Annotated in this window: 38 protein-coding genes; 14 read left to right on the top strand and 24 right to left on the bottom strand. The window is 48.2% G+C overall.

Going from position 1 to position 40,413, the window contains the following annotated elements:
- Positions 1–259: 259 nt before the first annotated feature.
- The 7 genes from ACODJP_RS06605 to ACODJP_RS06575 all read right to left on the bottom strand — a co-directional run bounded on the left by ACODJP_RS06605 (position 260) and on the right by ACODJP_RS06575 (position 6,478).
- On the bottom strand, positions 260–670 hold the full coding sequence (locus ACODJP_RS06605; RefSeq protein WP_422479750.1) for a DUF1492 domain-containing protein: 411 nt from the start codon (positions 668–670) through the stop codon (positions 260–262).
- Positions 667–888, bottom strand: a complete 222-nt coding sequence (locus tag ACODJP_RS06600) for a hypothetical protein (RefSeq protein WP_422479748.1) — start codon at positions 886–888, stop codon at positions 667–669. Before ACODJP_RS06600 ends, ACODJP_RS06605 begins: the two co-directional genes overlap by 4 nt.
- Positions 885–2,258, bottom strand: coding sequence for an SNF2-related protein (locus ACODJP_RS06595; protein ID WP_422479746.1), 1,374 nt, complete (start codon positions 2,256–2,258; stop codon positions 885–887). Before ACODJP_RS06595 ends, ACODJP_RS06600 begins: the two co-directional genes overlap by 4 nt.
- The gene (locus ACODJP_RS06590; RefSeq protein WP_422479744.1) at positions 2,239–2,520 is read right to left on the bottom strand and encodes a VRR-NUC domain-containing protein; all 282 of its coding nucleotides are present in this window, start codon (positions 2,518–2,520) and stop codon (positions 2,239–2,241) included. Before ACODJP_RS06590 ends, ACODJP_RS06595 begins: the two co-directional genes overlap by 20 nt.
- A 169-nt stretch (positions 2,521–2,689) precedes the next feature.
- Positions 2,690–5,101: a VapE domain-containing protein gene (locus ACODJP_RS06585; RefSeq protein ID WP_422479742.1), complete on the bottom strand. Its 2,412-nt coding sequence runs from the start codon at positions 5,099–5,101 to the stop codon at positions 2,690–2,692.
- The gene (locus ACODJP_RS06580) at positions 5,098–5,991 is read right to left on the bottom strand and encodes a hypothetical protein (RefSeq protein ID WP_422479740.1); all 894 of its coding nucleotides are present in this window, start codon (positions 5,989–5,991) and stop codon (positions 5,098–5,100) included. Before ACODJP_RS06580 ends, ACODJP_RS06585 begins: the two co-directional genes overlap by 4 nt.
- A gap of 61 nt (positions 5,992–6,052) precedes the next feature.
- Positions 6,053–6,478, bottom strand: a complete 426-nt coding sequence (locus ACODJP_RS06575; protein ID WP_422479738.1) for a DUF4406 domain-containing protein — start codon at positions 6,476–6,478, stop codon at positions 6,053–6,055.
- A gap of 199 nt (positions 6,479–6,677) precedes the next feature.
- Between ACODJP_RS06575 and ACODJP_RS06570 the strand changes: the two genes are divergently transcribed.
- From ACODJP_RS06570 to ACODJP_RS06550, 5 genes are all read left to right on the top strand, one after another.
- Complete coding sequence (locus tag ACODJP_RS06570; protein WP_422479736.1) at positions 6,678–6,896, top strand: hypothetical protein; 219 nt, start codon at positions 6,678–6,680, stop codon at positions 6,894–6,896.
- Positions 6,835–7,299 (top strand): hypothetical protein, encoded by a 465-nt coding sequence (locus ACODJP_RS06565; RefSeq protein WP_422479734.1) that lies wholly within the window; start codon positions 6,835–6,837, stop codon positions 7,297–7,299. Before ACODJP_RS06570 ends, ACODJP_RS06565 begins: the two co-directional genes overlap by 62 nt.
- The gene (locus ACODJP_RS06560; protein WP_422479732.1) at positions 7,292–8,410 is read left to right on the top strand and encodes a DUF2800 domain-containing protein; all 1,119 of its coding nucleotides are present in this window, start codon (positions 7,292–7,294) and stop codon (positions 8,408–8,410) included. The genes ACODJP_RS06565 and ACODJP_RS06560 overlap by 8 nt, the downstream gene beginning before the upstream one ends.
- On the top strand, positions 8,411–8,962 hold the full coding sequence (locus ACODJP_RS06555; protein WP_422479730.1) for a DUF2815 family protein: 552 nt from the start codon (positions 8,411–8,413) through the stop codon (positions 8,960–8,962).
- A gap of 87 nt (positions 8,963–9,049) precedes the next feature.
- A complete protein-coding gene (locus ACODJP_RS06550; RefSeq protein WP_422479728.1) occupies positions 9,050–11,410 on the top strand; it encodes a DNA polymerase in 2,361 nt (786 codons plus the stop codon).
- A gap of 189 nt (positions 11,411–11,599) precedes the next feature.
- Here the strand turns inward: ACODJP_RS06550 and tnpC are convergent, their stop codons facing one another.
- From tnpC to lipB, 8 genes are all read right to left on the bottom strand, one after another.
- Positions 11,600–13,300 (bottom strand): IS66 family transposase, encoded by a 1,701-nt coding sequence (gene tnpC, locus ACODJP_RS06545; protein ID WP_422479726.1) that lies wholly within the window; start codon positions 13,298–13,300, stop codon positions 11,600–11,602.
- 59 nt (positions 13,301–13,359) lie between these two features.
- A complete protein-coding gene (gene tnpB, locus ACODJP_RS06540; RefSeq protein WP_422479724.1) occupies positions 13,360–13,704 on the bottom strand; it encodes an IS66 family insertion sequence element accessory protein TnpB in 345 nt (114 codons plus the stop codon).
- Complete coding sequence (gene tnpA / locus ACODJP_RS06535; protein ID WP_422479722.1) at positions 13,694–14,038, bottom strand: IS66 family insertion sequence element accessory protein TnpA; 345 nt, start codon at positions 14,036–14,038, stop codon at positions 13,694–13,696. The genes tnpB and tnpA overlap by 11 nt, the downstream gene beginning before the upstream one ends.
- A gap of 99 nt (positions 14,039–14,137) precedes the next feature.
- Positions 14,138–15,004, bottom strand: coding sequence for a sensor domain-containing diguanylate cyclase (locus tag ACODJP_RS06530; protein WP_422479719.1), 867 nt, complete (start codon positions 15,002–15,004; stop codon positions 14,138–14,140).
- 142 nt (positions 15,005–15,146) lie between these two features.
- Positions 15,147–15,587, bottom strand: coding sequence for a hypothetical protein (locus ACODJP_RS06525; protein ID WP_422479717.1), 441 nt, complete (start codon positions 15,585–15,587; stop codon positions 15,147–15,149).
- Entirely contained in the window at positions 15,559–15,819 is a 261-nt protein-coding gene (locus ACODJP_RS06520; RefSeq protein ID WP_422479715.1) for a DnaB-like helicase N-terminal domain-containing protein, read from the bottom strand. The genes ACODJP_RS06525 and ACODJP_RS06520 overlap by 29 nt, the downstream gene beginning before the upstream one ends.
- A 223-nt stretch (positions 15,820–16,042) precedes the next feature.
- Positions 16,043–16,906 carry a lipoyl synthase gene (gene lipA / locus ACODJP_RS06515; protein ID WP_422479713.1) on the bottom strand — a complete coding sequence of 288 codons (864 nt, stop codon included), beginning with the start codon at positions 16,904–16,906 and terminating at the stop codon, positions 16,043–16,045.
- Complete coding sequence (gene lipB / locus ACODJP_RS06510; protein WP_422479711.1) at positions 16,903–17,619, bottom strand: lipoyl(octanoyl) transferase LipB; 717 nt, start codon at positions 17,617–17,619, stop codon at positions 16,903–16,905. The genes lipA and lipB overlap by 4 nt, the downstream gene beginning before the upstream one ends.
- 52 nt (positions 17,620–17,671) lie before the next feature.
- Here lipB and ACODJP_RS06505 point away from each other — a divergent pair, with 52 nt between their 5' ends.
- Positions 17,672–17,800 carry a hypothetical protein gene (locus tag ACODJP_RS06505; RefSeq protein ID WP_422479709.1) on the top strand — a complete coding sequence of 43 codons (129 nt, stop codon included), beginning with the start codon at positions 17,672–17,674 and terminating at the stop codon, positions 17,798–17,800.
- A 113-nt stretch (positions 17,801–17,913) separates the two neighbouring features.
- Here ACODJP_RS06505 and ACODJP_RS06500 read toward each other — a convergent pair whose 3' ends face one another.
- The 3 genes from ACODJP_RS06500 to ACODJP_RS06490 all read right to left on the bottom strand — a co-directional run bounded on the left by ACODJP_RS06500 (position 17,914) and on the right by ACODJP_RS06490 (position 20,271).
- Entirely contained in the window at positions 17,914–18,405 is a 492-nt protein-coding gene (locus ACODJP_RS06500; protein WP_422479707.1) for an RNA polymerase sigma factor, read from the bottom strand.
- Positions 18,406–19,161: 756 nt separating this feature from the next.
- Positions 19,162–19,800: an ImmA/IrrE family metallo-endopeptidase gene (locus tag ACODJP_RS06495; RefSeq protein WP_422479705.1), complete on the bottom strand. Its 639-nt coding sequence runs from the start codon at positions 19,798–19,800 to the stop codon at positions 19,162–19,164.
- 87 nt (positions 19,801–19,887) lie between these two features.
- Positions 19,888–20,271 (bottom strand): helix-turn-helix domain-containing protein, encoded by a 384-nt coding sequence (locus ACODJP_RS06490; protein WP_422479703.1) that lies wholly within the window; start codon positions 20,269–20,271, stop codon positions 19,888–19,890.
- 395 nt (positions 20,272–20,666) lie between these two features.
- Here ACODJP_RS06490 and ACODJP_RS06485 point away from each other — a divergent pair, with 395 nt between their 5' ends.
- The 7 genes from ACODJP_RS06485 (at position 20,667) to ACODJP_RS06455 (ending at position 32,534) form a co-directional block, all read left to right on the top strand.
- On the top strand, positions 20,667–23,237 hold the full coding sequence (locus tag ACODJP_RS06485; protein WP_422479701.1) for a type I restriction-modification system subunit M: 2,571 nt from the start codon (positions 20,667–20,669) through the stop codon (positions 23,235–23,237).
- Between the two features lies 1 nt (position 23,238).
- Positions 23,239–24,456, top strand: coding sequence for a restriction endonuclease subunit S (locus ACODJP_RS06480; protein WP_422479699.1), 1,218 nt, complete (start codon positions 23,239–23,241; stop codon positions 24,454–24,456).
- Between the two features lie 14 nt (positions 24,457–24,470).
- Positions 24,471–27,605, top strand: coding sequence for a type I restriction endonuclease subunit R (locus ACODJP_RS06475; protein WP_422479697.1), 3,135 nt, complete (start codon positions 24,471–24,473; stop codon positions 27,603–27,605).
- Between the two features lie 126 nt (positions 27,606–27,731).
- On the top strand, positions 27,732–28,598 hold the full coding sequence (locus ACODJP_RS06470) for a GIY-YIG nuclease family protein (RefSeq protein WP_422479695.1): 867 nt from the start codon (positions 27,732–27,734) through the stop codon (positions 28,596–28,598).
- Between the two features lie 49 nt (positions 28,599–28,647).
- Complete coding sequence (locus tag ACODJP_RS06465; RefSeq protein WP_422479693.1) at positions 28,648–28,974, top strand: hypothetical protein; 327 nt, start codon at positions 28,648–28,650, stop codon at positions 28,972–28,974.
- Between the two features lie 550 nt (positions 28,975–29,524).
- On the top strand, positions 29,525–29,755 hold the full coding sequence (locus ACODJP_RS06460; RefSeq protein ID WP_422479691.1) for a hypothetical protein: 231 nt from the start codon (positions 29,525–29,527) through the stop codon (positions 29,753–29,755).
- Between the two features lie 169 nt (positions 29,756–29,924).
- Complete coding sequence (locus tag ACODJP_RS06455) at positions 29,925–32,534, top strand: ATP-dependent helicase (protein ID WP_422479689.1); 2,610 nt, start codon at positions 29,925–29,927, stop codon at positions 32,532–32,534.
- A 421-nt stretch (positions 32,535–32,955) separates the two neighbouring features.
- Here the strand turns inward: ACODJP_RS06455 and ACODJP_RS06450 are convergent, their stop codons facing one another.
- The 6 genes from ACODJP_RS06450 to ACODJP_RS06425 all read right to left on the bottom strand — a co-directional run bounded on the left by ACODJP_RS06450 (position 32,956) and on the right by ACODJP_RS06425 (position 39,676).
- A complete protein-coding gene (locus ACODJP_RS06450; RefSeq protein WP_422479687.1) occupies positions 32,956–33,162 on the bottom strand; it encodes a hypothetical protein in 207 nt (68 codons plus the stop codon).
- Between the two features lie 92 nt (positions 33,163–33,254).
- The gene (locus ACODJP_RS06445; protein WP_422479685.1) at positions 33,255–33,785 is read right to left on the bottom strand and encodes a DUF2147 domain-containing protein; all 531 of its coding nucleotides are present in this window, start codon (positions 33,783–33,785) and stop codon (positions 33,255–33,257) included.
- Between the two features lie 17 nt (positions 33,786–33,802).
- Positions 33,803–35,158, bottom strand: coding sequence for a hypothetical protein (locus ACODJP_RS06440; protein WP_422479683.1), 1,356 nt, complete (start codon positions 35,156–35,158; stop codon positions 33,803–33,805).
- Positions 35,155–35,943 carry an outer membrane lipoprotein-sorting protein gene (locus ACODJP_RS06435; protein WP_422479681.1) on the bottom strand — a complete coding sequence of 263 codons (789 nt, stop codon included), beginning with the start codon at positions 35,941–35,943 and terminating at the stop codon, positions 35,155–35,157. The genes ACODJP_RS06440 and ACODJP_RS06435 overlap by 4 nt, the downstream gene beginning before the upstream one ends.
- Positions 35,940–38,417 carry an efflux RND transporter permease subunit gene (locus ACODJP_RS06430; RefSeq protein WP_422479679.1) on the bottom strand — a complete coding sequence of 826 codons (2,478 nt, stop codon included), beginning with the start codon at positions 38,415–38,417 and terminating at the stop codon, positions 35,940–35,942. Before ACODJP_RS06430 ends, ACODJP_RS06435 begins: the two co-directional genes overlap by 4 nt.
- Positions 38,418–38,545: 128 nt before the next feature.
- Positions 38,546–39,676, bottom strand: a complete 1,131-nt coding sequence (locus ACODJP_RS06425) for a lipid II:glycine glycyltransferase FemX (protein WP_422479677.1) — start codon at positions 39,674–39,676, stop codon at positions 38,546–38,548.
- Positions 39,677–39,878: 202 nt separating this feature from the next.
- Here ACODJP_RS06425 and ACODJP_RS06420 point away from each other — a divergent pair, with 202 nt between their 5' ends.
- Positions 39,879–40,370: a heme-degrading domain-containing protein gene (locus ACODJP_RS06420; RefSeq protein WP_422479675.1), complete on the top strand. Its 492-nt coding sequence runs from the start codon at positions 39,879–39,881 to the stop codon at positions 40,368–40,370.
- The last annotated feature ends 43 nt before the right edge of the window (positions 40,371–40,413 follow it).

Below are 40,413 nucleotides of genomic sequence, written 5' to 3'. Positions count from 1 at the left end.
TGCGTTACCCTACCTGTTGGAGGGCGAAGAAACTCTCACCCGACTCAAGAAATTCCGAGCAATCATCCTCAACATCACCCACCTCGATATTGGCACACACCACGCGGGTGTTCACGCCGTTTACCCTTTTCTGCTGCTGATAAGTGCTTTTTGAAGCGAAGGAATACGCTCTCCATCTGATTAAATGACTGCATGGATTGTGTAGTGTGGTGGGGTGCGATCCTCCATAGGAGATTACTGAATCTCATAGGAGGATCCATCAGGATCCAGGAACCCTCACCAATGCCAGCGCCTTCCTATGCAGGTGGTAGATGTAGTCCTGGCTGTAATTCAGCTGGGCTGCCACCTGGTCCCAGCTTAGAAAGGTAAGATAGCGCATCTCCAGCAGAGTCTCGCACTCCATGCTGTTGACACTCCTGATTACATTGGCGATTTCTGTCTTGAGACGCATCAGTTGTGCAATGCTGGTGGTGATCTCATTCTCGAGTTGAGTGATCCGCACCACCGCCTCCTCCACAGGAGATCGACGGATCGACGGAGCCTTGGGGATCTCGGTGAGTTTGGGGGAGACGTAGACGGCATGGCTTTTGAGCCAATCGAGCTGGCGTTCCTTGGTCTTGATGCGCTTGTCCAGATACCACGCCTGCGACAAATATTCCTTTGCTTTCATGCTCGTGCCTCCTGTAGGTGAATCTTGGTGAAGTCGGGGTTGATGTCACATAAGAAACCAAACCACTCGCTCTCAAAAAACCGCTCGATCTCATCCTTGGTCGCCCATGCGTATACATAATCGGGGTTGTCCTCCAGTTGGGACATCGCCTTGTGCCAGTCCATCACAGCTCGATCTACGATTGCTGCAGCCAGCTGTCTCATGCTTGACTCTGTCATCGAGTGCTCCCTGTAAGTTCGGCCTTCACCGCTTCGATGAGGGCGTCCTGGGTTAGTGCCTTGCCCGAGAGGGCCCTCATGATGCGCTCATCGATGGTATTCTCGGTGATGAGATGTTGGACCACCACCGTCTCGGACTGCTGCCCTTGGCGCCACAGGCGCGCCACCGTCTGCTGGTACAGCTCGAGGCTCCAGGTCAGTCCGAACCAGATCAGGCAATTGCCACCGCTTTGGAGGTTCAGCCCGTGTCCGGCAGATGCGGGGTGGATCAACCCGACCTGCAGTTTTCCCTGGTTCCACTTCACCAGGCTCTCGCTCGAGTCCAAATTCGAGAATGATAATCCCAGCTTTTCCAGCCTCCCTGTAATGCGTTTGAGGTCATGCTTGAACCAATAGGCCACCAGCACGCTTTGTCCGTTGGCTGCCTCGATGAGGTCCTCCAGCGCATCGAGCTTGCGATCATGGATAGCGATCGTAGTACCGTCGTCGGTGTACGCCGCACCGTTTGCCAGCTGCAGCAGCTTGCCCGAGAGGCTCGCGGCATTCGCGGCCGTCACCTGTCCCCCGGAGGCGTCGAGCACCAGATCCTTCCTCAGCCTCTCGTAGGCAGCACGCTCCTCATCACTAAGGGTGACGCAGTACTCGGTACTCACCAGATCCGGCATCCTGATGTGGTCCTGGGCTTTCATCGAGATGGTGATGTCATCGATCGCGCGATAGATCCTCTCCTCTGCACCTGGGGCGACCTTGTAGCTGAATACGATCTGTCCATTGCGCTTATCGGGAGTGAAGTACGCATCCCGGTAGGACCCAATGAACCTGCCTAGGCGCACGCCTTTATCCAACAGCTTGAACTGTGCCCAGAGGTCGATCAGGCCGTTGCTCGCAGGAGTACCGGTAAGCCCCACGATGCGCCTGACCAAGGGACGACGTTTTATCAACGCCCTGAAGCGCTTGGAGCGGTGGTTCTTGAATGACGAGAGCTCATCGACGACGACCATGTCGAAGTCGAAGGGGAGGGCACTTTCCTCGATGAGCCACTGTACGTTCTCGCGGTTGATGATGTACAAGTCTGCCTTGCGTTCGAGTGCCGAGAGGCGCTCAGTCGTGCTTCCCACCGCCACCGAAGCTCTCAGTAGCTCCAGGTGATCCCATTTGTCGATCTCGGCCGGCCACGTATCCCTTGCCACCCGAAGCGGCGCGATGACCAATACCTTGCGCACTTCGAAGGAATCGAAGAGCAGGTTGTGCACCGCTGTCAGGGTGATGATTGTTTTGCCTAAGCCACACGCAAGAAGAATCGCCGCCACGGGGTGTGTTTCTATGAAGTCGCTCGCATACTGTTGGTATTCATGCGCTGTGTATGTCATTGATGATCTCCTCTATCTGCTCTTTCGCATCCAGCACGTATACTTTGAAGCCCCATGCCTTCAGCATGTCATGCCTTACTAGTTGGAGTGCTCTCGGCTTCTTGCCAGGAGCCTTCACTTCCACGAAACCGCACTTACCACCAGGTAGCAGCACCAGGCGGTCAGGCATTCCATCAAAACCGGGGCTCATGAACTTCACCGCCCGGCCTCCCATCTTCTTCACAGCTCTCACCAGCTGCAGTTCGATCTCTTGTTCCAGCACTTATTCCTCCGTGTGGACAAGAGGGACAAAATGGACTTGAATTCCTATACGTGCGTGTATGTGCGTTCGCGCTCTTGTGCAACGCGCGCTCTTGCTCGATAATCATCAAAACCCTCATATAGTATTATCTTGTCCAAGTGTCCCTCTGCCTGTGTTATTGCTTGCAGCGTTATGAATTGCTCGCGGGGACGATGAAAGGACCAGCTCCGTCACCGTTCTTCACACGCATGTTCTTGTCCCGAACGTAACCTCTCTGACGACCGTAGATCGGGAAGATGGTCCGCGGTGCCTTTTTCCAGCTGTCCATCTTGTGCATGATCGCGGAGATCTCATAGGAATCGGATTTTTTCAATGCAGCGGGGTTGTTACCAAAGCACTCGCACCAGATCTCCATATTGCACACCGCACTTCTAGTGACTGTCCCCTTTGCCGTCATGCCGCTGTTCCTTTCAGAGAAGTATGCACGTCGTTCATACATGTCCATCTCACCCCAATTTTTAGGAAGCAGTGTGTCGAGATACACTCGCACAAGACCTTCGCGCTCATCCCCCTCCATGGCTTCGCCCTGGGCTTCCTCTGCTTCATCCAGAAAATCCCCCTCGAGGTACAACTTCTCTCCGCTCTCCCAGATCGCCTTGGCTTCCGCCCAGAACTGAGCGCGGTATGCTTCGTAGAGCTGCCAACACATCTGATGGCGTGCCAGGTTGGACTTGATGACCCAATACCGACGGTTGCCGGTAATGTCGCGCAGGTATCCGTGCTCTCCGTTGACCGTCGCGATGATCACGCACTGGCGTGGATGGCTCTCGACCGTCTTGCCATAGCTGGGGCGGTACTTGTCGTCTGAGGTGGAGAAGAACGCCTTCACCTTCTCGATATCCATCTTCTTCATCCCAGCCAATTCTCCGATCTCTGCGATCCACACTCCCTGCAGCTTTTCAGCTCCTGCCTTTGACTCCATGTCTGCAAGCGTGAGGGTCTCTGTGTAGTATTCACTTCCCACCAGATCCTTGACGATCGTGCTCTTGCCGATTCCTTGTTCGCCATCGAGTACCAGGACGTTGTCGAACTTGGTGCCCGGGTGATAGACACGCGCCACTGAGGCTGCGAATGTCTTTCGGGTGATCTCCCTGACATAGGGGGTGTCGTCGGCTTTCAGGTACCGTATGAACAGCTCCTCAACTCTCTTGACGCCATCCCATGGTGGGAGGCCATTGAGGTAATCGCGGATGGGATGGAAGTGGCGATCATCGGCAACCTTCGTGAACGATACATCGTGGTTGCGACTCGAGAAGCACCCATAACGGATATCGATGAGGGACTTTAGCTGTGCCGTATCGGCATCGCGCCAGAAGCTGTTTCCTACCGGCCGATCCCAGGGCAGCTTGGATGTGACTTGGATGCGTCCCGCCAGGTCATTGAAACCGAAACCCGCAAGATCCGGATCGTTGTTGAGGATCAGGTTCAGATTCCACACGCTATTCTCCAGTTGGCTGCTTCGTGACATGTAGCGTAGTTGTTTTTCCCAGCCATCGTCAGCTGCGAAATCGGCATGTGCTTGTGCACGGCGCTCATGGGTGATTACCTGCTTCACGCGCTCATCCTTGCTGGCCAGAGCTGCCATGGCGTTGAAGGACTTGGTCGGATCGTCGTCGCCGAATCGGTGGATCCGCACCAGATCGAAGGCGTTGAGCGTTTTGTCGCACGCGGGATCGCTGGCATGGTGGGAGTAGGCGAACTTGCCGTTGTAGATCACCACTCCGGCACTCGAGTCGGCAGGGATGTAGTCATATCTACCATCCTGGGCAGATGGCATGTATACATCGGAGAGGTATGCCTCGATAGCCTCGTCGATCGGATGATAGGCGCGGCAGAACGCTCCCACCAGGCCATCCTTGGCCAGCGGGTCGCTTTGGCTTACCATCGAGCTTCGGATCACCTCGGACTGGCGCGAACTGACCGGCCATTGGGAGGTATCACGCCAATCGTGGTACATGCCCAAGTAGCGATCAGGATCCAGTGCCTCTCCGTTTTGATCCTCGAACACAAACTCGGCGTCTGACGGACAGCTCGCCCAGTACATCATGCGGTTGGCCTGGTAGGTAGAGTCGTCGAAGAAGTCCATACCGATCTGCTTGGCCACCATGCGCATGACTGCAGGGTACTCGTCCTCACTTACCTCTCTAGAAAAGTGGATCACCACGCGGTAGCGGGGGTTCTCTGCGGTGTGGCTGTGGGTGCTGTAGAGGAAATACGAGACGCCTTCCAAGGCTGTTTGCACCTTGGAGGGGAAGTCATCATCGCTTTCGATATGGTCGGCATCAAGGGACCCTACCGTTCTACAGATCACGTGGCCGTTCTTACGCAGGCCCTCTTTCAGCCAGCCACCGACGAAGCCTCCCTGGTCCTTCAGCTGGTCGCGCAGGCTACGAGAGAGCTTGGGATACTCTTTGATGGTCTCGGAGGTGCGTATGGGCCTAGCATTGCGTTCCTTGAGCTCTTGCCAGGACATCTCACGGTTCTTGTACTTGCGGTCGGTCTTGCGGTTGCAGAGCGCGACCTTGATGGACTGTGTGTTCATTGCATGTCTCCTGCTTGAATTACGTACTGCTTGGCTTGGTATGTGTTCGGGTTGTCTCGATGCTTTCCCTTGAGGTGTGGCTTGACCCAAACTTGCTTGTTTGACTTTGTCGTCCGGTAATAGCCCATGACTCCCCAGCAAGGGCAACCGATTTTCTTTGGTTCCTGGGACTCGGAGGAAAGATGCTTCGGGTTGATACGCAATACCTTGATTGCTTTTATCTTTCTCCTGCTCTTGCCACTATGTTTTCTTGGTATCTTGACTACAACGTTATCCGTAGAAATGGAGAACACGGTTGGGCGATTGATGAGAGCGCATTGGATTGCAAGGTATAGGAGTTTTGATTTCCAGGCGCGTTCGTGCATATCAAGTGTCATTTCTTCATCAGTCATCATCTCATAATTCGGGTACGGCTTAACCAGTACTGACGAATAGTTGATTTCAGAGACATTGCCGTCCAATTCAAGCACTGAGCATCCAATCGAAAAAGTTGCATCTGGTACTTTTCCCTGATGATCCGGATAGAAGAATGCATCCAATATCGGTATTGAGGAGATGTTAAGACCTTCTTTGCTTTGGATAAATTCCTTTTGGCGAATCACAGTTTTCCTGAAAGAAACGACGTTGCGCAAAGCAAGTGGTAGACGTGATACACATATCACTAAGGAGAATTCCGGCAACGCAGGATTCTTCAACAGATCAGGACCTGAGTATGACATTGATGAAAGGTTATCAATCAGCAAATTGAGTTCTTCCAGTGTCAGTTCGATTCTATCCAGATTCTTCCAGTTCCTGGAATTTTCCAGTTGTTCCACTTGCTCATCTTGAGTCAGCTCAATATCCCCAAGAGGTTTGAATTTCGGGCTTATGCATTGATTAATGTCCGTCATCGACTGATCCTCCTTCTATCTGCCGAAAAACCATACCCCCGGCTCTCTTGCTTGATCGCGTTCATCCTGTTACCTCCCGGCACTCGGCATCGAAGTAGCGCAGCAGGTACCCTTTGCGACGGGCGTAGGCGATCTCACTAGCCATCCCGTTCGATACTCCATGGCCAGCGAACACCCACACTTCACTGCATTTGCTCATGAGGATGTTGCCAAAGCGCAGCGCGAGCTCGCGCTCAGACGGATCGTCGTCATACATGAACTGCGGATACAGCAGGTGGACTGTCAGTGGGATATAGCCAGAGTCCACCGCGAAGCGGCTATACAGTCGTGCGCGCTCCACATTGGTCTCGATCTCGCCTGCATACGGCGAGCAGATATAGACGATGGGCCTGAATACGCGCTTCGCCTGTCTCTCCTCGCGCTCCATTTCTCTAAATGCCTCATAGGGTGTCGGGTCTGGATACCCTTCGTTGTTCAATCGATTCACCTGAATCCTCCTTCACTTGGTTCTGCGAGGATGTATCTCCCCACATACCCTTCCAGACGCTACGCGCACTTTGACCGATAAATTCTTCAAGAATTTTTCACAAAGAAATGTTCACTTTCTGTCGGTCAACATCCCCGTTGCATACGGAAGGTGGTGAGGGGCGAACAAGAGAAAAACCTCTCGAAGGAGATTGATCCAAATGGATGAACGAAAGACCAGAGGTCGGAGTGAACATGAGACCGACGAGGATATCGCCGAGGTGCTGATGACCATCAGTGCGGTGGCGAAACGGCTGGCTAAGCGACTGATGATCGCTTCGGCCAAGGATCGGATGCATACACGACAGGAGGAAACCCATGAGCGAAGAGACGAAGGCCTGCATCGCAGAGGCCATGACTATCCTGAATACCGCTACTGATGCCATCGCGGCATTGCAAGCGAAATGGGAACAGAAAACACCAGATGAACCTACAGCAAAACCAGCACTCAAACCTCTGACGCTGATAGAGGTCCGCTCGGTGCTCGCCGACAAGTCGCGCGAGGGGTATACCGAGCATATCAGGGCGCTGTTGGAGAAATACGGGGCACCCAAGCTCTCTGAGATCGACCCGTCCCATTATCGTAATCTGCTGGACGAAGCGTTATGCCTGGGTGCTACCAGGGATGATATCGAACAAGCCCTTTTGGAGAAGGAAAAGCAAGGTGAGGGTGATTCATTCGGGGCGATCTTCTCCCATCATGGAGCGACGTGCCTCGATGATCTGAAGAAAGAGTACTACCCATCGTTCCTGCGCGATATCAGGAGGCTTGGTAATGGCTAAGCACGCCCTGCTTTCACCATCGTCGGCCGCGCGATGGACATCTTGCCCGCCATCAGCACGCCTGTGTGAACACATCGAAGAGGGACCGAGCCTGTTTGCCGAGGAGGGGACTGAGGCTCATGCGCTTTGTGAATATAAGGTCAGACTCGCTTTGGGGCTGCCAGCACAGGACCCGACTCCCACCTTGGGCTTTTATAACGAGCAGATGGAGGATTGCGCCAACGAGTACACAGCATTTGTGCTGGATGCGTTGCAACAAGAGAAGGATGCCAAAAGGGATCCGATCATCCTTTTGGAGCAGAAGGTGGATATCAGCACCTATGTGCCTGAGTGCTCGGGGACTGCCGACTGTATCATCGTCTCCGATGAGCACCTGCACGTAATCGACTTCAAGTATGGCCAGGGGGTACCGGTCTCGGCCGAGCGTAACACGCAGATGATGCTCTATGCGCTGGGAGCGATCGGGATGTTCTCCTCGCTGTATGACCTCCAGCAGGTCAGCATGACGGTGTTCCAACCGCGATTGGCAAATGTGGATACCTTCACAATGGATGTTGGTGAGCTTCTCGATTGGGCTGAGTCGTACCTCAAGCCCCGTGCCGATCTTGCATTCAAAGGCGAGGGGGAATTCTGCTCGGGACCGCACTGTCGCTTTTGCAAGGTGAAGGCCACCTGCCGTAAGCGCGCCGAGGCGAATTTGGACCTTGCCCGCTATGAGTTTGCAAAGCCGGTATTGCTGGGCGATCACGAGATTGCCGAGATCCTTACGCAAGCTGACGAGCTGGCTTCTTGGGTAAGTGACATCAAGGCCTACGCTTTCTCGCTCTTGGAAAAAGGGGGAACGCTAGAGGGCTTCAAGCTGGTGGAGGGTCGTTCGATACGGCGCTACGCCGATGAGGCTGCTGCAGCCGATGCGGTGAGATTAGCAGGCTTCGATCCCTATGAGCACAAGGTATTGGGTATCACGGCAATGACTGCGTTGCTGGGAAGAACACGATTCAACGAGATCTTGGGTTCGCATGTAGTGAAGCCCAAAGGCAAACCGACGCTTGTGCCGGAGGGCGATAAACGGCCGGCGATCACAATAAACGATTTCATGGAGGATAAGTAAATGTCAAACACAAAAGTCATCACCGGCAAGGACACCAGATGGTCGTACCTGGCGGTCTGGGAACCCAAGTCCATCAACGGCAGCACGCCAAAGTACTCGGTCTCGCTGATCATCCCAAAGAGCGATAAGACTACCATACAGAAAGTCAAAGCTGCCATCGAGGCAGCCTATGCCGAGGGAGAAGCTAAGCTGAAGGGCAACGGTAAGAGCGTCCCGCCACTTTCATCTCTGAAGAATCCCCTGCGAGATGGGGATATCGACCGCCCTGACGATGCAGCGTATGCTAACGCGTTCTTTGTCAACGCCAACAGCGCTACTGCACCAGGTATCGTCGATGCTAATTGCAACCCGGTGATCAATCGCACTGAGGTGTACTCGGGTGTCTTTGGACGGGCTTCAATTTCCTTCTATGCGTTCAACTCCAACGGCAACCGCGGTATCGCATGTGGGTTGAACAACCTGCAGGTACTGCGTGACGGAGAACCTTTGGGTGGAAGGGCGAGTGCGGAGAGCGATTTCGCCACCGATGACGAGGATGATTTCCTTGCCTGATAGAAAATGGGGAGGGCGGTGGTTGCCACTGCCGTCCTTCCCGATCTTCCCACTACTATAGCCGATCACTAATACCAGGAGCCTAGGATGAAGCATTTGAACGTGGACATCGAATCGTACTCGTCAGAGAATCTCGCCAAGAGTGGAGTTTACCGCTATTGCGAAGCCGAGGACTTCGAGATACTGTTGTTTGGCTACAGCGTTGATGGCGGACCGGTACAAGTGGTCGATCTCGCCCGGGGCGAAAAGATCCCTCATGAGATTCTCCAAGCGCTCGCCGATAGGCGCGTGGTCAAATGGGCGTTCAACGCTGCCTTCGAGCGAATCTGCCTCTCTCGGTTCCTTGGACTGCCCACCGGGACGTACCTGGATCCATCTTCATGGCGATGCACGATGATCTGGTCGGCGTACCTCGGACTACCCTTGTCGCTCATGGGTGTGGGTGCGGTGCTGGGTCTCGAGAAGCAAAAGCTCTCTGAGGGTAAGGATCTGATTCGGTATTTTTGCATCCCGTGTGCTCCGACGATCACCAATGGCGGACGCATGAGAAACCGTCCTGTCGATGCCGTGGACAAATGGGAACTGTTCGTTGACTACAACAAACGGGATGTCGAGGTCGAGCTTGCTATCCACCAACGCCTCAGGCGGTTTCCTGTGCCCGATTCCATTTGGGATGAGTACCACCTGGATCAGCGCATCAACGACCGCGGTGTGCTGATCGACAGGACTTTGGTCCACAGTGCCATCGGAATGGATAGCCTTTCTCGGCATGAGCTGGTGTCCCGGATGAAGGAGATCACCGACCTTGAGAACCCCAATTCGGTCTCGCAGGTGAAGACCTGGCTGGCCGAGAATGGGCTCGAAGTCGATTCTCTTGGCAAGAAGGATGTGATCTCCGCTTTGGATGGTGCTCCGCGCGAGATCAAGGAAGTGCTCGAGCTCAGGCTGCAACTTGCCAAGTCGTCGGTAAAGAAGTATCAGGCGATGGAGAACGCAGCCTGCTCTGACGATCGTGCTCGGGGCATGTTCCAGTTCTATGGGGCGAATCGTACCGGGAGATGGTCAGGGAGGCAAATTCAAGCCCAAAATCTAAAAAGAAACAGTATCGAGGACCTTGCCGTTGCCCGGGCTTTGGTGAAAGGTGGCGATTACGAGGCGGTACAGATGCTATATGGCGATGTGCCCGATACACTCTCTCAACTCGTAAGAACAGCATTCATCCCACATAAAGGCCATCGGTTCATCGTATCGGACTTCTCGGCGATCGAGGCACGGGTGCTTTCCTGGCTTGCAGGGGAGACATGGCGCATGGACATCTTCGCCGAGGATGGGGACATCTACTGTGCCACAGCCTCCCGCATGTTTCACTGCGAGGTCACCAAGCACGGGGAGAACGGACACCTTCGTCAAAAGGGCAAGCAAGCCGAGCTCGCCTGCATCGCAGAAGGCCAGCTGGTACTCACCGATCAAGGCCTCGTGCCGATCGAGTGTGTGACGACCGATCATCTGCTGTGGGACGGAGAGGATTGGGTAACGCATGAGGGCTTGATCTGCAAAGGTATTCGTGAGGTGGTCACCTATGGTGGACTCACCGCGACAGCAGAGCATCTTGTCTGGGTCGAGGGGATGGGTAAACCGGTACAGCTCGCCCTCGCTGCAAAGTGCGGGGTTCCCTTGGTGCAGACTGGCAAGGGGGAACAGGCGATATTCTTCGATGGACATCAGCGAAAGCTGAGAAATCCTGCCACCTATGATGACCCGAAAAAGACTGGATCACGCAAGGTATATGACATCCTCAACGCTGGAGAGCATCATCGCTTAACCGTATCGGGGGTCCTTGTACACAACTGCGGATATGGTGGGTCGGTGGGAGCGCTCAATGCCATGGGAGCGCTCGAGTCCGGCATGACCGAGGACGAGCTCAAACCTCTGGTGGACGCCTGGCGCCAGTCCAATCCGAACATCGTCCAGCTGTGGTGGGATGTCGACAAAGCGGTGAAGGAAGCCGTGAAGGAAAGAACCACGACCAATACGCATGGCATCAGATTCTCGTATGAGAGTGGATTCTTGTTCATCACCTTGCCCTCTGGCAGAAGGCTCGCATATGTGAAGCCCCGCATTGGTACCAATGCATTCGGTAGCGATTGCGTAACCTACGAGGGGGTGGGAGGAACGAAGAAATGGGAACGCATTGAAACCTATGGTCCGAAAGTGGTGGAAAATCTTTGCCAGAGCATCAGCCGTGACCTGCTGTGCCACGCCATGCAGCAACTCGAAGCTGCTGGGTGTAGCATCGTGATGCACATCCACGATGAAGTCGTCATTGAAGCACCGAAAGCGATGAAGATCGACGAAGTCGGTAGGATCATGAGCGTCGTGCCATCATGGGCTGATGGCTTGATGCTGAGTGCGGCGGGATATGAGGCGGAGTTTTATATGAAGGATTGAACCAGACAAGCGGGACGGCATGATCAATTCTTGTCCCATACGCTACAGTCCCCCAGTCATGTCCATACGGCTTGATCCTAATGACGTCCGTCATCTGAATTCCGATTGCGCATGGTCGGTACACGTCAAACCAAAGCCATGGTTGTAAATTACCACGGGCCAATCTAGAATCATTGCAATGAAGAGCTTCTAATCATCTTCCCTGGGAATCAAGGGCATTCGATCCTGCCAGGCAAGATCCTTGGGATCGATGTTCCATGGCAGCAATGCTTCCCAAGGGCCCTTCCTGTAGGGAAGATTCACCAAGGTGGTGGCCTTTTCCAGTACATGGAAGAGATAAGCCCCCGGGTCAATGCCATTGAGCAAGGCAGTCTGGGTGAGGGTATACATGGCACAGGAACTGGCCGCCCCCGCCGGGCTTCCGCTGATATTCCAGTTGCGCCTTCCCAAAGCCACACCTCTGACTGCCCTTTCGGCCGCCGAATTGTCTGGTGAAAGCAAGGGGGTCTCGAGATAGGTTGTGAGGATGTCCCATTGCCCCAGGGCATAGGAAACTGCCACATCGAATGTGCTTTTGGGGATGACGGTCCTTGACGCCTCCATCAGGTGGGTGTGGAAGGTATCGAACAACAAGAGGGCTTCAGCCTTTCGCTGTTCAACAAACTGCTCTTCGGATATCTTTCCGTTCTTGAGAAAGGAGCGATACTTCTTCTCCACCTTGAAGATTGCCTTTATGTCCTTGAGCATGGTCACCGCTTCCAAGTTGACCTTGCTCTGGGTATTGCCTTTTTTGGGTTTGGTCGCTTGGTAGACATCAAAGATGTAACGCCTTACGTGGACCAGACAACCCGCATGCCTGAGTTTTTCCTTGGAGTCCCTCACCACCGAACGATAGGAGGCATATCCATCTGTTTGGATGGTTCCCGCAAAGCCATCAAGCAGCTCAGCAGCTACGGTGGCTGCCCTGGAGGGGAAATAGCGGTAGCTGGCCGCCGGCTTAAGAGGATTGGTGCCCACTCTCAACCATATGTAAGATTTCTGGGTGTTTTTTCTCCCTTCCTCCCCCATGACTTGCAAAGTGGTCTCATCAAGATGTACCACGGCACTGTCCATGATGTGCTGCTCTATGAGGGTGGTCAGGGGGTCCAGCAGTCCGGTCACCTGGATCTGCCAGCGTGAGAGGTTCTGCCTGCTTACCCGAAAGCCGATGTTGAAGAACCGTACGCTCTGGCGGGCATACGGCAGGTGATATACGAACTTGTCGGAGAGGGCTGCCGCTACCAGGGCATTGCCTGCCATCCCACCCTCTATGATGCGATCGGAAGGCATTCTCGCCTCCAGAACCCCCGCTTCCTTTGAACTGTTGCTGGCGAACTTGCCCAGGACATACTGCTTCACCTTCAGCGAACCTGGGGTGTAGTCGAGTATCTCGATGCAATTCTCGCCGATGCGATGATGGTTCCCCTTGCCGAACCTCTCGTCAAGGCTCTCCTCGCTGGGATCCACGTTGATGGTCTCACGCGGAAGGTCAGGGTGCAGGGCTGTGCGTCCGCACCCCTTCTTGCGTGGCCCCTTATCTTCCTCATAGGGTTCGGATATGGGGGTGACAGTGGATGCTGTTGTTGTCTCTGCCTCATTGAGGAGGGTGTCCTCGACGATGGGCTCCTCGCTTTCCCTGATGGGATCGGCGACTTTGGGCATGCGCTCACTGTTGGTCACGAACTTCCTGCGTGCGTTGGTTGCAATCCGATGGTCAAGGATGCCCAGCCTTGCGCTGAGGTCCATGACCTGTTGGTTGCTGCGGTCCAAGGCCTCACGCAGAAGGGCATTCTCTGCCTTCAGCTCTGTCAGTTCCTGTGCCATATGGCGTGTCAGTTCATGCTCTTTCATACCCTGAATCATACAGGAAAAGAGCATATTAGTACATACATTACAAGAAATTAAACAAACTATTTTACTCTTTTTGCAGCATCCAGGACAGGGTTTGAACGCCAGCAGTCTATGCCCTCAAGCAGCATGGAAAGCTCACGCTCCGATATGTTGAGCACCTCAAGTTCAGAATTCGGCCATGCGAAGGTCATGCGCAGATTCCTCTTCTGCAAAAGCCAGAACGAGTCTCCTGACCAGTAGAGCATCTTCAGGCTGTGGCGGTTCCTGCCGCAGAATACGAACAGGTCCCCTCCAAGAGGATCCATGTCCATGCATCCCAGCACTGTGTCGACCAAGCCGTTGATCCCCTTTCTCATCGAAGTGTAGCCGGGGCGTATGTAGATGTCCTTCACCTCAATTTGCATGACAGGCACCTCCCAGGACCGAGACCAAGACCTCCAGGTCGCTACGGCTAGCGCCGCTTGTGATTGTTGCAGACCAGGGACCGATGCTCAGGGTGATGGACGGATTTGGATTGGCTGTGATGTCGGCTGCAATGGCTTTGGGCTTTGGGGGCTTGCGGGGCAACTTCACCATCGTCGGTCTGAGTTCAATACCCTGCTCATCGAATGCATGAACCCAAGCATGCATGGTGCTCCGTGGAATACCTTTTTCCCTGCAATACTCGTTGCAATTCTTGCCACTTGCCTTAAAAAGCCTCAGATTCTCAAGCTTTTGCTCTTTTGTGTAGGTGTTCATCTTTGGAATCTCCTCATTTGCAATCATGAGATTCCCATATTAGCTAGCCATAAACAACCATGGTTCTGGTTTGACGTGTACCATGGTCGTGGGGGGGATTCATCCCTTCACTCTGTTCTTTCCTTCTGCTTTTGCCGCATACATTTTCTTGTCGGCATTATCGATGAGTTCATCAAGTGTCGATTCGTGTTGAAGGCATCTCACTCCAATGCTGACAGAAACCTTGATCGTCGACATATCGGAAACAATTATCTCTGTGCTTTCGATGGAAGCCCTGATTCGCTCTGCAACACTCAATGCTGCGTCAAGGTTTGTGTGACACAACCCGATCAAGAACTCATCTCCTCCGTAGCGGCCGAGGATATCAGAACCACGGATTTCCCTCTTCACCACAGCCGCCACCTTCGTCAATACAATATCGCCGGCACTGTGTCCGTGTACATCATTGACGTATTTGAACCCATCGATATCCATCATCAGGATGCTGAGGGGTTTTCCGTCCTCTTGGGCCTGATCGAATACTTCCGTCAACAATTGATGTGAGTACTGCCGATTGTACGTCTTGCACAGCGCATCGTTCTGGGCCATCTCCTTCAGCAATTGCCCTTCGATTTTTTCCGTGACATCCATGCAGCTCCCTATGAATCCTATGAAACGCCCTTCCTGATCATAGAACGGTACCCCGCGATCATTGATCCATCGGTACTGGCCGTCGTAGCGTTTGAGACGATAATCCATTTCAAATGGATGCTGGATCTTGAAATTGTCCAGGTAGATCTTCACGCACCTGTCAAAATCGTCCGGGTGTACGCCTTCAGCCCAGCCAAATCCAAATTCCTGTTGCAGCGTGCGCCCGGTGAAATCGAGCCAAGTCTTATTGAAATAGTCACATTTGGTGCTGAGATCCGATCTCCATATCATGTTCGGAGAGGATTCCACTATCAGTCGGTATTGCTCATAGTCCATATCATGCCTTGCCTTCTTCAATCTGGTGGTTCTGGTACCTATCCCTATGACTGGAAGCACCGAATAATCGCCCTGAAGATATGTTCTTACGGATCATTGATAACCAGATTAACAGTTTGATCCATACATATCCACTACAAATTTATTCGAATTTGACCGGCATGGGCGTGACAACGATCCTGAAACGCATGGACCGCAATCGATCGGCGGAATTGTTGTGTGCCCCGCCGGATGCGAGAAACAGGTGTGCAACCTTGCAAATTGCGTATCGAGACATCGTATCATCGTCTGGGATGATGGAACTGGAAAAACCCGTATGATGAGTAACTGCACTCAGACGACCATCCGAGATTAGCTTGCCATGCAGCGACTCGAGGCCGCCGGGTGTTGCATCATGATGCATATCCAGGACGAGGTGGTCATTGAAGCGCCGAAGCGAATGAAGGTCTACGAAATCGGCAGGCACATTGGCATCGTGCCTTCGTGAGCTGGTGGTCCGATTCTGAATGCTGCGGAGTATGAGGCAGAGTTGTTCATGAAGAATTGATCCGAAGTCATGTGGAATGCGAGGGGTAAGCTGCACCCTTTGCAAGATCGTTCAGCACCTTGGTTATGAATTCTTTACCTTCGAAGTATTCACCGAGTATCTCAAACGATATTCGTTGTTCCTGATAAAGCAGATCCACGATCCCGTCATAGATCGTATTCGCTATTTCATCATCAAAATCTCCGATATCGATCCGCTGGGTGATGTACTTGGCGAATGGTGGATCGGTGATGATCCTGTGCAGCAAATCTTGTTCGATGGTATCCATGAGGATACACTAGAGAGGATGTGAATGAGGTGCAACCGGATATGGATGATTCCTACCCGAATGGATAGGAATTTGTTTCTGATTGGTTACAGGCGCTTCACAGTGAACTGATCTCTATTAAAAATTCTCGACGTCTCCTTTGATCATGCCCAATCATTTACCCCTTCGTCACCTTTCCGATTTGATGGGGGTGCTGGATCTGAGGTAGACAGCTTCCTGGCGATCAGGAGAGACTCGGATCCTCCGCATGATAGCTGCTCCGGGCGAACGGTTCGGAGAGCACCCACTCGAACCCCATGGTCTTCGCCTCCTCGCGCCACCTGGAGAAATCATCAGGATGGATGAATTTCTTGACCGGAAGGGAGTGTCTGGTGGGTTTGAGGTATTGTCCCAAGCATAAGCGGTTGCACCCAACGGTTCGCAAATCCATGAGAACCCGTCTTACTTGGTCTTCGGTTTCTCCAAGTCCAAGCATCAAAGATGATTTTATGGGAATCTGTGGCCAACGCTCCCTGGCCATGGCGAGCAACCGAAGAGATCGCTCATATTCCCCGCCGGGGCGTGCCACGGCATATAACTCCGGTACCGTCTCCACGTTGTGCCCGAACACGAAAGGGAGTATCGGATCAAGGATTTCGAGAGCTTTCTCTTGGATGCTCTTGAAATCAGGCACCAACAGTTCGAAACGCATAGAGGGATTTGTATTCCTGCAAGCGGAAACCACATCCCTGAACTGCGAAGCACCTCCGTCTGGAAGATCGTCCCGGTCCACACTGGTGATCACTAGATATCGCAATTCCAGGTCCTTAGACAACTCCGCAATCCTATTCGGCTCCTCTTCATCAGGATGATCGGGGATGCCATGGGAAACGGAACAAAAGGGGCAATTCCGCGTGCAGATGGTTCCGAGGATCAGGACGGTGGCGGTTCCTTTCGCCCAGCACTCCCGCTGGTTGGGACAGTTGGCCTGCCTGCAGATGGTGTCGATCTCCATCCTTTCGAGCAGGTTCTCCGTTTTGTGATATTGCACGCCGGTGGACAACCCCTTTCTGATCCAGGGAGGGAAGGGAACATGGTCGGTTTTCATCGTGATGCCCCCCGTTTCGCGCCATACTCGGAGAGAAGGTCGATGCGTCTGGATTGGATCACGTCCTTCAGGGTTTGCATCGGGACTTTGCGCCCTCCTTCCTTCTCTGAACTGGTCATCTCAACCCCGGTGATCCCACACGGCACGATGTGGTCGAATATGCCAAGATCATTGTATAGGTTGATCGCGATGCCGTGCATGCTGGTCCCTCTGGCAACCTGGACGCCGACCGAGGCAATTTTTCTCCCGTGCACCCAGAGACCGGGATAGCGGTTTCTTCTCTCCGCCTCTATTCCAGTCTTTGAGAGGACGTCGATGGCGAGGTGCTCCAGGTAGTGGACGAATGGCGCCACATGGAAACCGAATTCGTCAAGTCTGACGATCGGATAGACCACCAATTGTCCTGGATTGTGAGCGGTGGTACCACCGCCTCTGCGTATCTGCACTACATCGATGCCCATGTCTGACAACTTTTTCTCGGTTCGGAGCAACTGATTGTGATCCTTGTGTAGGCCGAGCGTGATGACCGGGGGATGCTGGACCAACAGAATCACCGATGGTAGAGCTCCCGATGATACTTTTTCATGAAAATCGACCTGCAGGTCCAGTGATTCGCGATACGGCATAAGGCCACAGTCGATACACTGCAACGGTTCCATTTGGTTTTTTGGTATCCCGAGGTCATTCGTTTGAATGTCATGTAAATGTATCATGATGTATGCTAGCAGATAGGAAAGGCATTGTCAATGATAGGACAGGGCAAACATGAATATCCTCATCGGACTGAATTCCTCAGGTGTGGACAATGTGCAAGCCTATGCGATACCTAGGCTTCCCTCGCCGGCTTTGATCCAAGATGACAGCAAGGAATCGTGCGTGTTTGTCGCACTGTAGCATACCGAGCTGGCTCTTCATGATCTGGCAGGATTTGTCTTGTGCCATTTGGTTCATGCGGCCGTAGGTGGCAGGAAGTCCCTCATCCACCTACAGCCGTTGTTTTGGTGTGTTCACCCCTCATAGAACTCTCGGAAATCATCCTTGATCTTCTTGAGTCTCCGATGGACGGTGTCTTGGGATACTCCCATCAGGTGTGCAATCTCATGCTGTGATTTCCCTTCGTCATACAGGTCGTAGATCCTCCTGAGCTCTCCGGTGAGTACATCCAAGAAGGCCTCGGCCTTTTCTCTGAACTCCTTGCGTTCTGCAACCACCTCAGGATCGTATGATTGATGGTGTTCACTATCCATGACCTCAAGGTCGTAATGCAACCGCTCCAGTGTCTCCTGGTCGGCATCGCGCGACCACTCGCAAATGGTGCAATCCCCGCCGCATCGCCACCAATGGTGACAGGCGCATTGATGATGCCGCTTGGCGAACGCATAGATACGGTTGATGGGACGATAGTATTCCCTGAATTGTTCCTCGGTGACCGGTATCCTCTCTTCGGTGATCGGATCGAAAATGAAAAAGTCCCTGCTCTGAGTCTCTGATGTTGCCATGAGCCCCTCCTTGGGGTTCGGGCAAAACGGAGACATTCGGGTATGCAGCGGCTAAGGCATGCTGGCCGAAATCAAAACGCATCTCCGTTTTGACCTTCGACCGGCGCATTCCCTACAGCCGGCGTTCAGTGATTGATGTGGTGCATCCCGGTGGGGAAATCCTGGCTTGGCACCAAGGATGCTGTCGTTCGGATCCAACGGATCCAGGAGGTGATGACCATGAGCTTTTGCCAATGAAGCGAACGGTCCTGATGGGCATAAAAAAGCCGGATGATCACAAAACAGGTGTTTTATGGATCATCCGGCTATTCGGTGGCTCGCCATGCGGCCCCATTGCTCGGTATGTACCGGGTTATCAAGGTATCGGGTTATCAAAGTATCTTAATACCAGGGGAGAGTGTTCCCCATTTGAGTTACTTGTTCATGATGTGAACGCGATTACCTCCTTTCCTGTTGGGCATGCTCCCATCCTGCACGATCGGAACTCGCACAATTTGGCTGCACTGAGGGCATTTGAGCGAGATCTCAAGCGGTTGGTGTGTGTGGTAAAATCCAGTGGTGTCGAATGCCCGCTTTCCACATTTGGGGCACCTCATGGGAATATCCATCGCAACTCCTCTTGCTGTATGGTGTTAACATTAAAGCTAACATAGAAGCGAAAAAGAAACCTGCTGCAATCAAGCAGTCAGGAATCTTTATGACACATAGTCCGTAGGCGATCACTGTGATCACCCTATGGACACCGGTGGTTGTTTCTTAAATGGGAAGGTAGTTTAGTGAGATCAGGCGCACTCTCGCGGCTTCCTCAGAGACGTTGAACACCTCGACCATCGTCTGGATCAGCTCAAGGTGCCAGAACGGACTACCATTTGGCTCGATCAGGTTTCGTAGGAGTCTTACCGAGCTTCGGGGCATCAAGAGCACCGATGCCAGGTAATTGGCCTGCCATTCGAGCCAGGCCTCACCTTTCAATCGTTTGCCGTCGGTGTCCACACCGCTGAGATCAGGGAAGGTCGGTTTTGAGTAGATACCACCGCAGTAATCGTGCAAGCTCGCAATCTGGGCCTTCCTCTGATAATACTCGGGATGGATCAACCCGTGCGATGCCTCATGTCCTTCGGTGAACCGCTCGCGATGGAGGAGATTGGGATTGTCGGCAAGAGTCCCTTCGATGATGATGGTGTTCTTCTTCACCGAGAGGAACTCAGCCTGATTTAGCTCAGGGTTATATATGGGTAGGTGATCCGTATCATCGAACACCGTGATTCCCAGGTACACTTGATTATGCGACAGGTATTGGTATTCCAGGGTAAAGCCCATGTAGTGGGTGATAAGCCTGTCGATATCCGTGGGCTGTGCCTTCAGCAGGACCTCCGGGGAAAAGTCACGCAGCACTCGTTCTCCATAGGTTTCCAGCTGATTTTTACTAAGATGTGGTATGCCATTGGCGTCGAGTCTACTTGCGCATTTTATCATCTTATATCAGTTATCCCCGCGTTTCCTTGATATCAGATCATCGACAAATCGTTGCCAATCCTCTTCGTTCGCTTCCAAATTCCTTGCAGCCCTGAGAGCTGCGTTCACATACGGCCGTTCGGTCACATACGGATTCAGATCCGGTGCGAGCAGCCCCTTTTGCTTACCGACGATGTCATACATCTCCGCTTGCTCTTTTTCATTCAGATTCAACACCTTGGCCAAATCCGCCAATCGTTCCTCAGTCAGCGGTCCACGGCGATTGTTTTCCACATCGCTGAGAAACGGCGCCGATACTCCCAAAGTACGAGCCACTTCACGCAAGCTAATCTGCTTTTCTTCGCGTTTGTGCTTCAGGTACTCTCCAAAAGTCACGGTAGTTTTCTTCATAATCCTTGTCATCCTTGTAAGCCTGTTAGTCGTCAGACTTGGTGGGTGGAGGATAGTACAAGATGGTGTGGAGAGTCAATAGGATTTTTGGAAAATAGTATAAACATACGTTAAGTAGTATGGGCATGGGCTTGAGGGTAATGAATAAGAGGGGAGGTGTCAATCAGTTTTCTCTCAAACTCAGCGTCCAACACATGGTAAGGGAACGGGAATGGGTCATCAAATATGTACTTGGGCAATTTTTCTTGCAATTATCCCGAGCTAAGGGGTATCCTACATACAAAATATGCACATAGAAACCTTTTCGCGAGGACGTCTATTTGGTCATTGAGTTGGTAAGTTCCAGCTCATCGACAACAGTCTTGAATAAGGTGGATTTTCACTGGAGGATTGGGATGAACAAACAACAGTTGGCTTCAAGAATTTGGGAAGCTGCAAATCGGATGCGCTCAAAGATTGAAGCCCATGAGTATAAGGATTATATCCTCGGTTTTATATTCTACAAATTTTTATCCGATAAGGAAATGAAGTTTCTTATAAGCAATCATTTTGATAAAGAGGATATTACGGCACTCTCTGAGGATGACGATGAAACCGTGGATTTTATCCAACGGAATGTAGGCTATTTCATTTCTTACGACCATCTCTTCTCAACCTGGATAGAAATGGGCAAGGACTTCGATGTCTCCAATGTCCGGGATGCGCTTTCTGCGTTCAACCGCAACATCAATCCATCACACAAGAAAGTGTTCGAGAAGATTTTTGATACTCTGCAGACCGGCTTGAGCAAACTTGGTGACAGCTCCGGGACCCAGACCAAGGCGATACGGGACCTTATCCAGCTGATCAAGGTGATTCCCATGGACGGCAAGCAGAGCTATGACGTCCTTGGCTTCATCTATGAGTACCTCATCAGCATGTTCGCCGCCAGTGCCGGAAAGAAGGCTGGCGAATTTTATACTCCTCATGAGGTGTCGCTATTGATGTCGGAGATAGTGGCCGATCACCTCAAGGATAAGAAGGAGATTAAGATCTATGACCCCACCAGTGGGTCTGGATCGCTCTTGATAAACATCGGGCGATCGGTTGCCAGGCATATCGATGACGAGAACAGCATCAAGTACTACGCACAGGAGCTTAAGGAGAATACATACAACCTCACACGGATGAACATGGTCATGCGCGGGATACTTCCTGACAACATTGTCACCCGCAACGGTGATACGCTTGAAGAAGATTGGCCGTATTTTGAGGACAACGATCCGGTGAATACCTACGATCCCCTATATGTGGATGCGGTGGTCTCAAATCCGCCCTACTCCCAAGCGTGGGATCCTACCAACAAGGAATCGGATCCCCGGTACGCACGGTTTGGTCTTGCTCCCAAGAGCAAGGCAGACTATGCCTTCCTCTTGCATGATCTCTATCACTTGAAACCCGATGGGATCATGACCATCGTCTTGCCCCATGGAGTATTGTTCCGAGGAGGGGAGGAGGAGAGGATCCGGAAGAATCTCATCGAGTACAACCATATCGATGCGGTCATAGGACTTCCCGCCAATATTTTCTTTGGGACAGGAATACCCACCATCATCATGGTGTTGAAAATGAATAGGAATACGGACGATGTGCTGATCGTCGATGCATCCAAAGGATTCACCAAGGTTGGAAAGAACAATAAGCTCAGGGCTTCCGATATCAAGAAAATTGTTGATGTCATCATGGAGCGGAAAGGTCTCTCCAAGTTTGCGAGGTTGGTTAGCAAGGAAGAGATACGCCAGAACGAGTACAATTTGAACATTCCAAGATACGTCGACTCTTCCGAGGCATCAGAGAAATGGGATATCTACTCATTGATGCTTGGGGGCATTCCTGATAACGAGATCGAAGACCTGCATGAATATTGGGAAGCTTTTCCCGGACTTGAGGATAAATTGTTTGCCAAGGCTGATGGGCCATTCAAGACCTTGGCTGTGGATGACATACGGGAGGCTGTGAAGGCTCATCCTAGTGTTATTGAATTTGTCGAGAGTTTCAAGAGATCCTTTGAAAACTTTGGAGATAGGCTCAGAAATGATCTGATTGATGGGTTTGAGAGTGTAAAAATCACAAACGAAGAGTCGCTTCTCAGTGATGATATTTTCGCACGCCATGTAAATCTTCCATTGGTCGACAGATATGATGTCTATCAATTGTTGGATGATGAATGGACAAGCATAGCGATAGACTTGGAGATACTGCAGACGGAAGGGTTTGATGCATCCAGAAAGGTGGAACCAAGGATGGTCTCCAAGAAGGATGAAGAGGTCCAGGATGGATGGCGGGGACGGGTGATTCCGTTTGACCTGATTGAGAAGACCCTGCTGAAGGAGCAATGTAAAGAACTTCGTGCGATTGAAGATAGGGTTGCTGAGATAGGTATAACCTGTGGAGAGCTTTTGGATTCATTCTCCGAAGAAGAAAAAGAAACCGGAGCAGTCAATGATGCGAAGGATGGCTTTGTTGCATCCTGGATTGCCAAGGAAACGAAAGGATTGCTTGTTGATAAAAAGAAAGGAATCCTGATTCCAGAAGATTCATTTGAAGCAAAGATCATGCTTGTTAATGAGTTGATGGCAGAAGAGAAACAACTGAAATCAAAACTAAAGAAGGAGACTGTAGCGCTTCATAACAAGACCAAGAAAGTAATTGAAGGTTTGTCTTATGAGGATGCAAGATCATTGCTTGAGGCCAAATGGATCGAACCACTCCTGCTTAGCCTACATTCAATTCCCAAGACGATCATTGACGAGTTGATCACAAAGGTTGTTGCACTAGCAGAAAAGTACAAGACGACCTTCTCGGAAATTGAGACTGAATTGCATGAAACTGAAATCTCCTTGGGTTCCATGATGAAAGAACTTACGGGTAGCAACCATGATCTGAAAGGACTCGAGGAATTCATGTCATTGTTGGGGGTGGAGTGATATGTCAGAGAATGCAAGGAAACCTTCAATTCAATTTGCTGGATTTGATGATGCTTGGGAACAGCGTAAGTTGGGTGAAATTGCCGATATTGTGCGTGGTGCAAGCCCTCGACCTATCAAGGACCCGAAGTGGTTTGATGATAAATCTGATATTGGATGGCTACGAATTTCGGATGTCACTCAGCAAGATGGGCGAATTCATTATCTTGAACAACGTATATCAGAAATGGGGCAAGAGAGGACCCGCGTTCTAATCGAACCTCACCTGCTATTGAGCATAGCGGCAACAGTCGGAAAGCCTGTTATTAACTATATTAAGACGGGTGTTCACGATGGATTTTTAATCTTTCAGAATCCAAGATTCGATTGTGAATTTTTGTTTCAATGGTTAGAAATGTTCCGTCCAAAATGGCAGAAATTTGGGCAACCTGGAAGCCAAGTGAATCTTAATTCTGACTTGGTGAAGAACATGCAAATAATGTTGCCTGTCAAAGATGAGCAAAGGACGATTGGTGCGTTCTTTTCTAACCTAGATAACCTTATCACCCTTCATCAGCGTAAGTATGAGAAACTGGTTTCTGTAAAGAAATCCATGCTCGAGAAACTGTTCCCGAAAAACGGCTCGAACATTCCAGAGATTAGGTTTGCTGGATTTACTGATCCTTGGGAGCAGCGTAAGTTCGGAACAATTGTAGTTCCCTATTCTGATCCCATTGAAACACCAAAGGATGGGTACATTCGTTTAGGAATCCGAAGCCATGCTAAAGGTACATTTCACAATTACGTTAAGCCCGGAATGCAATTGGAAACTGCTCAAATGCATCGGGTTGGGGCTGGAAATTTTATAGTAAATATTACTTTCGGTTGGGAGCATGCGGTAGCAATAACTGATCAAAACGATGACGGAAAGCTTGTATCGCATAGATTTCCACAATTTAAGTTCATTGATGGGATGCAGCCTGGATATTTTAAGTTGCTAATTCTAGATGAAAGATTCCGCCATCATCTATGGCTGTCTTCTCCTGGAGGTGCTGGTCGTAATCGGGTTTTAAATATAAAGGAGATGCTAGAATACCCATTCTGGGTTACCTCAGAATTTGAACAAAAGAAGATTGCTGATTTTTTTATCAAGCTTGACAACCTTATCACCCTTCATCAGCGTAAGCTTGAAAAGCTCAAGAAGGTAAAGAAGGCAATGCTCGATAAAATGTTTGTATAAAGGCGGTTATTGATATGCCTCAAGCTACTACAGTATTCACCAAGGAATCCGAATTTGAAGAGGCTCTCATAGGAGTCCTTTCCCGGAAAGGATGGGAGCATCAAGTAATCAAGCATCCAACTGAGAAAGATCTGGTTGAGAACTGGCGACGTATTCTTAATAGCAACAATATGATTCGTGATAGGCTTAATGGCTACCCACTGACCGATAGTGAGATGCAGCAGATACTGGAACAAATCGTTGCTTTAAGAACACCTCTTAAGCTAAATGGTTTCATCAATGGCAAGACCGTCTCCATCAAGCGCGACAACCCGAATGATATAGAGCATCTTGGAAAGGAAATTAGTCTCAAAATATACGACCGCAATGAGATTGCAGCTGGACAAAGTAGATATCAAATAGCACAACAACCAGACCTTCCTTCACGTGAGGCAGTCGTAAATGATCGCAGGGGTGATTTGTTGTTGTTGATTAACGGGATGCCCGTGATCCATATTGAATTGAAGAAGAGCGGTATCTCAGTCAGTCAAGCGTACAACCAGATTGAAAAGTATGCATACGAGGGAGTTTTTTCAGGGCTCTTCTCGCTTATACAGGTATTTGTAGCTATGGAGCCGAACGAGACGGTTTACTTTGCAAATCCGGGCCCTGAAGGGAAATTTGTCAAAGACTATTACTTTCACTGGGCGGATTTCAATAATGAGCCGATCAATGGATGGCAAGATATTGCATCTTCGCTCCTCTCAATACCGATGGCGCATCAGCTGATTGGCTTCTATACTGTTGCCGATGGCTCCGACGGCATTCTTAAGGTAATGCGGAGCTACCAGTATTATGCAGCTAGCGCGATCTCGGATCGCGTCTCGAAAGCCCTCTGGGATGGAAGAGAGATGCGGGGCGGGTACGTTTGGCATACAACAGGATCCGGGAAGACCATGACAAGCTTCAAGTCTGCCCAGCTGATAGCCAACTCCAAGGATGCCGATAAGGTAGTGTTCCTCATGGACAGGATTGAACTTGGAACCCAATCACTCAAGGAATATCGAGCATTCGCAAACGAAACTGAGGATGTCCAAGCAACAGAGGATACCTATGTGCTCATATCGAGATTGAAAAGTACTGATCCCGCTGACACGCTCATAGTTACATCGATACAGAAGATGAGCAGGATCAATGATGATGGAATCGGTGCCCGGGACTTGGCCAAGATAAACTCCAAGAGGATGGTGATCATTGTGGACGAAGCGCATCGTTCCACTTTTGGGGAGATGCTCCTGACTATAAAGGAAACCTTTCCTAGGGCAATGTTCTTCGGGTTTACAGGGACTCCGATTCTCGAAGATAACCAAAAAAAGAAAAGCACTACGTCTACAGTATTTGGGGATGAACTTCACAGATATAGTATTGCAGACGGGATACGCGATAGGAATGTCCTTGGGTTTGATCCATACAAGGTCCTTACGTTCAGGGATAAGGACCTGAGGAAATCCGTTGCATTGGATAAAGCAAAAGCAGCAACGGAAGCTGAGGCGGTGATGAATCCAAAGAAAAGCAGGATCTATTACCATTACATGAACGATGTTCCCATGGTGGGCTATTCAACTGCGGACGGAAGACATATCAAGGGGATCGAGGACTACATTCCACATTCGCAATACCTTTCCAGCGAACATCAGAAAGCAGTAGTCACAGATATTCTTGAAAATTGGCTAACCTTAAGTCATGGGTATAAATTTCATGCGATCTTTGCGACCAGTAGCATAAACGAGGCAATCACCTACTACAAGCTGTTGAAGCCGGCGGAATCATATGTGAAAGTGACTTGTCTTTTCGATCCTGGGATAGATAATAACGGGGGGGCTGAATTCAAGGAGGAGGGTCTTATTGAGATCATAAAGGACTACAATGCTCGATACGGCCAAGACTTTACCCTTTCCAATTATGGTAAGTTCAAAAAGGATATCGCAAACAGGCTAGCCCACAAGGATCCTTATCGGTTGATAGAACGGACCCCTGAGAAGCTGATTGACATCTTGATCGTTGTGGATCAGATGCTTACGGGATTTGATTCCAAATGGTTGAACACCATGTACCTTGACAAGGAGTTGAGGTACGAGAATATCATCCAAGCATTTTCTCGGTCTAACCGGATATTCGGTCAAGACAAGCCTTTTGGGACTATCAGATATTACCGGAAACCCCACACGATGGAAAAGAGTATCGAAAAGGCCGTGAAGCTATATTCTGGTGACAGACCTTTCGATCTTTTCGTCGAGAAGCTGGATAAGAATTTGGAGAAGTTGAATTCTATTTATGCAGAGATTTCCGATCTTTTCATCCAAGCCAGGATACCAGATCGCGAAAAGCTCCCTGACAGTAATTCTGAGAAGGCGAAGTTTGCATCTCTCTTCAAGAAATTGAATGATTACCTTGAAGCTGCGAGAGTACAGGGATTCGTGTGGGAAAAATCCATGTATACCTTCGGCGAGGGTGATGATAAGAGAGCTATTAAGATGGCGTTCGATGAGAATGAATATCTCATACTTGCACAACGATACAAAGAACTTTTCAATGGTGATGGTGGAGGGGGGACAAACCCTGATGACATTCCCTATCCGATAGACGGAAACCTTACGGAAATTGATACCGGAAGAATTGATAGGGAATACATGGATTCACGTTTCGAGAAGTATCTAAAAGCTCTCAACCTAGGCGATGAGAATGAGAAGCAGAAAACACTGGATGACCTTCACAAGTCATTTGCCGCACTTACTCAGGAAGAACAAAAGTATGCAGCCTTATTCCTTCACGATGTCCAAAGAGGGAGCGTCGCTATTGAGGCTGGAAAATCATTCAGGGATTATGTGATTGAATACCAAGCGAGGATCAAGAATGATCAGATACACAGGCTGGCTTTGGTGTTTGGATTAGATGAAGAAAAGTTAAGAAGACTTATGAAATTCCACATGACAGCAACAAATATTAATGAGTACGGACGATTTGAAGATTTGATAAGTACCGTAGATAGGACGAAAGCAAGGGAATATTTTGAAAGTTTAGAAAAAACTAAGATCAAGGCGTACAGGGTCAATGCCAAAATAGATAGGCTGTTGAGGGAGTTTATTATCAAAGGAGGTATTGATATCTAAGTTCATGTAGGAAATTGCAAGTGGAAATAAGTTTTCGGGAATGAGATAATTTGTTCACAAGTTTAGGGTATTCAGCTGAATATTCATAGGATATGCTTAAAATATGTAGTGAGGCTGAAAGAATAAATGGCTAGAGGAAAGAACATTAATCTCTATATCAAAGATGGCATCTCAAAATGCACCATCAAGAATTGGATTGGTGTGGTTTACATAGTTCCGCGAACACTTATAGATGTCGGCAAGCAAATTGATAATTTGAACAGAAGTGGTGTTTATCTTCTTCTTGGTACTACCGAGAAAGATGAAGATGCTGTGTACATCGGTCAAGCAGATATCCGGAAAAACGAAAAGGGGGTCCTGCATAGGATACTTGAACCCCATAAAAGCATAGATTATTGGACTGAGAGTATCATATTCACAACTGTCGATAATTCGCTTGGTGCCACAGAGCTAAACTACCTTGAATTCCGTCTCCATGAAATTGCACTGGATGCTAATCGTTTTAAGGTCACAAATGGAGGGTCTCCACATAAAGGAAGCCTTCCGGAAGAGAAAGAAGACGAAATGGAAGATTTCATCGACTTCATCCGGTTGGTTGTGAGAGCACTCGGTCGAAAAGTTTTTGAATCAGTTGCTGGTGGGAGACTTGAAAGTATTATCGAAGATCAAATTTTTCATTCCAAGGGGAAGAAGGCATCAGCTATAGCTAAGCTCACAGACGATGGGATTGTAGTATTGAATGGTAGTCAGTTAGCAGAGGGAATTACTAAAAGTGCTCCTAAACAGGTGATTAGATTACGTGAGAAATATAAAGATTTTATCGACAGTTCGTTTGTTCTAACGAAGGACATTAGATTTACCAGTCCTTCTGCGGCCGCGGGTTTTGTTGGAGGTGCTAGTCTCAATGGGAATGATTATTGGGTCACTGAGGATGGGATAACACTGGGGCAGTATCTGGAGAAGATTGTACAGCCCGAAAACCATCAATATTGAGCGTAAAATTATTCTTGAATTAATGGAATTGAATTATTAAGGAGAACTTATGAGTAGCAAGGAAACAATCAATAAAGAGAGTTACTATACCATGAGTATCACTATAGATGATAATATTGAAGACATTTTACATAAACTTGCACCTGATGGAAATGAATATATAGATACTGATATGGGGAGGATTGAATATTTGATTAGTCAGGGAATGATAACAAAAGAAGAAGGTGAGAAGTTTAGAGAACACTATTATAAAAAAGATTTGAACGATGAGAGTAAATCGGGTGTTGTCACTTCAACTGTTTTTGATAATGCAGAGTTATTGCGGTCAAGAACTGAAACTATTAAATTGGCTTTAGGTATTTCAAATTCGGGATAGATCTAAAGAGAGAACATTAGGACAAATAATAAACCATTACTTAAACAGTGTTAATAACTTCCCATTGATACATGAGATCCACTGAACAAAATCAACCAACACTGCAGGATGCTGAAGCTGTTCCTTGCCTCCCACTCAGAATTCATCAGGAAGGACCTTCAGGACTATCTGAACCTATTCTGTTTTATCATGAACCAATCCAAGGACAAACACGAAAAGGTCCTGAAGTCAAAAAGGCATGGCAGTGGGTTACCGTATTTTGCATAGCTAGCGGGGGTAAAACCGTAATTCATATAGTAAATAGCCTTTTCATATCAATACTGTGCAAGTAACGTTTTTGATAATTAGAGACCTTGAAAATATCTTGGCAATAATTGGATACATAAAAAGTCTTTTCCTATGTGTGTATGTCCGATGGTTTCAAAATACACGTCAACCCGATCGGACGATCACGTATACTTGAGTTCGCAATTTGAAAAGAAATTGAAAATGGTCATGAGAAGACCCATACTAGTACGTAACCAAACAACACTAGGAGGGCAAACATCTCATGACCGACTCAAATGTTACCAAAGAGCTGGAGAAAAAGCTACTGTCGTTTATCACTGAAGAGGATCCGATGCTGAGCATGCTGCAGTTGATCACCGAAAAGTTCATTGAGATTGAGATGGCCAACAAAGTAGGAGCCAAAAAAGGCGAACACAGTACAGAACGAACCACACACCTCAGTGGGCACTCAGGGTTCGAAGATTCGATACTCGTATGGGTACGATGTACCTGACCATCCCCAAATTACACATAGGTGGGTATGTGCCCTTCTTTGTGACGGCGAAAAGACGTATACCAAATCGATGAAATAAAGCAAAAATCAACAAAAATTATTCAAAAATTGTGTGCTATAATTTTACTGTTGTATTAGAGGTGTTTTACCTATTGGAGGATTTTTCTAGATGAATAAGGTTCATCTATTTGATAACCTCAATGAGAAGCAAATTGAAGCAGTGAAATTTACTGAGGGGTTTGTACGAGTAGTTGCAGGTGCAGGTTCGGGTAAAACTCGTCTACTTGTAAATCGATATGCATATCTCGTAGATTACCTTGGAATTAATCCATCAAATATCCTTTGTGTTACTTTTACTAATCGAGCATCTAGGGAAATGAAAGTTCGTATTAAAAAATTATTAAACTTTACTACCCTTAATGATTTCATCTGCACATACCATGCCCTTTGTGTACGAGTTTTAAGAGAAGACATAAATAAAATCAACTATCCGAAAAGTTTCTTAATAGCTGACACTGAAGACCAAAAATCAATTCTGAAGGAGGTCTATGAAAATCTAAATCTTACTAGTACAAATCTTACATACAAACGAGCTTTAAAAGCCATCGGGGAATTCAAGACTCATTATCCATATATAGTAAAATTAATTATTCCAAGTTTGACACAACAGGTTATAGACAAAGATGAATCAACTTTGGAAGCCACTATAACTATGGAATACATCAGATTACAAAAAAAGTATTTTGCTCTAGACTTCCAAGACCTCATTTTTTTTACGGATTATATTTTTAAAACATACAAAAATATCAGGCTGAAATGGAGTAACAGATTTCACTACATTATGGTAGACGAAACACAGGATAATAGTAATATGCAATGGAGCCTATTGGGGTATTTATCAGGTACCCATCAGAATGTTTTTGTTGTTGGTGACCCTGACCAGTCGATTTACGAGTGGAGATATGCAAATCCTGATTATTTTGTAAATTTAGAAAAGTATTATAATCCCTTGAAAACCTTTACACTAGAGCAAAATTATAGGTCTACCAATCAAATACTTAAAGTTGCAAATAATCTTATCATAAAGAACAAAAACAGATTAGAAAAGAACATGTATACAACTAACCCCTTGACCTCAAGGATTGTCTACTATCATGCGAAATCTGAGCCTGAAGAAAGTAAGTGGGTCGTAAAAAAAATAATTGAACTTATGGAAAGAGGTTATGAACATAAGGACATTGCAATTCTTTACAGAGCAAATTACATCTCAAGAGTTTTTGAACAAAATCTTATTGAATTGGAGGTCCCCTATGTAATTTATGGGGGTATACGTTTCTTTGAAAGAAGAGAAATTAAGGATGCTCTTTCTTATCTGAAAGTGATTGCTCAAAATGATGATATTTCCTTCCTAAGGGTTATAAATACACCTAAAAGGAGGCTAGGGAAAGTATTTATCAATAAGGTAAAAGAATTTGCCAAGGAAGACGGTAATACATTATATGAGGCCACAAGGAATCATTTGTCTGAGTTAGACAACCCATCGGCAACCAAATTCATCAAAATCATCGAAGAACATAAGGGAAGAGTTAACTCTACAAGGATTTCTGACCTTTTACAATCCATAATGGAGAAAACTAGATTGCTCGAATCAATCAGGTTAGATGGTGAAGATGAAAGAATAGAGAATATCAATGAACTTTTTCAATCAATAAAATATTATGAAGAAGAAAATAGCAATGAAGAAAACATTTCTCTAATCAACTATTTACAGGATATTGCCCTTTACACAAATATTGACTACAAGAATGACAAGAATTATATCAAGCTCATGACCATACACCAAGCAAAGGGGCTCGAATTCAAAGCTGTTTTTGTCGTGGGGATGTCCGAAGGTGTTATCCCTAACCACCGTTCTCTCAGAGAAAGAAAGAACAAAGCTTTAGAGGAGGAAAGAAGATTAGCATATGTTGCTATGACACGAGCCGAAAGGGCATTATACCTAACAGAAAGTGAGGGGTTTAGTAATCAAACAGGTATAAAATATCCTTCCAGATTCCTTTTGGAAATTAAAAAAGAATTATTAGACTATGAAGGGGAAATGGATAATGAGATAATTACTCAGGCTAAATCCATGATTAGCCAATTTGATGCACAGAACAATACTTATAACAATGACACTCAAGTTTTCGAAATTAGAGATATGGTGTATCATCCGGTTTTTGGAAAAGGTGAGATTATTGATATCGATACTGAAATCAATCCTCACTATGATATTAAATTTGAAGAACTAGATACAGTTAAACCTATTAGGCTAGACTTTTCGGATTTGAAAAAACAAGCAGATAATCAAAAATCCCAAGCAATAGGTACAAATCCTAAAGAAATAACCAATAATCTTGAAAATTCACAAACGAGTACACAAAGGAACAACCAATATACCCTAAAATGTCCTTACTGTGAGAAAATTTTTTTTATTAATACTAGAGATTTACCCAACAAAAATCAGAAAACATGGTTATGTTGTGATAAATGTGGACATAAATTTTCGGTCACTATTCCCAGCCAATTCTACAAGCGTGACCATTCCTCAAAAACATTTCAACCATTATCAAAAAAACAGGAAAACTTAAAAGAGTGCATAGACCATATGCAATACTATACTTGTAAACATTGCAATACTAAATTTTCCCTGAATGAAGCTGTTAGGGAACATTTGAAGAATGTTGGTACCATATTAATTAAATGCCCTAATTGCTCTGGGAAAAACGAGATTAGATGAACCGTTTGTCTTGGTCTTGTTTTCTGAGTCCACCCCAACTCTACTTATCCCAGCATGGAAACAGCTAATATAAACACTTTTCGGATTTAGTGATTCCGAAAACACTTCAATATAAAGTCAATAACGAAAATACTAAAATCATTTTACTACACGGAATCAGCTTTATCCTTGAATGTTACTGTAGGTCGATCAAAGGTCACGGAGATGGAGCGGATTTGACTCAAAAACATTGGATACACAAAAAGTACTTTCCTATGTGTACGTATCCGATGGTTTCAAAATACACTAACCCCTGATTCGACGAGTCTTTCCTCGCTGAAAAGCGCTCTCCTAAAATTGCCAAGATGGTATGAAAACCTCAAAATAACGCATTCTAGAGGGTTTTTTCGCCTTTAGTACCCCTAAACCATTGTATCAAAACCTACGCAAAGACCTCTGCAGGATAGACCCGATGGATATAGGTAACCAGCATCGTGATACAGATCTGCAGACAAAGAGGGAACAGTACGGTAAGGAACTCCATAGTAAAAGCATCCCTAGCACGTACATGGAGGAGGATGCATAGACAGGTGATCGAAAGAACGAGTGCAGTGGTTGCGAACAAGAGAATATCGCCTATGATGAACACGTTAAGCATCTCCTCGTATCGGAAGTTGCTTTGAGTCTACCATAAGCTCAATCTTCCGCAAACGGAATTAACCTATAACCTTGGGTTTTTTCCTAAAGACGAGGAATATTAGGCATCATCGAGTCAATTTCAGGAGCGCTGTATCCTGTCGGAAAATCTGTTGTGGTAGCTTTTAGGAAGACTGAATTGAGACCGAAAGGACCCACTTTTCCCCGGATGATTAATTTCCCATCATCTACCCAACAGTCACAGGTGAAGGTCTTTCCCGATCGGGGGTCGATAATTTTCCCTCCTTTCCAGCGTTTTTCGTCCCGTTTAAGTCTCCAAAAGAGATCGATCTCCAGAAGTTTTGGTTGCTCTGGTATGGTCTTTATCCGTTGGATAGGATTATTGTGGGTCTCCAATAGTGTCCCGGTTTCTTCATCGAAGCTGACTATTATCCTCCCAAAGAGTTCTTCTTCATAGGTATAGACAGCCATGATAGAGGTGGTGAATCCCTCCTTATCATCTATGGTTTTCCAGAATCCGATGGCCTTCTCTGGTGTCTGAGCAAAAAGTGGAAGCAATGCGGTCAAGCAGATTCCGGCAACCAGAAGGATACTCCTCAGTCTGCCGGTTTCCACGTTACGTCCTCCTACTTCTAGAATACATATGAGATACCGAGTTTAAGGGCATCATTCTTTGCCCATGTGGCGAACAGACTATCGGCACTCGGCCCTAAGGCTCCGAACAATCTTCCCGTTGCATTGAAGATGAAGTCGTCGGTTACATTCCAAGTCACCGATGGTAATACTGCATAACCACCAGTCTCCAGTTGGTAGGTGCCTGCCAATCTGACGGTCACCTTCTCCCTAGCAAGAGGAAGTTCCAGTGCAGCCGTGATGGTATTCATGTAGGGTTTTCCGTTACTAGATTGCGAAGCTTGTGAAAAATCGGCATCGCCAGGCACTTCTTGGAAATCGAGCACATAATGGCCATGGTAGGTCACACTGGTATAGGCACCGAGCCCCGGAATCATGAAGCCGATTCCTCCAAGGTAGACTGCCTTGCTGTTGTATGTATATGGATCGGTACCGTCATGATCCTCGGAGAGCCAAAACCCGCCCTCAACCATGAAGGTAAACGGACCTGCAACCATGGTAGCTTCCGCACCAAAAAGTTGAGCCCTAGTGAATTCCAATTCTATTTCCGGTGGTGCGACAATTCTATAGCTTGGTTGATACAAGAATCCATTATAGTAAATCAAACCGAGATCGGCAGGCCCGACGATACTTTTCAGACGTCCGCCGATTTGCCAATTGGTAAGCTTTCCCAATTCTTCAGGAGAAGGTTGGATAATTTCGGGATTAACCCCGCCAAACAGTGTTTTCAATGCATTGTACTGGGCCTCCGACATCATGAACCAACGGTCATCTGGCTCGTCGGCTGCTACCATGGGAATCAGCATGGGTTTGTAGACCACCTCGAGAGATGTGTCGCCCCAGGTTCTCGTGGTACTTACCATCGGTTCTGCCATCTTCATGGCATTGGTATCGTCTACGATTCCATTACGATAATCGGGAGCATTCAAGACATCCACGACGTGTACACCATCGGCGGAGCCCCATTCCTTCTTCAGTAATCCGGCCTCTACGTATCCCCCATCATAAAATGCTGTAAGCGATAAGCCGGTGAAGATATCAATCCATTCCATAGATGCATCGGGCGCTGGATGCAATGCCAATGTGGTACGGGCATCCACGATACTGCCATTCCACGAAAGATCGAGATCCAAGCCCCCTCCGATGGTAGTCTCACCTTTGAAAGGTTCATCGTCACCACGAAAGGCCTCTATGCTGAATCCAACTGTTCCTGCGATTGTTAAGGGATTTGTCGTTTCGATTGCACTCTCCACTACAGGTTCTTCCCCAAAGATATCGGTAAATCCATCGAATGCCATGATCGGCGATACGGCAATGAGGATGATGCTCAGAACAACTATGGTCCGCTTTCTCATATTACCCTCCCGGTTTCAAGGAATGCGGTGGTGAAATATCCGCTTTTCATGGGGATGTCGTACTTTGCCTGAAGAATTTCTATTTTCGTGCTGTGCCCACTGGAGAGTGTGGTCATGGTGATACTCTTGGTGATCCATCTCCCTTCAGTATAGGCAATATCGTCGGTCTTCAGGATTTTTATGACACTCGACTTCTCCTTATCGTAGAACTCGACCTGCAAGGGTAGGTTGGTCTGCTTGTCTACCCAGATTACTGTTTTCCCATAATCACTGGTGGTAGTCGGAATCGATTCGATGACATACGAATCGCGGCCATCGATATACTCGCTTCTTAACAGGGTATGGATCGCCTCATCGGTATCGTAGGTGGTGGAGGCCATATCGGCGTAGGTGAAGTCACTTCCCATGAATGAGCCACCACCTTCACTTGCGGCTATCCTTTTTATCCTCCCAAGAGCAGGCAGAAATATCCATTGGTCATCCGATCCATCGGGGCGCTGGCGGGTGAGAAATCGTGTATTCTTCACACTCGCCGGGGATAAAAATACGGTGATCGTATTGGTAAGACCGTCCTCTGTCATGGTGAGCGTTTGAATCCTTCTCTCACGGTTCTCTCCAGTCGGTTCGATCAGTGTGAGTCTGATATCCATAGCAGAGCTATCGGCAGATTGCGTATCCATAACCCGTTGCATGATCGTTGGACCACTCTCCTCTGCAATGAGCAGCGTTGGAACGAATGAAAGTACCAGTAGGACCACTAGGGTTGTACGTCTTATATGTCTCATAGGGAAACCCTCCTTTGTTTGGTGAGAAATTTTGGTTTTATGGTCTGTAGGACCATGGGTAGAACGGTAAGACTCGATAGCGCTGAAAAGATCATTGAAACGCAGAACAATATACCCATCTGTTGGATGGGGACGAATCTACTGAAAATGAGACCGGAAAATCCGATTGTTACAGATGCCGCATTAATCACGATGGCTCGACCGGTAGTATTCATAACTATTCTAAGCCCGCCGTTTTTCGAATCGGTGCTACATGCTTGTCTCTGGCATGCACTGAGGAAATGGATCGCATAATCGACACCGATTCCGATTGCCAATGCCGCCAGAAGACTGGTGATCACATCAAGTGGAATGTCGAGGATCGCCATAAAACTGAAGATTCCAAGAAGAGCGAATGCAACCGGAATGAGTCCTACGATCCCAGCGATCGGAGAGCGAAAAATCAGACTTACCAAAAGCCATACAATTGCTAGCGCACCTATGAGGGAATAGACTTGAGATTTGGTTACAAGATCGGTAAGGGCTAAGCTGATAGCCTCTCCTCCACTTATCGTATAACTGTAGCCTTCGGGAAGATGTTCGTCCCAATAGTTGGAGATCGCGCTATTGGCGCTACGGAGGCTCTGGTTGTCGGTCTGTTTCAGTTGTATGGTAACCAACGTTGCACTTGGTTCGAGTTCATCGTTGATGAAATTATCGAGGTTCCCGGCATAGAGGAGAAGATATTGCGCTATCAGCCGTTGCAGATCCTCCTTAGTCTCCCAGCCATACTTGGCCGGTTCCACGGGAATTTCGTTATAAGTCTCCTTATCCCAAGAGCCGGCTTCCACCACAGGCACAGCCTCCTCTTCGACAGAATCTTCGGAAAAACCGAAGGAACCACCGAAGAAATCGAAATCTACCTCCTCCTGGGCTTCTTTCGCATAGGGGGGTGTATCCTGGTTCATGATCATGTTCAACCGTTTTATGTAGGGTGTGATGGTCTGGACCATGCCGACGGCCTCCAAAGATCCCATCTCACTGGCGAACTCATCAAGTGAAACCAAAAATGAGGGATCAAGAATGGCAGAGCTCTTCTTTCCATCTATCTTGACCGTGAGTATGCCACTTCCGTTCATTGATTTGTTGAACTGTTTCGCGTCCATGACCAGAGGGCTTGAGGGATTGAAGAAATCGAGCATATTGGTACCAGTCGTTATGGTCGGAACGAGGAATATGGTAGCAACCAGGATAGCGATAGAGAAAATCGTGAGGGGGATTTTCCCTTTTGTGGATACACGTTCCAATAGGGTAAAAACCGGATGTCTCTTGTGCTCTCGCAATTGGTCGCGCTCGGCATGGATCTTGATTGGGTCTATTCCTTTTCGATAGGTGATCCTTAGGAGTGCGGGTAGGAGGTAGAGCGAAGAGAGTTGGGACAATACCACGCCAATAGCACTCAGAAGGCCAAAGGTCCTGAATGGGGCAAGCGGGCTAGTGAATTGAGCAATAAACCCTGCTGCCGTGGTGGCTCCAGCCATGATGATCGGTATGCGGTTACGGTGCGATACCTCATTAATGATACTTCGCGTCTGCTCTGCATCTACCGGACGGTTGAGGTGGGTCACTTCTTCATAGAAATGGCTCATGACATGGATCGCATAGGCACTTCCAACTATCAACAGCAGTACTGGTACCAACATGGTGGCTAAGGTTACGGTAATATTGAATAGAGCCATTATCCCAAGTGAGATTGCAGCCGATATCACCAGTCCTACGAGAGGGAGGATGATTCCGGCAACTCTTCTGAATGAGAAGAACAGGACCAGTATAATCAATAATCCAACGATGGGAGCCAGAATAACCATATCACTGATCAGGCTACGATTGATCTGTTGTTTCACTACCGGAAGACCTACGATCGAGAATTTCTCTCCATCGTGAGGTATCGATTGGATAATGCTTCGTATGGAGTCGAGGAGGGCATCTTGGCTCTCTTGGGGAATACCGGTCTCTGGTTGTACGATGATCGCAACCATGGAGCGATCAGTTGAAATCAGACTTCCATCGTACACTTCAGGCCACTGGTCCAATCGTTGTTCGAGAAGTGCCAACGCATCGTCATCGACTCCGGTAAAAAGTGGGACGGCTTCGAATCCATCAATTCCTGCTTGCATGTGATCCGTATTAGTCAACGAAACCACCGATTTTACCCTAGGCAACTCTGCTATGCGATTAGTCAATTTCTCCAGGAGCCCCATAGTACGCTGATTCACTGCCGACTCAGATTCAAGCGAAATTCCCAAGATGATGGCATCCATGCTGCCGAATTGATTTTCGATTTCCCTGTTTGCTGCTACAACTGGAGATTGGTTTGGCATAAATGCATCAGTACTACTGTCTACAGTCAATCTCCCTATGGTACTGAGAGAGAGGACTGCAAGTAGTATGGCTCCCAAAATGATGATCAGATCCTTGCGTGTGCGCTTATCCATTGAGATCCTCCACTTCAGACGATAGCCATCTTCCTGAGAATCAGAAATCGTATAGGGAGGCGATTTTCTCCACATTGCGGAGTATTCGGGTAATCACCCGAACGGGTGAGTGGTGAATTTGGGTGTTTTTACCTGATATGGTACCCTTTTGCGATCATTTCCTGGGATGAGAAACGCTGGTACTCTTCTACTCTGAAAGGATAGTCCCAACATCCCATACGGTGCAATTCATGCCCCCCGAAACCGGTCTTGAAACGATAGAGACCATGCATGGGATGAGAAGGGTCGTTGTTCGGTGCGGTACCGAAAAGGTCGTACTCGGTACAACCGCGAGCTTTGGCTCTCTTCATGGCTTCCCATTGAAGGGCATAGGTTCCCATGAGATTGCGGTTTTCCGACGCCGATGCTCCAAAGAGGTAGGTTGCACGCATACTTGAGTAGACTACGAACAAAGCAGCTAATGGTGTCCCTCCGTGTTCTGCAATAAGGAGGTCGAAGTCGGTCGATCGGTCCAGCAGACGTTTGGTCCGGGTATGGGGAGCGAACATCGCTTCGAAGAAGGTTCTGTTATGCAGATTGATACCGTTCCTTCTGCATGTCTGGCTATACAGGTCGTAGAAGATATCCATATCGTGATGGGTTCCACACCTGATCTGGACATTGTGCCTTTGGGCAACGCGGATATTGTAACGGGTCTTTGCTTTCATACTGGCTAGGATCTCTTCATGACTTCCTGTAAGGCTGACCATCATTGTGTCGGCTGGAAGCAGGTCTGTGCTGGCCTTGTGTAGATTCCTCACATTGGTTCCCCAATTCAATCGCAACTCCTGAAGACCTGGTTCTGGTGGGCCAAGCCATTGGCCGTTTTCGTCAAATTCATCGGGGTCTCTTGTCCAAGGGGATTCCCAAGGCAGATCGTAACGAAGTAACATGCATGATTTTGGAAGTTGGGGACGGAGTGTCTCGCTCAATTCTTCAAGGAAAGTCCCTATATCCTCATCATCAGGTCGCACCGAAGGGCCGTAGGGGATGTATCCGACGGTAGTCTGCGGCCCAACTTGTTGGAAGAGTATGAGTATATCGTCCAGTAGGTAGGGGGCTTTTGAAGGAGAACCAATATCCCTTGCTTTTATCTTGAGGTCGAATGCTTTTGAGTGAACTCCTTGCTGATGTTTGACAGTGGACCAGAAACTAGTCTGGTGTAGTAGCGGTGTTTCGTACAACCCCTCGGTTAGTTTGGGCTGGATCGAGATATCCATGTAAGACTCCGTATCCGAATTTTCGGGTATCTTGTCATGCTACCATGGCAGGCGTTTTCATGCTAGTGCTTTGTAACAGCATACACGTGTGGATGGGTTTTGAAAGGATAGGACAAAGCCCTGGAGATAGGATGAGGTGGTCGTTATCGATCTCTTGTGGTATAATCGTAATATATCATAAGAATTGTATCGAGGTGCAGGTATGGAAGAAATGCTTGGGATTTTGTTGCAACAAGAGAAGGAGTTGCATTTCAATCGCTTCGATTCCGAAGTCGCTTGGAAGATTGGATCTTGGGTTGTACAGAAAGCACGGAAAGAGGGCCTACCCATCGCCGTGGATATTTCAGTAGGTGCCCGTTGTCTCTTCCATTGGTCATCCAATGGTGCTGAGGTCGACAATGAAAAATGGATTGAACGAAAAAGTCGATCTGTTATGCGCTTTGGTCATTCAAGCTATTATCTTGGTCGTCGTTTAGTCCATGAGAACGTATCGGCCGCAGAGAAACATTATGTCGATGAAGCCGATTATGCTTTTCATGGAGGAAGTTTTCCCATTTTCTTGCGTGGTACTGGGCTGATCGGGACTATGGCGGTATCGGGCTTGAAGCAAGAAGACGATCATGATCTGGTAGTACAGGCATTGTCTAGGGCACTACGCAAACAGGACTCTGTACCGTCTCTCAAGAATAACTAGGTAATGTGGAACCATCGATGTTCTGCATCGTTGGAAATGGAAT

The sequence above is a fragment of the Pleomorphochaeta sp. DL1XJH-081 genome (assembly GCF_049310885.1).
Classification (GTDB): domain Bacteria; phylum Spirochaetota; class Spirochaetia; order Sphaerochaetales; family Sphaerochaetaceae; genus CAYZJV01.
This window is presented reverse-complemented; position numbering and strand designations above follow the sequence as displayed.

Excerpts from the sequence above, each read along its gene's own strand:
- ACODJP_RS06565 (WP_422479734.1), top strand. The coding sequence starts at position 6,835 with ATGAGCGAAGAGACGAAGGCCTGCATCGCAGAGGCCATGACTATCCTG.
- ACODJP_RS06600 (WP_422479748.1), bottom strand. The coding sequence starts at position 888 with ATGACAGAGTCAAGCATGAGACAGCTGGCTGCAGCAATCGTAGATCGA.
- ACODJP_RS06455 (WP_422479689.1), top strand. The coding sequence starts at position 29,925 with ATGAATAAGGTTCATCTATTTGATAACCTCAATGAGAAGCAAATTGAA.
- ACODJP_RS06595 (WP_422479746.1), bottom strand. The coding sequence starts at position 2,258 with ATGACATACACAGCGCATGAATACCAACAGTATGCGAGCGACTTCATA.
- ACODJP_RS06560 (WP_422479732.1), top strand. The coding sequence starts at position 7,292 with ATGGCTAAGCACGCCCTGCTTTCACCATCGTCGGCCGCGCGATGGACA.
- ACODJP_RS06430 (WP_422479679.1), bottom strand. The coding sequence starts at position 38,417 with ATGGATAAGCGCACACGCAAGGATCTGATCATCATTTTGGGAGCCATA.
- tnpC (WP_422479726.1), bottom strand. The coding sequence starts at position 13,300 with ATGAAAGAGCATGAACTGACACGCCATATGGCACAGGAACTGACAGAG.
- ACODJP_RS06475 (WP_422479697.1), top strand. The coding sequence starts at position 24,471 with ATGCCTCAAGCTACTACAGTATTCACCAAGGAATCCGAATTTGAAGAG.
- ACODJP_RS06480 (WP_422479699.1), top strand. The coding sequence starts at position 23,239 with ATGTCAGAGAATGCAAGGAAACCTTCAATTCAATTTGCTGGATTTGAT.
- ACODJP_RS06555 (WP_422479730.1), top strand. The coding sequence starts at position 8,411 with ATGTCAAACACAAAAGTCATCACCGGCAAGGACACCAGATGGTCGTAC.
- ACODJP_RS06570 (WP_422479736.1), top strand. The coding sequence starts at position 6,678 with ATGGATGAACGAAAGACCAGAGGTCGGAGTGAACATGAGACCGACGAG.
- ACODJP_RS06440 (WP_422479683.1), bottom strand. The coding sequence starts at position 35,158 with ATGAGAAAGCGGACCATAGTTGTTCTGAGCATCATCCTCATTGCCGTA.
- tnpB (WP_422479724.1), bottom strand. The coding sequence starts at position 13,704 with ATGCAAATTGAGGTGAAGGACATCTACATACGCCCCGGCTACACTTCG.
- ACODJP_RS06550 (WP_422479728.1), top strand. The coding sequence starts at position 9,050 with ATGAAGCATTTGAACGTGGACATCGAATCGTACTCGTCAGAGAATCTC.
- ACODJP_RS06470 (WP_422479695.1), top strand. The coding sequence starts at position 27,732 with ATGGCTAGAGGAAAGAACATTAATCTCTATATCAAAGATGGCATCTCA.
- ACODJP_RS06500 (WP_422479707.1), bottom strand. The coding sequence starts at position 18,405 with ATGGCAACATCAGAGACTCAGAGCAGGGACTTTTTCATTTTCGATCCG.
- tnpA (WP_422479722.1), bottom strand. The coding sequence starts at position 14,038 with ATGAACACCTACACAAAAGAGCAAAAGCTTGAGAATCTGAGGCTTTTT.
- lipA (WP_422479713.1), bottom strand. The coding sequence starts at position 16,906 with ATGAAAACCGACCATGTTCCCTTCCCTCCCTGGATCAGAAAGGGGTTG.
- ACODJP_RS06505 (WP_422479709.1), top strand. The coding sequence starts at position 17,672 with ATGAATATCCTCATCGGACTGAATTCCTCAGGTGTGGACAATGTGCAA.
- ACODJP_RS06490 (WP_422479703.1), bottom strand. The coding sequence starts at position 20,271 with ATGAAGAAAACTACCGTGACTTTTGGAGAGTACCTGAAGCACAAACGC.
- ACODJP_RS06465 (WP_422479693.1), top strand. The coding sequence starts at position 28,648 with ATGAGTAGCAAGGAAACAATCAATAAAGAGAGTTACTATACCATGAGT.
- ACODJP_RS06580 (WP_422479740.1), bottom strand. The coding sequence starts at position 5,991 with ATGACGGACATTAATCAATGCATAAGCCCGAAATTCAAACCTCTTGGG.
- ACODJP_RS06425 (WP_422479677.1), bottom strand. The coding sequence starts at position 39,676 with ATGGATATCTCGATCCAGCCCAAACTAACCGAGGGGTTGTACGAAACA.
- ACODJP_RS06520 (WP_422479715.1), bottom strand. The coding sequence starts at position 15,819 with ATGGATACCATCGAACAAGATTTGCTGCACAGGATCATCACCGATCCA.
- lipB (WP_422479711.1), bottom strand. The coding sequence starts at position 17,619 with ATGATACATTTACATGACATTCAAACGAATGACCTCGGGATACCAAAA.
- ACODJP_RS06530 (WP_422479719.1), bottom strand. The coding sequence starts at position 15,004 with ATGGACTATGAGCAATACCGACTGATAGTGGAATCCTCTCCGAACATG.
- ACODJP_RS06585 (WP_422479742.1), bottom strand. The coding sequence starts at position 5,101 with ATGAACACACAGTCCATCAAGGTCGCGCTCTGCAACCGCAAGACCGAC.
- ACODJP_RS06485 (WP_422479701.1), top strand. The coding sequence starts at position 20,667 with ATGAACAAACAACAGTTGGCTTCAAGAATTTGGGAAGCTGCAAATCGG.
- ACODJP_RS06435 (WP_422479681.1), bottom strand. The coding sequence starts at position 35,943 with ATGAGACATATAAGACGTACAACCCTAGTGGTCCTACTGGTACTTTCA.
- ACODJP_RS06420 (WP_422479675.1), top strand. The coding sequence starts at position 39,879 with ATGGAAGAAATGCTTGGGATTTTGTTGCAACAAGAGAAGGAGTTGCAT.
- ACODJP_RS06605 (WP_422479750.1), bottom strand. The coding sequence starts at position 670 with ATGAAAGCAAAGGAATATTTGTCGCAGGCGTGGTATCTGGACAAGCGC.
- ACODJP_RS06460 (WP_422479691.1), top strand. The coding sequence starts at position 29,525 with ATGACCGACTCAAATGTTACCAAAGAGCTGGAGAAAAAGCTACTGTCG.